The organism is Paraburkholderia hiiakae (assembly GCF_904848665.1).
GTDB classification, from domain to species: Bacteria; Pseudomonadota; Gammaproteobacteria; order Burkholderiales; family Burkholderiaceae; genus Paraburkholderia; species Paraburkholderia hiiakae.
Genome location: NZ_CAJHCQ010000020.1, coordinates 112890 through 170560 on the forward strand (window position 1 = coordinate 112890; position 57671 = coordinate 170560).

A 57671-nucleotide genomic window follows, 5' to 3' on the forward strand; every position below is an offset into this window, starting at 1 on the left:
CGTGGCCGTGAGGTCGCCCGCGGCCATGCGCGTGGAGGCCGTGGTCATTTGTGCGAGCGGCGCGCCGAGGTGGCGCGTGGTGAGTCGCCAGGCGCCGAGCGCGCAAACGCAGGCCGTGCCGAACGCGCCCCAGAAGGGCAGCGGCGGCAGACCTTGCCAGGCGGCTAAGCCGGCTGCGGCGAACACGGCCGGCACGGCGCCATAGCCGAACGCGATGCGCGTGGCGATAGGCACACGCAGCAGCGACTGCAGCGCGCCCACGAGGCCCGTGCGCACCACGGAGCCGTGGCGCAGCCGCACGCCTTGCAGACGGCCCTCGCGCATTTGCGCGTAGAAGGCTTCAGCCGTGCGGACTTCCTCGCGCGTGGGCTTTATGCGCACGCTCAGATAGCCGACCACCGAGCCTTGCTCGGAGACGGGCGTGACGTTCGCGCGCACCCAGTAGTGGTCGCCGGACTTGCGGCGGTTCTTCACGATCGCGGTCCAGGGGCGACCTTCACGGACGGTCTCCCATAGGTCAGCGAACGCTTCAGCCGGCATGTCGGGATGCCGAATGATGTTATGCGCGTTGCCGATCAGTTCTTCTTTCGTAAAGCCGGACACCGCGACGAACGCAGGATTGCAGTACTGAATGCGGCCCTTGAGGTCAGTGGCCGAGACGAGCATCTGCGAAGCGGGATAGTCGAATTCCTGTTGCGTGACGGGTTGATTGTTGCGCATGAGATTCCTTCGATGGGGCCGCTTGAGACCCAACAACACAGCGAGGCATAACGGCATTTCCCTTACAAACTTTAGGGATATGCGCGCTTTAGGGGCGCGCGAGGCGATAGGCGCGCAGCGAGAAAATCCGTTGTGCTATCAATGGATTGGCACGGATGTTGGGGGGTATATGCACAGACTTTTCCCCGTTAACTGTGGACAAGTCCAGTGCCTTCAAAACGTGCAACTTCTCTGTCGTGTGAGGCATTGACGTTTGTGATCAAGGGCTTAGCTTCGCTGTCCAGAAGTTGTGCACAGGGCTGCCAACAAAATCTGTGGAGAACTCGGGTGGGTTTCGAGGCCGTTTGAGGCTGCGTTGCCGCGATCGGGAACGCCGCGAGTTAACCGAAACGCATCAAGGACTTGATGCGGTCTTCCAAGGGTTACGCACAGGGCTGCCAACAAAATTTGTGGACAAGTCATGGCGCGCGGAACGTTTGGGTTGCCAGGGGACTCGGGTGGGGGCTTGCCTTCTGGGCCGGCGCGGATGCCATGCAATTTTCATTTCCTTTTCCGTGCGGTACGGCTGCGTATGGCTGGTCGAGGCAGCAGCACGGCTCATTCCGATCTCGGGGCAACGCGAATGCGCCAAAAGCCTGCGCGACCACATCCGTTGTACGGATCACCGAGCTGGTGAACCGGGCGGCCGCGGAATATCCCGGTCTTACCGCATTATTTCGATATGCGAATTGAAACGAGTTGCTTGCCGATGCTGAGTCGATGATTTCGTGACATCTTTGCCGTGAATCAAATTGGGGAATTTTGGTATGGCTGCGCCACGCCAGAAGTCCCCTATTTTCCCTTTTCCGGAAGTTGAAATGGGCGGATGCGTACAACACGAGTCCGCCAGTTTCAATAACTGCGGTTTTCAGTTTCACGAGAACGTCAAGGACTCAGATATTTCGCCCATCGCTGACCGGGCTACACATCGTCAGGACTACAGGGGTTGGTTGGACGATGAATCCGCCCAGGAATCAGGAGAATAAGCATGGCTAATCCGTCGAACATCGTCGTTCCCATTGCGCTTGATGAGAGGCAGGGTGCTGACATCTGCCTGCCCTGGTTTGTCGATTTTGCGCCGGAGGGGCCATCCGAGTATCCGCCCCGCACGGCCACATATGCGCCGCTGGTCAACGGACTGAAGACATTTGGCGCACTCTACGATGCGATTGACAAGGCGACCACGACCATCGATTACATCTGCTGGGGTTTCCAGCCGTCGATGTACTTCATCCGCGATGGCCAGTCGCTTCGCATTGGCGATCTGCTCATCAAGAAGGCCAGGGAAGGCCGCAAGGTCCGCATCCTGTGCTGGCTCGACACGCTAATGGTGGCTCAATTCAATGAACCGTCGATGCCGATGTACGACCTGACCAGGCTGGTGTCGCAGAACGAGGACAAAGACCAGCGGGCGTATGACTGGAACTGGTACTGGCGTGCCCGCCAACCAGCAAGCAGCGTCACAGACCCGGCTCGAATAGCGCGCGCCCAGCGAATCAAGGCCGAGCTTGAGCAGATGGACGCGCAGCTTCGTGCGCAGGGGACGCTTCCACCGAACCGCGGTCCTTCGTTTGATACAACACCGCTGAGAGATATTGGTATCGAACTGGTCACGCGCGATTTTTCCTGGCAGGATCGTAACGAAATCAAGGATCGCGAAACTCTGATACGTCGGCTCGGTTCCGGCCCGAGCTGGTCGGCAGCCAACGTTGCCTACACGACTGAGCCTTCGCATCACCAGAAGATGGTGCTGATCGACTACGAAAAGCCGGAAGTGGCGGTCGGTTTCGTGATGGGGCACAACACGCTCGACGCCTACTGGGACGATGACGCGCACAGCTGCGTCAAGTACGCGCCGAACCGGGGGCGCAACGGCGCGACGCCACGGCAGGACATGTCGGCCATCGTGACGGGGCCGATCCTCGAACATCTGAACGTGAACTTCTGCCGGGCCTGGAAGCGGGATGCGAAGGAAGATCTGCTCTCGAAGCGCAAGGGGCTGGAGCAACAACTGAAGCCGCGCAAGGAATTCGGCACGCCCGTGATGGCGCAGATCAACCGCACGCAGTCACAGGAAGGTGTGCGCAATATCGAGTCCCTTTACCTCCAGGCGGTCAATAACGCGACGAAGTTCATCTATATCGAGAACCAATATTTCCGCTGGCCCCAGCTTGCCGAAAAGATCAAGGACGCCGTCAAGGCGCAGATTTCGTGGGGGCGTGATCTGGCGAAGCCGGTCTATCTGTTTGTGGTGACGAATTCCGACGACGACGCGCTAGACAAGGGACAGGGGACGACCTACGACATGCTCAACAGTCTCGGGCGGGCGCAGCAGATGCCGAACGTCTATAGGCAGGAACAGCAGGATGCGCTTTCCGCACAGAACAACGCTGCCATAAATGCCATATTGCAGGCCAAGCCTGGCACGCAGACTCATGACGCGCTCATGGATATCGATTCGGTGAACCAGCAGAAGGCCAAACTGCGCGACATGAAGGATGAGGATATCCCAGCCCCCGAGACGCCTGGCCTGAAAACGCTTGTCTGCACGCTGGTCGCAAAGGACTCGCCGCCCGGTAGCAAGTGGATGCCGGTCTACGTGCACAGCAAGATCATGGTGATTGACGATGTGTTCCTCACGCACGGTTCGGCCAACGTCAACCGGCGCAGCATGGAAGTGGACAGCGAACTGAACATCTGTCACGAGCGGATGGACGTGACGCAGCCGTTGCGCAGGCAGCTTTGGGATATTCACACGAACGGACAGGGAGCGCAGGATGATCCGGCTGATGCCTATGACGCGTGGTCATATATTTTGAATGAGAACAGGACGCGTCAAACCAACAAGGAAAAATCACCCTACGCATCGCTGATTCGTTTCAACAGCATGACGACGAAACGGATGCGCATGGACTGAAGCGTGAGAACACTGATTATTACGCTGGTGCTGGCAGGGCTGCTCTGCGCGTGCTCAAACAAGGAGAATGGTGTGCCAACCCAGGCCGACATGAATGCTGCACACTCGAGGCTCGCATTTACCTGCACCCACGAAGCGGATCACTTGCCGATGCTCGACCCGCAGGCCGATGTGCTTTTCCAGTACGGATTGTTCGTCGAAAAGAAGCCCGGTCCAAAGGACTTCAATACCGCTGCCCGCTATTACCGGATCGCCGCCGCGCACGGTCACTACAAGGCCAACAACAATCTGCAACTGCTGGTGTCCACGGGCCTGGCTTCCTCCCCCGATGCGCCTCGTGAAACCATCGACCTTGCCGAGCAGTTGATCACGGCTGGTGTTCCTGGTGGTTATTACGACATGGGCCACTACCTCGAACTTGGCTATGGTGTGGTCAAGGACGGGAAGAAGGCGCTGGTTTTTATACGCAAGGCGGCGGACCTTGGTAGTCCCGAAGCCCAAGCCTATGTTGCTGAGTTGCTTGCACCAGCAGACAGGGCACCGGAGATTGCAATGCAGATGCGCCAGTGCGCCGCCAGCCAGGGAAGTGGGGCAGCCGCAGTAGACCTCGGTATGGACTTTAAGGATAAGGGGGAATTTCGAAGCGCAGTTGGAGCATTCCAATTGGGTGTGAAGAACGGAAGCACTCAATCAGCGTTTGGCCTATGGAATAGCTTTATTGCGAAGCCTTCAAACGAACTTTACTACTTAGGCTTGGCGCTAGACGCGGAGCGGTCCAAACGATACAGAACCATCTTGCTTTTTTTGCGTGCCAACGACGGCCTGAATCCCAAGGTGCCGGACATCGACCAGATCGTGCCGCTGCCTCCCGCGAAGCTGCCGCCGTGGGACGGCACGTTCCAGTGGCAGAAGGAACAAGACGCCGCCACGCCGCCGCCGAAGCCTGCCGAATCGCTCGTCGCAAGACTGGCCCGCGAGAAGAACCTCGATCCCGCGACGGGCCTGCCGCTCGCGCCAGCCAAAAGCGCGCAGGCTGAACGCGTGCCGCTGGGTACTGAAGCGTGCACGGGCGAGGTTTGCCCGCAGGACGGCATGTGGTCCATTCCCCATATTGCGTTAGCCACACCGGAAGCAACCTGCTACATCCGCAAGGGCGAGGTCATGCCCCACCTTTCCTTTCTAGGGAGCAGAGGGATACCGTTCGTGGATGCGCTGCTGGGCAGGCCCTTGCATACGCGGGCGGAGACGTGGACATTGGTGTCCTATGAAAAGTTGGTGTGATACAAGACGCAAAGAAAATCACGAGAGCTGAATTGCCTGTCCTGACGCGTCACCCATCGATAACTCGGCCGTGCATCTATGTAAAGCCCGAAACAGCGCGCGCCAATTCACTACTCTTTAGCACTAGCTCAGTGAGCCATGACCGGCCTCGATCGCTGCACCAGTTTTCGGGATGAGCGATTTCGAGCCGATGCGAAGATAGCCGCCCCTGGTCCCCTTGCCCGCTGGTCCTCGCAATGAAACTCCCCATGCTTTTCAAGTCGCTTTTCGATTTCGAAGCGGACAACGCAGCGCTGGATGTGACGCCCGAGCCGTCAGTTGAGCCGAATCCTCAACCGCACTCCGTCCCGAAACCACAACCCGAATCCATTCAGACCGACGAAGCGAGGCATGACCCCGACCCGCTGCTCGACAGTATCGACGCCCTCGGCAAGATCGTGCTTGCGCTCGACGCGCAGCTTCGCGCCGAGCGTTCCAGTAGCGCTCAGCTGCGTAGTTGCATGAATGACGAGCTGGCGGCGCTTCGAACGGCGCTCCTTCAGTAGCGACTTAACCTTGAGTTATATCGACGCAACCGATTTCAATTGCCACCTCGCTTCGAGGCATGAATACTCGAGTGCGGCGCACGAAGCGCCGCCCGACCATCTGGAGGAGACTTAATGAAAAAAGTTGCAACGCTCGCGGCAGTCGTCATGGGATGCACGTATCTCGCGCCGGTTCAGGCGCAAGATGCCACGAGCGCAACCCTGAAAAAAATCCGCGATACAGGTGTGATTTCCCTGGGCGTACGGGAATCGTCGGTGCCGTTCTCCTACTACGACAGCCAGCAGCGCACGATCGGCTACGCCCAGGATATCGCGCTGGAGATCGTCGACGAGGTGAAAAAGGAACTTAAGCTCGACAAGCTCACGGTCAAGGAAATTCCGATCACTTCGCAGAACCGCATTACGCTGGTCCAGAACGGCACGATCGATATCGAGTGCGGTTCGACCACGCACACCAGGGATCGCGACAACCAGGTTGCGTTCACGAACAGCTTCTTTCAGTACGGCGTGCGCCTGATTGCGAAGAAGGATTCCGGGATCAAGGACTTTCCCGATCTCGCAGGCAAGACCGTTGTGACCACGGCGGGAACGTCGGAGGACAGGCTGCTGCGCGAGATGAACAACGACAAGAAGATGGGCATGCAACTCATCGCGGCTAAAGACCACGCGGAGTCATTTCTCAACGTGAAGACCGGACGTGCGGTCGCATTCGTCATGGACGAGCCGCTGTTGTACGGCGCGCGGGCCAAGGAGGCGAACCCGCAGGACTACGTGATCACTGGCACGCCACCGCTCTCCGAGGTTTATGGCTGCATGGTGCGCAAAGACGACCCCGTCTTCAAGAAGTTGGCCGATCGCGTGATCGCTCGCATGCAAACTTCGGGTGAAGCGCAACGGCTGTACACGAAGTGGTTTACGCAGCCTGTTCCGCCCAAGGGGATGAACCTGAACTATCCGTTGTCCAATGAGAATCGGGAGCTGTTTGCGCATCCGAATGATCGGGCGCTTGATTGATTGCAGGTTCGCGTATTAGCGCGGCGGCCGCACCCGAGCGGCCGCCAACTTACGCAGACTCCGCTTCCCCTTCCTGCCATTCCTCGGCGGCCTGCGCATCGCCCGCCACCGAGTAGAGTACCCGCGTATTGCGCGTCTTGAGGAAATCTTCGAGCGTCTCCCCACGCATGGCCGCGTAGATGTGAAGGTTCGAAGTCCCAACGACTGCGCCAAGCTTTTCGAGCATGAAGAAGATCACGCCATAGTGAATCAGCCCGCGCCAGTCGCGCCGGCGCACGAGATCCTTTTCCTCTTCGGTCAGGCCGGCCTCGGCAAACGAGCGCTCCGGGTTCGCAAGAAACGCGCGCCGATGCCCCTCGTCGATCATCGCGTGCAGATACTTGTTCAGCCGGTACGCCTTCACGCTTGATTCGAGCCCGAACGGATACGTGCCCGTAAGCTTTTCCGCCCCCGCCAGTTGCCGCGCCATGTGCTGGCGGTGCCGCGCCTGCGCCTCACCCGCTGGCGCCATCGCCGAGTTTTCGAGCACGAGTGTGCCGATGCCCGTCATCGAGGGTAGGTAGTAGCCGCTGTGCACTTTCTTCACGTTACCGCTCAGCGCGCCGCGCATGAGCAGCCACATGATGACTTCGGCGCCTTCGAGCCCGCCCAGTTGCGCGTACTCCGCGTGCGTCATTTCGGCGAGCGCTTCCGGGTCGTTCGTGATGGCGTCGAGGAAGCGGTGGTCCCAGTCCACGTTGTTGAAGCCGGCGTGTTCGCCGTGCACCTGGTGCGAGAGGCCGCCGGTAGCCATCACCACCACGCGCAGGTCCTCGGGGAAGCTCTCAATCGCGCGGCGCAGCGCCTGGCCGAGTTTGAAGCAACGGCGGGCGGTGGGAATCGGGAACTGCAGCACGCCCACCTGCAGCGGCACCACGCGCGTCGGCCAGCCCGTTTCCGTGCGCTCGAGCAGCGCCGACATCGGCGAGAAGAAACCGTGGTCGAGCGGCTTGTCCTGGAAGAACGACATGTCGAACTCGTCGCTCATGAGGCTCGTGCCGATATGCCGCGCGAGCGCCGCGTGTCCGCCAATGCCGGGCAGGTCGCGCACGCCGCCGCCTTCGTCTGCGACCTGGTATTCGTTGCCGATGCCGAGCGCGAACGCCGAGTAGTGGTCGAAGAAGAACGACGTCACGTGGTCGTTGTAGACGTAGACGATGGCGTCGGGCTGCCGTTCGCGCAGCCAGCGCTTGACTGGCTCGAAGCGCTCGAAGATCGGCGCCCAGGCCGGATCCTTCTCCTTGTGCGCGTCGTGCGCGAAGCCGATGGTCGGGGTGTGCGAAACGGCGATGCCGCCAACGATCGTGGCCATGTCTCCCTGCTCCTTGTTTGCGGGTGATTGATGTCGATGGCGCCAATGTAGGGTTGACGGGAGGTTATGTAAATTGACTTATTCGCGAAAATTCCATAACTTCAGATTATGGAAAATAAAGAATCCCCGCAGCGCGCGAAGGCCGACATCGATGCAGACGCCGCTCGCGAAGCGGCAGACGAGGCTCAGCGGCAACTCGCGTCGAGGCTGCGCCTGCGGCATTTGAACTGTTTCGTGGCGATTGCCCAGGAGCGCACGCTCGCGCGCGCGGCGGCGCGTTTGCATTTGAGCCAGCCAGCCGTTTCGAAGACGCTCGTGGAACTCGAGCAATGGGCGGGCGCGCGTCTCGTCGAACGCGGCAGAAACGGCGCGGCGTTAACAGTGCAGGGCGAGCGCTTCCTGCGCTATGCGCTCGACGCGACGCGCGCCGTCGAGGCATCGGCCCTCGCACTCGCACGGCAGGACGCGCATGCAGCGCCAGCGGTGCGCCTGGGCGCGTTGCCAACCGTGGCAACGGCGCTGCTGCCAAAAGCCCTCCTGCGTTTCAAGGCGTTGCGCCCGCAAGTGGGCGTGAAAGTTCATACCGACTCGAATGCCGAGCTACTGCGTGCGGTGAAGGCAGGCGACCTCGACCTGATGGTGGGGCGAATGGCCGAGCCGGCGATGTTGCAGGGCGTGTCGTTCGAATATCTCTACACGGAGTCGCTCCTCGTCGTCGTGCGTGCGGGGCATCCGCTTGCGAACGAAAACGGTGCGCCCGCGCTCGGTGTCGTGCTCGGCTTTCCGCTCGTGATCGCGGGCGAGCGCACCGCGCCGCGCCATCACACCGAGGCGTTTTTCGAAACGCATGGTTTCGCTCTGCCGGAAGGCGCGATCGAAACGCAATCGGCTTCTGTGGCGCGCTTGATCGTTGCAGGTTCGGACGCCGTGTGGATCGTGCCGCAGCGGGTCGCGCAGAGCGACATCGACGCTGGGGTGCTCGTGCAGATCGACGTGCCGGCCCCTCAGGGCGTGGAGCCGATCGGTATTCTTCGGCGCAGCACCGCTACGCTCGACGAAGCGATTGGCGCACTCGCGCAGCAATTGCGCGAATGCGCTCAAGCGGCGTAGTGCATGGCATCGCCATTTAATTCGAAATGCGAATTAAATGGCGCACCCCAGGCAAAATTAATCAGATGAATCCAGTGATCATCGGCTTGATTTGAATCGCGAAAATTACATTTACCTTAACGATGACGCGCCTTTCCGATCACACCACCAAACTGTTGCACAAACACCGAAACCAATTGAAAGGGAATGAAACATATGGAATGATATCGATTCTCATTACCGCGGAGCCTTCCGCGGCCAAACAACAACACCAGCCAGCCTAGCGTCGTTTCCCCTCGGTTCTTACGGGGCGGCCCAGCCAGCCAATCCACCCGCGTCGTCCGCGCCAGTTTGCGCGCGTCGCACGGCCGGGTCGTATGCCTTGCACAGGGACCTCATGTTGAACCGGACGCCGCTCGCGAGTGCGCTCGCGCTGACCTTTGCTGTACCTTTCGCTTCGTCTGCACTCGCGCAAAGTGCGCCTGTCGTCGCAACTGCTGCAACTGCCGCTTCGGGGGCGGCCGCCGCGCAGAGCAATCAGACGATCCAGACCGCGCAGGCGGCAAGCGCCACGAACAACGCCACATTGCCCACGATCTCTGTGTCGGGGAAAAGCGATGCTCAGGATTTCCAGGCCGACACCTCGACCGTTGGCGCGAAGACGCCCACGGCGCTGCGTGACATTCCGCAGTCGGTCACGGTGATCAACAAGGCCGTGATGCAGTCGCAGGGCGCCACCTCGTTCCAGGACGCGCTGCGCAACGCGCCCGGCATCACGATCGGCGGCGCGGAAGGCGGCCAGATCGGCAACAACATCAACCTGCGCGGTTTCACGGCGCAAAACGACATTTACCTCGACGGCTTTCGCGACCGCAACCAGTACTACCGCGACACCTTCGACCTCGAATCGATCGAAGTGCTCTACGGTCCGTCGTCGATGCTGTTCGGCCGCGGCTCCACGGGCGGCGTGATCAACCAGGTCACGAAGCAGGCGAACCTCAAGCCGCTCACCGAAGTATCGACCACCATCGGCACCGACGACCGCTATCGCGCGACGCTCGACGTGAACCGTCCGATCGGCGATCACGCTGCATTCCGTCTCAACGCGTTCGGTCAGTCGATGGGCTCGACGCGCGACGTGATGAAGAACAAGGACTACGGCTTCGCGCCCGAACTGCGCTTCGGCATCGGCACGCCGACCGAGGTGACGATCTCGGCGCTCATTCAGCACAACTACGATATGCCGGACTACGGCGTGCAGGCGATCAACGGCCGTCCGTTCGCGCCTTCGAAGAGCACGTTCTACGGTCTCACCGACGACCGCACGATCCAGGACGTGCAGATCGTTCAGGCGCGCGTGGATCATCGTTTCAACGACCAGTTCAAGATCACCAACCAGACGCAGTTCTCGCACTCGCTCACCGACGCGCGCGAGACCGCGCCTGGTGCGGTGCTAACGGGCCCGCTCTCTTCGAGCACGGCGCTCAAGAACGGCAATTTCACGAACCTGCCGCTCGAAGATCTGTACATCAAACTTGCGAGCCACGACCGCGTGATCGAGAACCACTCGATCTATAACGATACGATGGCGCAATACAAGTTCACCACGGGCTTCCTGAAGCACGAGATGCTCGCGGGCATCGAGGTGGGACACGACAGCTATACGAATCAGGCCTACACGCGCAACAACCTGCCGATTCTCTCGCTCCTCGATCCGGTCTATATTTCGACGCCATCGAATGTCACGACCACGGTGGGCAATCACGCGGAATCTGGCGCGACCACGCTCGCGGCGTACTTCAACGAAACGATGTCGATCGGGGAACACTGGAAGATCATTGGCGGCGTGCGTTGGGATCGCTTCCAGGCGCATATTGCCAACACGATCAGTTTGCCGGCCTACGCAGACCAGACCAATACGTTCACGAGCGTTCGCGCCGGCGCGATTTATCAGCCGACCGATTGGCAGTCGTATTACTTCTCGTACGGCACATCGTTCGATCCGTCGCTCGAAGCGCTCACGGTCACGAACAACACGCAGAACCTCGCGCCCGAGAGCACCAAGTCGTATGAAGTGGGCGCGAAGTGGGACCTGCTGGGCGGAAATCTTTCGGTTACCTCAGCATTCTTCCAGCAGGAGATGGACAACGCGCGCACGCAAACCGCGACGGGCGAATACACGCTTTCTGGCGATATTCGCGTGCGCGGTTTCCAGGCGGGCGCAACGGGCCACATCACCAACAAGTGGCAGGTGTTCGCGGGCTACACGTATATGGACGGCGTGATTCTCAAGGCGCTCGACGGCACCCAGGGCAACACGCCGGCCAACACGCCGCGCAATACCTTCACGCTGTGGACCACGTATGCGTTCACGCCGCATTGGGAAATCGGCGGCGGACCGACCTACATGTCGGCGCGCTACGCGGCAAACACGAACTATGTGGAGACGGGCGGCTACACGCGCTGGGACGCGATGGCCGAGTACCACGAAAAGAAGTGGGACGTGCGGCTGAATCTGCTGAATCTGACCAACAAGTTCTACTATGACGCCCTCATCCCGTCGGACGGCGGCCGTTCGGTGCCGGGCATTGGCCGCACGTTCCTCGCGACGGCCGACTACCGGTTCTGACGCCGACGCATTACGCGTGCGCCGTGTTTTTTGCGTGCCGTCACGCGAAGCCCGCATAATGCGGGCTTTTTGCGTAACTGTGTGCAGGCGCACGAACGCGGCCGCTTTGCCGCTTATGCGGCACAACGAAGGAATTGACGATGCTGGTTCACGTCCCTGATGTACTGACGCCCGAGCAGGTGCACGCGCTGCGCGCGCGGCTCGACAATGCAGGCGACGCCTGGGTGGACGGCCGCGCGACGGCCGGCTGGTCCGGCGCGCCCGTGAAGCGCAACGTGCAGATCGCCGAGCACACGCCCATCGCACGGGAGCTTGGCGACATGGTGCTCGCGGCCATCGAACGCAATCCGCTCTTCATCAGCGCGGCGCTGCCCAACCAGGTGTATCCGCCGCTCTTCAACCGCTATGAAGGCGGCATGACGTTCGGCAGCCACGTGGACGGCGCCGTGCGTGTGCTGCCCAACGGCGTGAAGCTGCGCACCGATGTTTCGTGCACGCTATTTCTCTCCTCGCCCGACGAATACGAGGGCGGCGAGCTGGTGATCGAAGACACCTATGGCGTGCAGGAGGTGAAGCTGCCGGCGGGTGACTTGATTGTGTATCCGGCCACGAGCCTGCACCAGGTCACGCCGGTCACGCGCGGCGCGCGCGTGGCGAGCTTCTTCTGGGTGCAAAGCCTCGTGCGCGACGACACGAAGCGCGCGCTGCTCTTCGACATGGACACCGCTATCCAGCGCCTCAACGCGAGCGACGCCGACGCCCAGGCGCGGCGCAGCCTCGTGGGCTGCTACCACAATCTTTTGCGACTTTGGAGTGAAACATGAGCTTTCCCGATACCGCCGAGATCGATGCGCCGGCAACGTCGCGCACACGTCTCGACGCCGAACAGCGCGACGAGCGCGCGAAGCGTTCGCGCCGCGCGACCTTCATCAAGTGGCTGCGCAAGGTGCACGGCTGGGTGGGTCTGTGGGGCGCGGCGCTCGGCCTGCTGTTCGGTGCAACGGGCTTCGTGCTGAACCATCGCACCGAGCCGCTGCGTATTTCGCCGGGCGCGCCGCAGGTTTCGACCGTGCAGCTCGCGGTGCCCGATCCGGCGCCCGAAACGCCGCGCGAGATGGTCAAGTGGTTGCGCTCGCAACCGGACCTGAAGCTGCCAGAACGCATGGGCCGCGTGCAGAAGGAGCCTGAACACGAGGTGGCGTGGGGCGATCGTGAAGTCGTACAGCCCGAGCATTGGCAGATGATGTTCACGTCGCCGGGCGAGAGCGTGATGGTCGAGTACTGGGTGGGCAACGACAAGCTCACGCTCAAGCGCAACGATAACTCGCTCGTTTCGACGATCACGAACCTGCACAAGGGCGTGGGCATGAGCGTGGGCTGGGTGCTGTTCATCGACAGCTTCGCCGGGGCGCTCATTCTGCTTTCGCTCACGGGCGTGCTGCTGTGGACGGAACTGAACAGGCGCAAAACGGTGGGCGCCGTGCTGTTGTTCGGCTCGATTATCATGGCGGTGTGCGTGGGGCTGGCGTAAGCCCCGACGCGTGAACCAGACAACGGGCGCGCGAACGTCAAGGTTCGATCGCGCGCTGCTTTCAGTCTTTCACGTCGCGCTTGCGTAGCAAATACGTATCCATGATCCATCCGTGCGCCTCGCGCGCTTGTGCGCGAACACGGACGATCTCGTCTTTCACGTCTTCCAGGCGGCCCGACATCAGGATTTCGTCGGGCGTGCCGACATACGCGCCCCAGTAGATATCGAGGTCTTCACCTGCGAGTTGCGCATACGCGTTTTGCGCGTCGAGCATGACCACCGCGCTTTCCACGTCCTGCGGAAAGCCACCCTCCGCGAGCCGCCTTCCCGTCGTGATGCTCACCGGCTTGCCAATGAAGTTGAGCGGCACGCGATGCTTCGCCGCGAGCGCCTGTACGCTGCTAATGCCCGGAATCACCTCGAAGTCGAACGCCAGCCTGCCATCGGCGAGAATGGCATCAAGAATGCGGATCGTGCTGTCGTAGAGCGACGGATCGCCCCATACGAGAAACGCGCCGCATTGGCCGTCCGTCAATTCTTCTTCGATCAGGCGCTCGAATACGCGCTGCTTGTCGCGGTTGAGTTCGTCCACGGCGGCCTTGTAATCGAGGCCCTCTTCGCGACGCCGCTCGGGGCTTGTCGCTTCCACGATTCGATAGTCGTGGTCCTTGATGAAGCGCGCGCAGATTTCCTTGCGCAGCGCGACGAGTTTGTCCTTGGCAGCGCCCTTGTCCATCACGAAGAACACGTCGGCGGCGTTGAGCGCTTCGATTGCCTGCACGGTCAGGTAGTTCGGGTCGCCCGCGCCGATGCCGATGATAAGGATCTTTTTCACGTTGCAGTTCCGGAAAGGGAGTCGTCGGTGCGGCGCAATGATAGCGCGAGTTCCGCGCTGTGCCGTGGCCGCCGACAGGGGCAATTTTCTTCAATACGCCAGCGACGCGTGCGTCTACCCTCGACGCTTACTGATCCCCAATGGGCGTAGCGAGGAAAACTGTGAGCACTGCCTTGTCGATGGCCGCCTTCGCGCTGGCCACTTCCATCACCCCTGGACCCGTCAACATCGTCGCGCTGAGCGCGGGCGCGCGCTACGGGCTGCGCGCGAGCCTGCGCCACGTTACCGGCGCGACCGTGGGCTTCGCAGGTCTGTTGCTGCTGATCGGCCTTGGCATGCACGAATTGTTAATGCGCGTGCCGTTTCTCACGCGCGCGCTCGAATGGGCGGGCGTGGCTTTCCTGCTGTACGTCGCGTACCGCCTCGCCACCGACGATGGCCGTATCGGCTCCCCGAACGCGTCGCGCGGTCCCTCGCTGATGGTGGGCGCCACGATGCAATGGCTCAATCCCAAGGCGTGGCTCGCTTCGGTGGCGGGCATGGGCTTATATGCGGCTTCTGGCGAGACGGCGCTTGTCTGGCAGTTTGCTGCGATCTATCTCGTCGTGTGCTATGTGTCGATTGCGTGCTGGGCGTGGGCGGGCGCGTCGCTGCGCCACGCTTTGCGCGAACCGTCGCGTGTGCGTTTCGTGAACCGCACCATGGCATTGGTGCTTGCGGGCAGTGCGGTTTGGCTGGTGCTCGCCTGAATGCGCGACGACTGCGTTAGCCGCGATATTGGCCGGGTGTTGCGGCAACGAATTGACGGAACGCGCGCTGCAAATGCGCCTGATCGGCGAAACCGGCCTCGGCCGCGACGTCCGCAATGGCGTGCCCGCGGCGCAGTTGCGCGCGGCTGAACTCAATACGGCGGTTCACGACATACGCGTGCGGTGTCATACCGTATTGCTCGCGAAACGCGCGTATGAGGTACGAGGGCGAAAGATCGGCGGCGGCGCAAATCTCTTCGAGCTTGAGCGTGCGGGTGTAATTGCCGTCGATGAACTCTGCGGCGCGCGCGAGGCGTTCGTTCGGTTCGCGCGTGCTGACCGGCGCAGGGTTGAGGGACTGCTGGAGCCTCGCGAAATACGCCACGACCGCGCATTCCTTGCGCAACGCCGACTCGTGCGGATCGACGAGCAGGTCGTAGAGCGCGTTGAGCCCTTCGAATAAATCGCGCTCCCAGCTCAAGGTTTGTTCGAATGGGCGGAAACCTTCGTGCGCGCCGAAACCTAAATCGTGTTGCAGCTTCGCGAGCCACGCCGTGTCGAGATAGAACATGCGGTAGGCCCAGGGCTCGTCCGCGGCCGGGTTACACGCGTGCACGACTTCCGGGTTGATGACCACTACCGCGCCCGCGCTGATGTGGGAGAGCGTGCTCCCGTTCAGGTAGGTGCTGCGCCCGCCCGTGACCGCGCCGACCGAGAACGTGCTGTGCGCGTGGCGGCCATAACGGACCTTGCGTCCGTCGGTGATTGCGCGCACTTCGATGAACGGCAGGTCTGCGTCGCGCCAGAAGTAGGGTTGCGCGTCGGGCGTTGCGGATTGCGGCATGAGAGACCCCGAAGTGATGCTGCGCGCATGATGCGACCCGGAAGTCCCATATTAGCGCAAGGCGAGAAGGCCGGGGGACGTGATAGGCTTGCCTGAATCGCATGAGTCATTCTCTCTTCATTGCCAGGCACTCCACATGAACGATACGAAGCCGATGAATATAACGATTCGCCCGTTGAACGAGCAGGACGCCGACGCCTTTCACGCCATGCGTTTGTACGCGACCGAAAATTATCCCGCCGGTATCGTGCCGACCTATGAGGAAGAATCCAGGCGGACGCCCGAAGAAAGCAGGGCCGTGGTGCGCGCCACGGACGACCGCATCGTATTCGGCGCATTCGCTGGCGACAAGCTCACTGGAATCACAGGGCTCATGCGCGATCCGCGCCAGAAGCTCGCGCACAAGGGGCTCATCTGGGGCGTCTTTGTCGATCCGGCATGGCGGGGCGCCGGTATGGCCAGGCAATTGATGGAGGGCGTCATCGCTCACGCTCGCGCGCTCGGTTTGCTACAAGTGCAACTGGTGGTGAGTGTGTTGAACCCCCGCGCCCAGGCGCTGTATCGCTCATGCGGTTTCGTGCGCTATGGCGTCGAACCGCGCGGCCTCTGCATCGACGGCGAATACGCCGACGACGAACTCATGGTGCTGTTTCTCGACGACCCGGCAGTGCCCGACTAAGCGCAACGCCTGTGCCGCTCAGTGCACAAAAGACCGCGGCCATCAAGTGTGGTGTAACGCGCAGCGCAGCCGGCCGAATCATGCTTAGTCATCATTTCGTCATACCTAAACGTCGATAATCCACCGCGAATAAATTGGCCATCGTGTCTTGAGCCGCGCAACCATAGCGCGGCCGGCGCGACGAAGGCCCGGGGATTTCGACATGACCATTCGTCACCGCATTACGCTACTCATCGTCCTGATGTTCGTCGCGTTGTCCGCCATCGGCGGCTACGCGGCCTATCAGGCCCGCCGCAGCGCCAGCGACGTCCGCCAGGTTACTCAGGGCGTCGTGCCGAGCGCCCTCGCATCATCCGACCTCGTGGCGCTCGTGAAAGACGTGCAGCTCGCCACCATGACGCTCGTCTACGCACCCGACGCCACGGTCGCGTCGCTCGCGCAGAGCGAACTCAAGGACAAGGAAGCCGCGTTGCGCGCCGCGCTCGACGTGCAGCGCAACGCCGCAGCGAGCCACGCGCAGGAAGGCCTCGTCTCGCAGGCGCAGGAAAGCCTCGCGAACTACTTCTCCGCGATCGACGACACAGCGAAGATGAAGGCGAGCGGCAAGAACGAACTCGCGCAGGCCTATCTTTTCGCGAACGTCGCGCAGTATCGCGACGAACTCGAAGGCATCGTCACGACGATGCGCGTGGAAAAGAACCGCCAGAAAGATGACGCGATCCGCACGCTCAACAGCACGCTCGACACCACGACGAGTGCCATTGCCGGCGTGACGGGCGGCGCGGTGCTGCTGCTCACGCTGATCGGCGCGCTGCTGTACCGCCAGATCACTCGCCCGCTTTCGCGCATGCAGGGCATGATGAGCGAAATCGCGTCGAGCCAGGACTTCACGCGCCGCGTGCCCGTGGGCCGCATGGACGAAATCGGTCATTCGATCGTCGCCTTCAATGGCATGATCGAGAAGATCCAGCACAGCTCCGCGCAGCTCAAACGCAAGACCGCCGACATTCAGGCGATGCTGCAGAACATGCAGCAGGGCATTCTCACGGTCGTCGAAGGCGCGACGATTCACAACGAATATTCGGCGTATCTAGAGGCAATCTTCGAAACGAACGCGATTGCGGGCCGCTCGCTCATGGACCTCGTGTTTTCGCAGACGGATCTCGACGCCGACACGCTCGCGCAGATCGACGCCGCCGTGCATGCGTGCCTTGGCGAAGACGATGTGAACTTCGCGTTCAATCAGCATCTGCTCGTCAATGAAATCACGCGCACGCTGCCCGATGGCCGTGCGAAGGTGCTCGACCTGAGCTGGTCGGCGATTACCGACGAAAATGACGTGGTCGTGCGCCTCATGCTGTGCGTGCGCGACGTGACGGAACTGCGCGAACTCGCTGCCGAAGCCGGCGAACAAAAGCGTCGCCTCGAAATGATCGGCGAGATTCTCGCGGTGAGCGAGGAGAAGTTTCAGCATTTCGTCGATAGCTCAACGAGCTTCATTCACGAGAACGAGCACATCATTCGCCAGCACGACTGCGCGGATACGAGCGCGATTGCGGCGCTGTTCCGCAATATGCACACGATCAAGGGCAACGCGCGCACGTACAGCTTGCAGCATCTCACAGGCGTAGTGCACGAAGTCGAGCAGCGCTACGACGCGCTGCGCCGCGAAGACACAGGCCACACGTGGGACCAGCAGGCGCTGATCGCCGATCTGGAGCGTGTGAAGGCGGCGCTCGAGCACTATTCGAACATCAACGAGGTGAGCCTTGGGCGCGGCACGCGTGCGGCTGGTGTACCGAACGGCGCGGTGAGTCTCACCGTCACGCGCGAAGCGATCGAACAGACACTGCGCATCGTCGATCGCACCGACGACAACGACCTGCCCGCACTTCGCGCGATGCGTGCCGAATTGCGCACCACGCTGCTCGCGATCGGCACCGAGCGAGTGGCCGATGCGCTCGCGGGCGTGACCGGCTCGCTGCCCTCGCTGGCTCAGGAACTCGGCAAGGCCGAACCGGTGGTGAAGATCGAGGACAACGGTTATCGCCTGCGCAGCGAGGCTGCCGGCACGGTGAAGAACGTGTTCATGCACCTGCTGCGCAACTCGCTCGACCATGGCATCGAAATGCCGGCGCAACGCCGCGCAATCGGCAAGGACGAGTCGGGTCACATCGACATCGACATGAACGTGCAGAACGGCGCACTGTACATGACGCTCGCCGACGACGGCCGCGGCCTCGCGCTCGCGCGCATTCGCAGCATCGCGGTGGAGCGCGGCTGGCTTCAAGCGTATGAAGCGGTGAGCGACGAGGCGATCGCGGCGTTCATTTTCCGCCCCGGTTTTTCGACGGCCACGAACGTGACCGAAGTCTCGGGCCGCGGTGTGGGCATGGACGCGGTGCGTGATTTCCTCGACCGCGAGGGCGGTGCAATCGAACTGCGTTTCACTGACGAGCGCCGGGGCGCCGATTACCGGCACTTCGAGACTGTCGTGCGTTTGCCGCAGCAGTGGGCAGTGAAGATCGCGGATGCAACGCAAGCAAAGCAAGAAGAAGCGCTGGCAGGCTAGCGCATGGCGGGGGTGGCAGTGGTCTTACCGTATTTGATCGAAGGCGCGGCTATCGTCGCGTTGGCGGCCGGCGTGGTCGCGCTGTGGCACAGGCATGCGCAAGCGCGGGCAGCACACGCGATGCGTGCGCAGGAAGCGGCGCACGCCGACGCGCTATCCCAGGCGCAAGCGCGCCACGCGGCGCAGCAGGAAGACGCGACGCGTGAACACGCAGCCTTGGCCGCGCAGGTCGAATCGTTGCGCGCGGAACTCGCCCAGCGCCGATCCGTGGCCGATGCGCTCGAAGCGGCGCTCGCCAGCGAGCGCGCGCAGCGTGACGACGCCATGCAGCACGCGGCGCGTATTGCGAGCGAGGCCTCGCGCCTGAAGCTCATGTCGTCGACGTTCGAGCGCTGGCACGAGCAGATGATCTCGCTGATGGCGCAGAACAACGACATGCACAAGAAGAACCAGGAGCTGTCGTCGATTGTGAGCCATGTGCTCATCGTCTCCCTCAACGCTTCCATCGAAGCGGCGCGCGCGGGCGCGGCGGGACGCGGCTTCTCGATCGTGGCGGGCGAGGTGCGCTCGCTCGCCACGCGCTCGCAGGAACTGTCGAAGAGCTATCGCGACAGCTTGAACCGCAACGACCTGATCACGGCCGCGACGTTCCAGGACATCCAGGCGGGCGGCAAGATGATCGCGGCGACGCTCGCGAGCGTGGAAGCCTCGTCGCAACAGCTGCATCATCAGCTCGAAGCGACGCGCGCCGGGACGCACGCATGATTGGCACGCACGCGAAGGACAGCATCGAGCGGATTTTTTTCGCGGCGGCGCGCATGCGTCTCGTGACCGACGCCCAGCACAGCTGCGAAATCGAGCCTCGTGTGGGCGAGGCGCCCCAAGGCGAGCACCTGGTCATCCTGACGATTTCATCGATGCAGTTCCGCCTGCTCTTGCTCCTGCACTTCGAAGACGACGAGCGCACGCAGCGCTACTACGTGGGCGACGCCTCGCGCGCGCTCACCGAATGCTTCATGGAGTTCGGCAACCTGTGCTGCGGGGCGATGAACCAGCAACTGGTCGAGCATTTCCCCGACCTCGGCATGTCGACGCCCTATGCGCTCAGCAGCGGATGCCTGCCGTATCTGCGCGAATTGAAGCCGGATTACGTGCAGTCGTACGCACTCGCGATCGATCACGACGTGCGGCTCGGCGCCACGCTGTGTGTATGCACGCAGGCGCCGCTCGATTTCGTGGCGAGCACCGCTGCCGTCCAAGCGCACGACAGCGCGGGTGAACTCGAATTGTTTTGAAGGCAGAGAAAGGAAACATGAACACGAACAAGCCAGTCAGCAAGCTGTTGCTGCTGGAAAGCGATACGGCGCGAGCTGAGGCCATTGCGCAAACTGCAGCCGCACACGATTGCGTGTGCGTGCCGGTGCGCCGCGAAGCGCTCTCGGCGGCGCTGAAGACGCACTACGATCTGGGCGGCGTGCTGCTGGGCGAGGACTTTGGCGGCTCGCTCGAGGCGGCGGCGGCGGTGGCCGTCGCGCTCGAAGCCGAGCGCCCCGAACTGCCGGTTGTGTTGCGGCACACCGCAAACGAGCACAGCGATGCATTGCCCGAACCATTGCGCCGCTTGCCGTGCGCAAGGTGGCACGAAAGCGATGCCGAAACGCTGATCGCGGCGCTCGAAGCGCATGTGTTCTCGCACGACTACCCGGACCCGCTCGTCGACGGCATCACCGACATGACGCTCGGGCGCCTGCGCGGCCTCTTTCCCAGTCTCGAAGTGAACTGGGACACGCCGAGTATCGTGCGCGACCGCATCATCTTCGGCGAGGTGCTGACGCTCATCCCGATCGAGACGGCATGGTGCCGTGGCTGGCTCCTGATGCAGACCGAGGAGACGCCGCTGATCGAACTGCTGCCGCCGCGCGCGGGCCGCGACGAAGCGAGCGACTTCCGCGACGTGAATGGCGTGCTCGCCGAACTCACGAATCTCGTGTGGGGTGCGTTTCGCAACCGCTATCTGGGCAACGCACGCGCTGCCGACGCAGCGGGTTGGGGCCGCGCGCAGGTGCAGGTGCCGCTGCTTATCAATCATCGGCGGCGCTATTTGTCGTTTGGCTCGGACAATCCGCAGTTGTGCATCAAGTACCGGCTCGCGTGCCCGAATACAGGCCGCGAAGTGGTGATCGACCAGCGGTTCGTGTTCAGCCTCGGCTGGTCGCGCGAAGGGTTTGACGAGACGGCCGCGCAGGCCGCGGCGGCCGCCGTTGAAGAGCAGGCCAGCGGCGAACTCGAATTATTTTGATCAAAGACGCGCCATTCGCGGCGCGAAGGAGAGGAACAGCATGGCAAAGATTCTGGTGGTGGACGATTCGAGCACGGTGCGCGACGAAGTGGCCGGTTTTCTGCGCAAGAACGGCCTGGACGTGGACACGGCGGTGGACGGCAAGGACGGCCTCGCGAAACTGCGCTCGAACCCGGGCGTCAAGCTCGTGGTGAGCGACGTGAACATGCCGAACATGGATGGCCTCACGATGGTCGAGAAGATTCGCAGCGAGCTGGCGAACACGGCCGTGAACGTGGTGATGCTGACGACGGAAAGCAGCCCTGCCATGAAGGAGCGCGGCAAGGCGGCCGGCGTGCGCGGCTGGATCGTGAAGCCTTTCAAGGGTGAAGCGGTACTGGAAACGTTTCGAAAGCTAGCTAACTGATTTCTTGCGGCGCCGCATTTCACCGCATTACATTCCATAACCGCGGCAGCGCATTGTGTCGTGCGCAAAGCCTCGAGTGTTACGGCGTTATAAAACCCAATAGATTGCCCATTGTTGCCGCGTGGTCGCGCTGCTCTAATCCGCCGTTCCCTATGCACGGAGCGGTCGGATTATGGGCGAATCGGAGGCGATCGCAAGCTTGGCTGTTCCGTTGTGGGCGCAGCGCGCACTAGGCGCGCCGCCACTCGCACTGGAGCGTCAGTGGCTGCTATCGCAAAGCGGCAACGAAGTGTATCGCGCGCGTATGCCGGACGGCAGCTCTCGTGTGCTGCGAATCAGCCCGCATGCGCGCGCGTTCGTGCACACGGGCGCGAATCTCGGTGTGCTGCGCGAACTGGGTTTGCCCGTGCAGACCGTGCTTGCCGAAGGCGCCACGCCCACGGGTGCGGCTTTTATCGTGCTTGACTGGCTGCCTGGGCGCGACCTTTATTATGTGTTGCCGGAACTGAGCGGCGCGCAGGCGGCGCGAATTGCTGCGACCGTGACGGATTTCCAGCACCGCGTTGCCGCGCGCGAAGCGCCGGCAAATGGGGGCTTCGGTTGGGTTTCGCTGTTCGGCGCGCGCCGCAATCGCGCGCGCTGGACCGATATCTTCGGCGAGCCCGCGCCGCGCAATGTTCACGTCGAGATGCGCGATCGCCCCGACGCCACGCCACTCGACCATTGCCGCGGCCGCCTGGGGCTGTTGCGCGCCTCGCTGGAAGATTATTTCGCTGCGCTCACGCCGGTCTGCTTTCTGCACGATCTGACGATCAAGAACGTACTTGTTAAGGATGGCGAATTAAGCGGCTTGATTGATTTCGATTCCGTTTGCTATGGCGATCCGCTGATGGTGCTTGGTGTCACGCTTGCGCATCTTGAAGCCGACGTGGGCGAGGCGGGGCGGATCTATGGTGAGGCGCTGCTGCAGTGCTGGCAGCCGCAGGGCGCGCAGAGGCGCGCGACGGGTTTCTACGCCTCGCTTTGGGCCACGGGCTTTCTCGCCGTCGCGCATGACGCGGGCGATGCCGAGCGGGTTCAGGCACTCACGCCTGTCGTCGAGCGGCTCCTAGCGATGGCCGAAGGAGCCGCGTAGGCCACGCCCCTCAGGCTGCCGCGAGCACAGCGTCGGCCGATACGTGCGCCTTCGCCGGGCTCAGCAGCACAGGAATCGACTTCGAAGTCGGCGTGCCCGCACCATCGGCGACGGACGAGAGCGGCACGAGCGGATTGGTCTCGGGATAGTAGGCGCCGAGGCAGCCGCGCGGAATGTCGTACTCCACGAGCATGAAGTCCTCGACATGGCGTTCCACGCCGTCGTCCCACACGCTCGTGATGTCCACGTGCTGGCCCGGTTCGAAGCCGAGCATCGCCATGTCCTCGCGGTTCGCGAACAGCACGCGGCGCAGGCCGTATACGCCGCGATAACGGTCGTCGAGACCATAGATCGTTGTGTTGTACTGATCGTGAGAGCGCGTGGTCATGAGCGTCATGAGCCGCGGACCATGCTCGGCGCGCGCGCGGTGAATGGGCGTATCGAGTGCGATGGCGTGCACGACGAACTGCGCCTTGTTGCTAGGCGTCTTCCACACGCGATCGCGCGAGGCCACGCCCAGGTGGAAGCCACCCGGGTGCTTCAGGCGCTCGTTGTAGTTTTCGAAGCCGTCGAACACTTTCTCGATGCCGTCGCGGATCTTCGCGTAGTCGGCGGCGAGGTCGAGCCAGTCCACCTTGTCGCTGCCGAGCGTGGCATGCGCCATGCGCGCGACGATGGCGATTTCCGAAAGCAGGTTCGTCGAAGCGGGCCGGTTCATGCCGTACGAGATGTGCACCATGCTCATCGAGTCCTCGACGCTCACGCCCTGCGGCACACCGTTTTGCAGGTCGATCTCGGTGCGGCCGAGGGTGGGCAGAATGAGCGCGTCGTGGCCGTGAACCAGATGGCTGCGGTTGAGCTTCGTCGTCACGTGCACCGTGAGTGCGCACGCGCGCATGGCTTCCCACGTACGCGGCGTGTCGGGCGTGGCGATCGAAAAGTTGCCTCCGAGACCAATGAACACCTTCACGTGGCCTTCGAGCATCGCGTGAATGGTTTCCACGACGTCATAGCCGTGCTCGCGCGGCGGCTCGAAATCATAGGCGTTGCCGAGGCGGTCGAGAAACGCCTGCGTGGGCTTTTCCTCGATGCCGACCGTGCGGTCGCCCTGCACGTTCGAATGGCCGCGCACGGGGCACAGGCCGGCGCCACGGCGGCCAATATTCCCGCGCATCATCATGAGGTTCGAAAGCAACTGGATCGTCGCCACCGAATTCTTGTGCTGCGTGAGGCCCATGCCCCACGTCGAAATGACCGCACGGCCCTTGACGTAGATATCGGCGAGCTTGAGCACTTCCTCGATCGGCACACCCGCTTCGGTCACGATGGTGTCCCACGATTCGGCGCGCAAATCGGCGGCGAAGGCGTCGAAGCCAACGCAATGCTCGGCGATGAAATCGACATCGAGCACGCGCTCCGTACCGTTCGCGAGGGCTTCGTCGTCGAGTTCGATCACGCGCTTGGCCACGCCCTTGATGAGCGCGAAGTCGCCGCCCACGCGCGGGCGGATGAACACGGAGCTGATTTGCACGCCCTTGGGCGAGAGCATGTCGAGCGTGTGCTGTGGGCTCGCGAAGCGCTCCAGTCCGCGCTCCTTCAACGGATTGATCGAGACGATGGTCGCGCCGCGCTTCGCGCATTCGCGCAACTCGCCGAGCATGCGCGGATGGTTCGTCGCCGGGTTCTGGCCGAAGATGAGGAGCGTGTCGGCGTGCTCGAAGTCGTCGAGCGTGACCGTCCCCTTGCCGATGCCGACCGTACCCGGCAGGCCGCGGCTCGTGGCCTCGTGGCACATGTTCGAGCAGTCGGGGAAGTTGTTCGTGCCGTACATGCGCACGAAGAGCTGGTAGAGGAACGCGGCCTCGTTGCTCGCGCGCCCCGACGTGTAGAACGCGGCACGATTCGGGTCGTCGAGCGCGTTCAGGTGCTTCGCGATCAGCTTGAACGCATCGTTCCACTCGATCGGCACGTAGCGGTCCCGCAGCGCGTCGTAGACGAGCGGATCGGTCAGGCGGCCATGCTGCTCCAGTTCGTAGTCCGATTGCGCCATCAGCTCGCTTACGGTGTGCTCCTGGAAGAACCGGGGCGTCACACGCTTGCTGGTCGCCTCCGCCGCCACGGCCTTCACGCCGTTTTCGCAGAATTCGAACGTGGACGCGTGCTCGCGGTCGGGCCATGCGCAACCGGGGCAGTCGAAGCCGTCGGGCTGGTTCTGCTTGAGCAGGGTGCGGTAATTGCCGCCCGTCACCTTCTCCTTGATGAGGTTGATGGCGACCTGCTTGAGCGCGCCCCAGCCAGCGGCGGGGTGGTGATACGGCTCGATGCGACCTTGCGGCTTCTTCATGATGCGGTTGGCTTTTCGTCTTCCAGGGCGGTCTGCCCGATGACCCAAGGCTACTGTGTTCCTGTGCCCCCGGAGATCACAGAAAAACCAAAAAGCAAGGGATACAGTTGCGGCGTTTTGTCATAGACTTGCCAGGATCGGCCGCGCGCGAGTGGCCCGATCCCCTTCCGCCTGACTGGACCTAAGCCGAACGTGACCCGCTACGAGCAACTCGCCGACGATATCGAAGCCGCTGTGCGCCGCGGCGTGTTCGGCCCCGGCGAGCGCATTCTCTCCGTGCGCCGCGCGAGCGAGCAACACGGCGTGAGCATCAAGACGGTGCTGCGCGCCTATGCGCTGCTGGAAAGCCGCAGCGTGATCGAGTCGCGGCCGCAATCGGGTTATTTCGTGCGTGCGCGCGTGGGCGCGCCACAAGGGCGCGGCGCGGTGGGCGCACAAGGCCCACAGGACAAGGACGCGATGTCTGCGGGCAAGCCGCGCCGCGCGAGCGCGCCGAGGCAGCCCGTGCCCGCGAACGTGGACGTGAGCCGGCTCGTGCTTTCCACGTTGCGCAGCATCGGCGCGCAGGACGCCGTCCCGCTCGGCTCGCCGTACCCGGACCCGGCGCTGTTCCCCTGGCGGCGCATCAACCAGTACGCCAACGCCATCGCGCGCCGCCATGCGAGCTGGAACCTCATCGACGACCTGCCGCCAGGCAACCCCGAGCTGATCCGCCAGATCGCGCGGCGCTACGCCGAAAATGGCGTGAGCGTCGATCCCGAGGAAATCGTCATCACCGTGGGCGCGACCGAGGCGATCAACCTGAGCCTGCAGGCAGTGGCCAAGCCGGGCGACACGGTGGCCGTCGAATCGCCCACCTACTACGCGATGCTGCACGCCATCGAGCGTCTGGGCATGCGAGCCATCGAAGTGAGCACGCATGCTGATACCGGCATCGACCTCGACGCGCTCGCGCGCGTGCTCGCGCGCCAGAAGGTGGCGGCCTGCATGGTGATGCCGAACTTCCAGAATCCGCTCGGTTTTCGCATGCCCGACGCGCACAAGGCGCGGCTCGTGGCGCTCGCCGAAGCGCACGATTTGCCCGTGATCGAGAACGACGTCTATCAGGAACTGTACTTCGGGCAGACGCGGCCTTCCACGCTCAAGCAGTTCGACACGCGCGGCCTCGTGCTGCATTGCGCCTCGTTCTCGAAGAGCCTTTCGGCCTCGTACCGCATTGGCTGGGCGCTGCCGGGCCGTTACCGCGCGCAGGTCGAAAAGCTCAAGTTCCTCAATACGCTCACGACACCCTCGGTTCCCCAGGTGGCGCTGGCCGACTACTTGCGCCACGATGGCTACGACCGCCACCTGCGCCGCGTGCGGCGCTTCTACCGGCAACAGGCGCGGCTCATGCGGGCGATGATCGAGCGCTTCTTCCCCGCGGGCACGCGCACCTCGGAGCCGCAAGGCGGCTACGTGCTGTGGGTGGAACTGCCGCCGCGCGTCGATTCGATGCGGCTCTATCAGGCGGCGCTCGCGCAAGGCATTACCATCGGGCCCGGCTACATGTTCTCGATGCGCAACGAGTATCACCACTACATCCGGCTGAACTACAGCTACCCATGGAACGCGCAGACCGAAGCCGCGCTGAAGACGCTAGGCGAAATGGTCGCGAAGATGGCATGAGGAGACAGACGATGAATGCAGATGAAGAGCGCGAAGACGCCGACACCGACGAGTCGGGCGTCGACCCGGTGCTGATTGCTGTGCTCGAGCAGTTGTGGCGCGCGCAATGCGAGCAACACGACCAGCCTGAGCGCCAGGGCCGCGCGTGGTCGCTCGCGAAACTCTCGAAGCAGGCTGGCGTACCGATGAGCGGATTGCGCAGACAATTGACGGCGCTCGTGGACAGCGGCCTCGTGGTGACGACGCAGGCCGAAGATGGGACCGGCACGGCGAGTTTGTCCGACGAGGGGCGAGCGTTTTGTGCGGAGGTGTTCGGCGAGGTCGACTGAAACGCTTTAAGCTACGCCAACGCCACCCCTGCAAACGAACATGGACTATATCGACAGCCTGCGGATTTTCCGCTCCGTCGTCGAGGCGCGCAGCTTCACACGCGCCGCGGACATGCACAGCCTCACCACGCCCGTCGTTTCGCGCGCCATCGCGCGCCTCGAAAAGCGCCTTGGCAACCGGCTCTTTCATCGCAGCACGCGCGCCGTGTCGCTCACCGAGGCGGCCGAGCGCTTCTACGAAGGCTGCTGCCGCGTGCTCGACGACCTCGACGCGTTGGAGGCCGACGCCACTGTGCAAACGCGCGAAGCGAACGGCGTGCTGCGACTGGTCGCGCACACCACGGCCACCGTCAATCGCCTCGTGCCGCTCATCGCCAGCTTCAAGCGTGCGCATCCCAAGGTGACGCTCGACGTGATCCTCACTGAACGCCCCGTCGATCTCATCGCGGACGGCTACGATCTCGGCCTCGTGCTGCCGTTCATGCTCAACAACGAATCGACCGTCACGCGCCTGCTGGAGCGCATTCCGCTCGCGCTCGTCACGACGCCCGCGTATCTCGAAGAGCATTCCACGCCGAAGCATCCCGCCGACCTCGCCGACCACGTGTTCGTGCCGATGCCGCCTTCGATGCGCAAGCCCACCATCGCGTTTCGCGTGGGCGACGAGGAAGTCGTCGTGCCGCTGCACCATGAAATCGCCTCGAACAACCCCGAGTTCAACCGTGAGATGGTGCTGGAAGGCTTCGGCATCGGCATTCTCCCCGTCGCGCTGGTGAGGGAGGAACTCGAGGCGGGCAAACTCGTGACGGTGCTCGATGCGTACCCCATCGTCGATATGCAGATCGAGATTCGCCTCGCCTACACCACGCGCACGCTGCTGCCGGCGAAGGTGCGCGCGTTCATTGACCACGCCACGGCGTTTTTCGACGACGTGACGCACGACGCACCCTCCGAGGTGAATGGAAATTGAAAGCTATGCCGCGATTGTTGTCGCCGCGGCCATAATGTGATGCCGCGCGTAAGGCTTGATCGGGGTCCGATTGCCGACTACTCTGTGCATATGCACATCTATCAGTCTCCCGAGCACGACGATTGCTTTGCCGTACGCCAGGCCGCGCGGCATCTGTCGCAGCTTTATGAGCGGCACCTGAGCGCAGCGGGGCTCACGCCCACGCAGTTCAGCATACTCGGTGCGCTGGGTCGTGTGTCGAGCCTCACGATGGCGGAACTCGGCCGGTCGATGGTGATGGAGCGCACCACGCTCGTGCGGGCGTTGCGGCCGCTGTTGCGAGGCGCGCTCGTGGCCGACGCGCCGGACCTCGGCGGGCGCCGCCGCCGGCTCGCGCTCACGCAAGCGGGCCGTTCGCGGCTCGACGCGGCGCATGAACACTGGCGCGCGGCGCAGGATGAATTCGAGCGCCGCTTTGGCGCACAACGCGCCGCGTGGCTGCGACGCGAGTTGTTTCGCATCACACGGGCTGTCTAACGTTGCAGTGGAGTTGCGGGTTGCGTCGCGTTTGTTCATACCGCGGCCGTTTTTTTATCTTCAGTAGTGTATATACACAGGTAAACGTCATGTCGAGTCCTTCCACTCCCGTTGCGGTCGAGCCAGCGCAGGCGAGCGAGCGTGCGCGCATCTCGCGTATGCGTCTCGCGCTAGGCGCGGTCGCTCTCGTGCTGGCGGCCGCCGCCGGTTACTGGTTCTTCGTGCTGCGCTTCGTCGAGACCACCGACGACGCCTACGTGGGCGGCAACGTCACCGTGATGGCGCCGCGCGTGAGCGGCTTCGTCTCGGACATTCCTGTGCAGGACAACCAGCGCGTGCACGCGGGCCAGGTGCTGCTGCGCCTCGACTCGCGTGACTACGACGCAAAGCTCGCCCAGGCCAACGCGGAGCTGGCGAGCGCACGCGCCGCGGTCGACGAATTGCAGGCGAGGCGCACATTGCAGGAAGCGGTGATCAACCAGCACCAGGCCGAAGTGCGCGCTTCGAATGCGGAACTCACGCGCAGCGGTCAGGATGAGACGCGCTACCGCGAGCTGGTGAAAGACGACGCGGTATCGAGCCAGCTGGTCGAGCGTGCGGATTCCGACTACGCGAAGGCCCAGGCATCGGTTGCGCAAAGCGGTGCGGCGGTATTGGCGGCGCAACGCCAGCTCGACGTGCTGGCCGCGCAGATCAACGACGCGCAAGCGCGTGTCGCCACCGCCGAGGCCAATCAGCGCCTGGCACAACTGAACGTTGAATACACGACGCTGACCGCGCCTGTGGACGGCTATATCGGTAACCGCACGGCGCGCGTGGGCACGCTGGCCAACGTGGGCGCGCCGCTGCTTACCGTGGTGCCTGCCACGGGTCTGTGGGTGGACGCGAACTTCAAGGAAGACCAGTTGAAGAAGATGCACACGGGCGATCGCGTCGACGTGACGCTCGACGCAGCCAGCGGCACGTTGCACGGCACCGTCGAAAGCCTCGCTCCCGCCACGGGTGCGACCTTCAGCGTGCTGCCGCCCGAGAACGCCACGGGCAACTTCACGAAGATCGTGCAGCGCGTGCCGGTGCGCATCCGCATTGACGCCACCACGCCGGCGGGCCTCGAAGGCGCGCTGCGGCCCGGTCTTTCGGCGACCGTGAAGGTGCATCTCTCCGAAGCGCACTGAAGAGGCCATTGCGATGAACGCCACTACAATCGCCGACCCGACGCTCGCTCCGCATCTCCAGCCGATGGCGCAACGCGCCTTCGCCTTCGCGCTGATGTGCATCGGCTTCTTCATGGCCACGCTCGACATCCAGATCGTCGCTTCCTCGCTGCGCGACATCGGCGGCGGTCTTTCCGCGAGCCAGGACGAGCTTTCGTGGGTGCAAACGGCTTATCTGATTGCCGAGATCATGGTGATCCCCATGTCGGGCTGGCTCTCGAAGGTGTTCTCAACGCGCTGGCTCTTCGTGGCCTCGGCGGTGGGCTTCACCATCACGAGCATGCTGTGCGGCCTCGCCTGGGACATCAACTCGATGATCGTGTTTCGCGGCCTGCAAGGCGCGCTCGGCGCGGCGATGATCCCTACCGTGTTCACCACGGCTTTCGTGCTCTTTCCCGGCAAGCAGCGTCTCGTTGCCTCCACAACCATTGGCGCGCTCGCTTCGCTCGCACCCACGCTCGGGCCCGTGATTGGCGGCTGGATTACCGATCAATGGTCGTGGCATTGGCTCTTCTATCTGAACCTCGTGCCGGGCATTGCGGTGGCGGCGCTGGTGCCTAAGTACGTGAACATCGACAAGGCCGATCTTTCGCTTCTCAAACGTGGCGATTATCTCGGCATCGCACTCATGTGCGGGTTTCTCGGCTGCCTCGAATACGTGCTCGAAGAAGGCCCGCGCAAGAACTGGTTCGGCGACGACGTAATCGTCGCCTGTACGTGGATCTCGGCGATCTGCGGCTTTCTCTTCATCGTGCATGCGCTCACGGCGAAGGACCCGATCGTCGATCTGCGCGCGCTGCTCGTGCGCAACTTCGGCATTGGCAGCCTGCTTTCGTTTGTCACGGGCATCGGCATTTTCGTGGCGGTGTATCTCACGCCGCTCTTTCTCGCGGAAGTGCGCGGCTACAGCTCGCTGCAAATCGGTCTGTCGCTGCTTTCGGTGGGAGTGTTCCAGTTGCTCGCGCTTGGCGTTTATGCCTTCTCTACGCGCTATTTCAGCATGCGCGCGTTGATGCTGTTCGGGCTGATCTGCTTCGGGCTTGGCTGCTACCTGTATGTGCCGCTCACGCACGATTGGGGCTGGCAGCAGTTCCTCCTGCCCCAGGCGCTCCGCGGCATTGGCCAGCAGTTCGCCATTCCCCCCATCGTCACGATGTCGCTCGGCTCGCTGCCGCCTTCGCGCCTCAAGTCGGCGAGCGGCCTCTTCAATCTCATGCGCAATCTGGGCGGCGCGATCGGCATTGCCGTCAGCGCGACGATGCTCAACGACCGGCTCAACTTCCACTATCTGCGTCTGAACGAGAGCGTGACTGGCGGCGCGCCGCAGGTGCAATTGTTGCTGGCGGGCCGCACCGTTTACTGGTCGTCCGTGGCGGGCAATGCAATCGATGCTGCCGAAGCGGGGCTCGCGCAACTGCACGCACTGATTCTGCGCGAGGCGCTCGTGATGACGTTCTCCGATACGTTCTTCGTGCTCTCGCTTTGTTTCCTGTTTGCCATTGCGAGCGTAGCGTTCTCAAAGCCGATTTCGCTGGGCGCGCCGCCGCCCGACGCCCATTGAGGTGCTTCATGCCAACCCCGATAACCCCCGAACGCTCATCGAAGCCCATGCGCCTCGTGCTCTCCCTGCTTTCTGTGGCCGTACTCGCCGCTTGCGCGGTGCAGCCGGCGCAGCATCCCGACCTGCCCGCCACGGTGCACGAAACGGCGCCTGCGGCATGGCGTATCGACGCGCCGCAGGACGCCATCGAAGCGCGTGCCTGGTGGGCGCAGTTCGGCGATCCGACGCTCGACGCGCTGCTCGCCACGGTGCTCGAAGGCAACCTCGATTTGCAGGCCGCCGCCGAGCGCGTGAAGCAGGCGCAAGCGATCACCACGCAAAAGCACGCGGCGCTGCTGCCGCAACTCGACTTCACGGCGCAAGGCGCTTATGCGCGGCAGAACACGCCGCCGCCGCTCGGCTACGTGAAGCAGGCGGGCGCGGGTCTCGCGCTGAGCTGGTCGCCCGACGTATTCGGCGGCGAGCGGCTCGATCTGCTCGCGGCGCAAGCGAACCTCGTGGGCCAGAAGCATGCGCTCGATGCCGTGCGTCTCGCGCTGGCGGCGAATACGGCATCGGCGTATGTCGATCTGCGTTATGCACAGGCAGAGTTGAAGATCCTTCAGGACAACCTGGAGATTCGCAAGCGCACCTTGCTGCTTACGCAAGACCGCCTGAAATACGGCCTCTCGACGCAACTCGACGTAGCGCGCGCGCAGACGCAGCTAAGCGAACTGCAAGCACGCATCCCACGCGCGCAGGCTAGCATCGATCATCAGTTGAACCTGATCGCGGTGTACACGGGGCGCACGCCGGAGTCCGTGGCGCAGCTCGCGCTGGCGCAAACGGCGCCCATTCCTGGGGTGCCCGCGAGCGTGCCGCAGATACTGCCTTCCGAAGCCCTGCTGCGCCGCCCCGACGTGCAGGCCGCTTACGCCACCGTGCAGCAGCGCGCGGCGGAGGTGGGCGTGGCGCGGGCCGAGCGCTATCCGAAGTTCACGCTCAATCTCACGGACGGCATTCTCGCGGCGTCCTACCTCGGCATGCCCACGCTCACCGACAATCTCTTTAGCGCGGCGATTGGTGCGACGAGCCCGATCTTCAACGCGGGGCGCATCACGGCCGACATCGATCAGAGCGAGAGCCGCATGCGCGAGTCGCAGCTGAATCTGCAGCAGACCATGCTGCAGGCGTTGCGCGAAGTGGAGGATAGCCGCAGCGATCTCGTGAGCACGGCAAGTCAGACACAGCAGTTGAACGACGCGCTGGCTTCGTCGGCGCAATCGCTGAAGCTTGCCAACCAGCTTTACAAGGGCGGCGCCACGGACTTTCTCGACGTGCTGAGCGCGCAGCAAACTCTGCTCGCCGATCAGGACCTGCTCAACGACGCGCAGCGCGAACGCGCGCTCGCGGCGGTGGCGCTCTACCGCTCGCTGGGCGGCGGATGGAGCCAGAGCGGCGACGTGGTGCTCGCGCAGGAAGCGCCCGCGCACGGCGGTTAAAAGGCACCCACAGAGCCATGACCTTGAACTCAAGCGCCGGAAGCCGCCTCGTGAGCCAGCGAGCGCCACTGAGCAGGCGTCATGCCCACGTGGCGCTTGAAGCCGCGCTGGAAGGCGGCGTCCGACTGGTACCCCACGAATTCGCCGATCTCCGCCACGCTCTCGTTGCCTTGCGCGAGCATGCGGCCCGCGAGCGTCATGCGGATATCGGTGAGCACGTCCGCGGCCGAGCGGCCGATGGCCTCGTCGAAGTGCCGCGCAAACGTCGCGCGCGACATGTGGCAAAGCTCGGCCAACTCGGGCAGCGTCCAGGGCTTGCCGGGCGCTTCGAACATGGCGTCGATGGCGGGTTGCAGACGCGGGCGTTGCGCGAGCGCGAGCAGGCCGCGCGGCGGGGCGTCGCCGGCGCTGGCATAGCGCAGCGTGAGCCCGAAGAGCGCGCCCGAAAGATGGTTCACGAGCGACTCGCTGCCCGGCGCCGCCTCATAGGCTTCGTCGCGCAACAGCGCGATCAGGCGCACGAGACGCTCGGGCGGCTGCGCGCCATCGTGCGTGCTATGCACGACGAGGCGCGCGGGCAGATTCTCCCGCAGCAGGCGCTGCGGCACGGCAGGCAGCAGGAAGCGGCCGCACAGCACGTCGGCGGTGGCGCCATCGCCCGCATTCGTTTCGATGGCCACGCCGTTTTCCATGCGTTTGGCGACGGCGGCGGGCGCCGCGCCGCTGCCATCGTGCAGCACGTGCGCGCTGCCCGAGGGAAACAGCACGATGTCGCCCGCATGGAGCGCGACGGGCGCGCCGTGCGCATCCTCGACGATGGCGCGCCCGGCAATCAGCACGTGATAGCGGATCTCGCGCTCTTTCGCTCCGGGCTCATCGATGCGCCAGGGCGCGCCGAAATGGCAGCGTACGTCGAGGCGGCCGGCAACGGGCATCAGCGCGAGAAGGCGGCTCAGCAGATCCATGGTGGGCGAGTGAGACGATTGAGCATGAAGTCGCGCCATTCTGGCATTAAAAGCGCGACGGTGCGCGCATACACTGCATCCATGCCATCGACGATGGCAACGCGACACAGACAGCCGCTCGCGACCACGCAACGTTAAAGGAGCAAAACATGTCCCGTCTTTCCGCCATCAAGCCTGAAGCCGCCACCGGCGCCGCCGCCGAAATCTTTGCAAAGATCCGCAAGGCCGTGGGCAAGGTGCCGAACGCATACGCCACGATCGGCACGCATAGCCCCGAAGCGCTGGGCGCGCTGCTCAACGTCGAGGCCGTGATCGCCGCCGGCACGCTGTCGAAGCCCGATGTCGAAGCGATCAAGCTCGCGGTGAGTGAAGTGGCGGGTTGTGATTACTGTCTTGCGGCGCACACGCTGGCGGGTAAGTTCGCAGGCCTCGCGCCGGAAACCATGAAGGCGGTGCGCGCAGGGGATGCGACGGGCGACGCAAAGCGCGACGCGCTCGTGCACTTCGTTCGACTGCTGGTGACCACGCACGGCACGCTGCCCGAAGCCGAAGTCAGCGCGATTCGCGAAGCCGGTTATACCGAGCGTCAGATTGTGGAAATTGCGCTCGCAGTCACGTCGATTACGTTCACGAACCTCGTGAACCGCATCAACGACACGACGCTGGATTTTCCGGCCGCGCCGTAACGTAACGAAAACGGTTTTACCCACCCCGCGTGCGCTTGACACGACATCAATCGTGCCAGCGCACGCGAGCGCATGTTCCACAAAATCGTTTGAAAGTGTGCATATGCATACATAGAATGTAAGTGGAACGGCGTACACGAAAGGAGAGTTGTCCATGAGCAAGCTGAATTCGCGCGAGATCGTTTTGTGCCAGCCGGTGCGTACGGCAATTGGCGGTTTCAACGGTGCGTTCAAGGGCGTTGCGGCCACCGAGCTTGGTGCGGCGGCGGTGCGCGAAACGCTCGCACGCGCGAAGCTCGATCCCGCGCGGCTGGGCTCCGTGATACTCGGCAACGTGATCCAGGCGGGCAACAAGATGAATCCCGCGCGTCAGGCCGAGCTTGGCGGCGGCGTGCCGGTTCAGGTGCCCGCGCTCACGGTCAATCGCGTGTGCGGGTCCGGCGCGCAAGCCGTTGTGAGCGCCGCGCAGGAGGTGATGCTGGGTCTTTCCGACGTCGCGCTCGCGGGCGGCATGGAGAACATGGACCGCGCGCCTTATCTGCTGGACGGCGGCCGCTGGGGCTATCGCATGGGCAATGCCGAGATTCACGACAGTATGCTGCGCGATGGTCTCGTCGATGCGTTTTCGGGCCAGCATTCGGGTTGGCATACGGAAGACCTCGTGACGCAGGCCGCGCTTACGCGCGCGCAGCAGGACAACTGGGCCGTGCGTTCGCAGCAGCGCTTTGCCGCCGCACAAGCGGCGGGACGCTTCAAGGAAGAAATCGCCGCGGTCGAAGTGAAGGGCAGGAAGGGCATGGACAGCATCGATACCGACGAAGCGCCGCGCCCCGACACGACGCTCGAAGGGCTTGCGAAGCTGCGTCCCGCGTTTCGCCCGGACGGCACGATTACGGCGGGCAATGCACCCGGCCTGAACAGCGCGGCGAGCGCGATGCTCGTGGCCGAGCGCGGCTTTGCGGAAAGCGAGGGGCTCTCGCCGATGGTGAGGCTCGTGGCATGGGGCGTGGCAGCGGTGGAACCCGGCATGTTCGGCCTGGGCCCCGTGCCCGCCGTGCAACTCGCGTTGGGGCGCGCAGGGTGGTCGCTTGCCGATGTCGATCGCTTCGAGATCAATGAGGCATTCGCGGCGGTGCCACTCGCGGTCATGAAGCAGCTCGGCATTCCCGAGGACATCGTGAACGTGGAAGGCGGCGCGATCGCGCATGGTCACCCAATCGGCGCGACGGGTGCGATTCTCACCACGCGCCTCGCGTGGTCGATGCAACGCGACGGGCTGCGTCGCGGCGTCGTGACGCTTTGCATCGGTGGCGGCCAGGGTATCGCGCTCGCGCTCGAGAAAGTATGATGGCCGGGCCACGTGAGGCGAATTGGACTGGGATACAGGCGGGGAACACGATGACGAAGCGGATCACACGCGAGGAATGCAACTGTTTTGCGCTGCGGCAGGCGGCGCGTTTCGTCACGCAGCTTTATGAGCGGCACCTCTCGCAGGCCGACGTGACGGCCGCGCAGTTCACCATTCTCTCGCGCCTCGCGGGTCGGCCCGACGCCACGGCCGCCGAACTCTCCGACGACCTCGTGATGGACCGCACGACGCTCGTGCGCGCGTTGAAGCCGTTGCAGCGAGATGGCCTCGTGCTCACGGCGGCGGCCGGTCACGATACGCGCACGCTGGTCTACCGGCTAACGGCTGCGGGCTTGCGCCGTTATGACAAGGCGCATGCGTTATGGGTCGACGCGCAGGCCGAGTTCGAGCAGCACATGAAGCGCGACCGCGCGAAGGCGCTGCGCACCGAACTGTTTGCACTCACGAAAGCCGCAGCGGGCTGACACGACACTTACGCGAGCACGCGTTTCGTAAGCCATTCAGGCAAGGCGGCCACGCCAGCGATCAGATCTGGCGCGAAAATGGCATCATGAGAATTCCAGGAGTCTGACGCTTTGCCGCCGGGTTCTCATGAGACGATATCGATCGCCGCCACCTAACTTTCTGCGTGACCACGCGCATCCAGCCTGGCGCGATATTGCGCTGACGACGCTGCCCGTGGCCCTGTTCTGCGCGGTGGTGGTCGGTCTTGTCTTCTGGCTCGTCGACCCGGCGCCGCCGCGCACGATCACGATCAGCGCGGGCCCCGCCGACAGTTCCTTCATGCAGATGGCGCAAGCGTACCGCGCAATCCTCGCGCGCAACGGCGTCACGCTCAAGATCCTCGAGTCGGACGGCTCGGTGCAGAACCTGCACCGCCTGCTCGATCCGAAGCAACGTGTGGACCTCGCGTTCGTGCAGGGCGGGGTGGCCGACGGCGTGGACACACGTTCGCTCATGTCGCTCGGCAGCGTGGCCTATTTGCCTATCATCGTGTTCTATCGCGGCTCGGGCCTCACGCGGCTATCCGACCTCGACGGCATGCGCATCGCCATTGGCCGCGTGGGTAGCGGCACGCGCGAGCTTGCACTCAAGCTGCTCTCCGCGAATGGCCTCGACCCGGGCGGCGACTCGACTTTCCTGCCGCTCGACGGCATGGAGGCGGCCACGGCGCTCGTCTCGGGCCGCGTCGAGGCCGCCATGCTGAGCGGTGACTCGACCACGCGCGCTCTGATGCTGCGTCTGCTCGACATCCCCGGCATCTCGGTCATGAGCTTCGACGAAGCGCCTGCCTATACGCGGCTCTTTCCGTATCTGGAGAACGTCGACCTGCCGCCCGGTGTGCTCGATTTGCGCAGACGCCAACCACGCGAAACGGTGCACCTGATTGGCCCGACCGTCGAACTCGTCGCGCGCGACGCGCTGCATCCCGCGCTCTCCGATCTGCTTATCGAAGCGGCGGGCGAAGTGAACGGCGCGCCTGGACTGTTGCAGAGCGAAGGCCAGTTTCCGAACCCGGCGGTGCACGACTTCCGCGTGAGCGAGGACGCCACTCGCTATTACAAATCGGGCAAGAGCTTTCTCTATCGCGCGCTGCCGTTCTGGCTGGCGAGCGTGACGGACCGCTTGCTGGTGCTGCTGCTGCCGTTGGCCGTGCTCGTGATTCCCGCATTGCGCACGATACCGGCGCTGTATCGCTGGCGCGTGCGTTCGCGCATTTATCGCTATTACGGCGCGCTCATCGCCATCGAGCGCGACGCCCTCAAACATTCGAGCGAAGAAGAGCGGCGTGCGCTGGTCGAGGAACTCGACGAGATCGAACGCTCGCTCAACACGTTGCGCATGCCGCTCGCGTACGCCGACGCGTTTTACGTGCTGCGCGAACACGTCGGTTTCGTGCGTATGCATTTGCGTGCAAACGAGTCGCAATCGCACTCGAACGCGGTCTGATCGGTATTCACGTTAATGTTACGGTCAACGTAGTTTTCGGTCTCATTGATGCACGTCGCTTGATCGTACTGTTGCAACACTTCTTACGTTGACACTGCGTGTCTCTCCCCTTTATTTTGGGTAGTCACGCCGTAGCGGTTTCGAGATGTGACGTTCGCCCGAGGTTTGCGAATATTCGATCGCTACGCATATCAGAAACATCGTTCCGTAACCGGGAGGACCGTAACGTGAAAACATCCGGTGCAAGCCAGCGTCTTGCCTGGCTCGTGTGTGCCACACTCGCAGGCGCGCCGCTTTTCGTGGGGCCGCTTGGGCCCACTGCCGCGCTCGCGCAGAACGCGGCGCATCTTTCGAACCAGCAACTCGATTCACTCACCGCGCCTATCGCGCTCTATCCCGACGCGCTGCTCGCTCAGGTGCTCATGGCCACCACGTTCCCGCAAGACGTGTCCGCCGCCGCCGCGTGGACGAAGTCCAACCCGAACCTCAAGGGCGACGACGCGGTGAAGGCCGTGGCTTCCGAGCCCTGGGACCCGAGCGTGCAGTCGCTCGTGGCGTTCCCGCAGGTGCTTGCAACCATGGCTTCGAAGCCCGAATGGGTTCAGCAGATCGGCAACGCTTTTCTCGCGCAGCCCAACGACGTGATGGATTCTGTGCAGCGCCTGCGCGCGCAGGCGCAGAAGGCGGGCAACCTCAAGTCCAATGAGCAGCAGAAGGTCGTGGTCCAGCCGGCGTCGAGCACTTCGACCACGCAGACCATCGTGATCGAGCCTGCGAATCCGCAGGTGGTCTATGTGCCGACCTATAACCCCACGGTGGTCTATGGCGCGTGGCCGTATCCGGCCTATCCGCCGGTGTATATGCCGCCGCCTCCGGGTTACGCCATTGCCTCGGGTTTCGTGGGCGGCCTTGCGTTCGGAGCGGGCATCGCGGTCGCGAACTCGTTGTGGGGCGGCTTCAACTGGAACAACCATGACGTGAACATCAACGTCAATCGCTACAACAACGTCAACGTCAATAACCGCATCAACTCGAACAACGGCACGGCGAACTGGAATCGCAACGCCAATGTCGAGCGCCGCCAGAACTTCAACAACGCGAACCTGAACGGCCAGCACAACCAGTACCGCGGCTACGACCAGTCGCGCGAGCAGGCCATGCAGACTTTGCAGAACCGCACTGGCGAGAACATGAGCGGCAATGCTCAACAGAGGTTGCAAGGCATCCAGGAAGGCGGCCGCCCGAATGCCAACGGCGGCAACGGGCCGAACGGCAATCGCGGCAATGAGCTGAACAACCGCGGGCAGAACGGCGTGCAAAACGCAAACCGTGGCAACGAACTGAACAACCGCGGGCAGAACGGCGCGCAAAACGCAAACCGTGGTAACGAGCTGAACAACCGCGGGCAAAACGGCGCGCAAAACGCGAACCACGGCAACGATCTCAACAACCGTGCTCAGAACATGAATCGCGACAACGCGTTACGCGGCGCGGGCGACGGCGCCAATGCGCGCCTCGAACAACAACGCGGCCAGCAAAGCCGCGATGCGTTCCAGAGCCATGGCGGCTTCAACGGCGGCGGTGGCGGAGGCTTCCATGGCGGCGGTGGTGGCGGCGGGTTCGGCGGTGGCGGTGGTGGCGGCGGACGTCACTTCGGCCGTCGATAACGTTGAATATCATGAGGAGTCTAGAAATGATCCGCATTCCCGCACGCCGCCTGCCGCACGACTACGCGCTCGCGCTCGGCACGGCACTCGCGTTCTTTGGCGCGCCCGCACTGCTGCCGGCCTTGTTCGGTGGCGCCGCCTACGCGCAAGCCGTCTACGCCACGCCCGAAGCTGCCGCGAACGCGTTCACCGACGCACTCGCGACCAACGACCAGGGCGCCATGAAGCACGTGCTCGGCAACGATTTCACCGAGTTCATCCCCACGCAGAACATCGGCCAGGACGATATCGACGACTACCTTGGCGCCTGGGCGAAGGGCCATCGTGTCGTGCCCGACGCCAAGCCGGTTGCCGGCAAGGCGAGCGCTCACGTCGAGGTGGGCGACAGTGGCTGGACGCTGCCCGTCCCTATCGTGCAGTCGGGCAAGGGCTGGCATTTCGACCCGCGTGAAGGCGCGAGCGAAATTCTCACGCGCCGCATTGGCCGTAACGAGCGTGCGGCCATGCTCACCTCGCTCGCCTACGTCGACGCGCAGAACGACTATCGCAAGCTCACGCAGCACTACGCACAGCGACTCGTGAGCACGCCGGGCACGCACGACGGTTTGTACTGGCCGGTCGAGCCGGGCGAGACCGAGAGTCCGCTCGGACCGCTCGCGGCAGCCATGCCTGGCAATGCGAAGATCACGCCGAAGGAGGGGTATCACGGCTACCACTTCCGCGTTCTCACCGCGCAGGGTCCGCACGCGAGCGGTGGTGCGCGCAGTTATCTCGAGAACGGGGATCTGAGCGGCGGTTTCGCGCTCGTGGCCTGGCCGGCGCAATACGGCAAAACGGGCGTGATGAGCTTCATCATCAACCAGGACGGCCAGCTCTATCAGAAGAACCTCGGACCGGATGGCGCGCATACGGCGGCGGCGATCAAGGCATTCGATCCCGACTCGTCCTGGCAGGCCACCAAACCCTGAGTGGCGATTCGCCGTCCGCCCGGCGGCACGAATACTGACGTCGTTCTCTGACAGGCGCTCTATGCGGAATTCGGGCACAATCCAGCCACGGCGACGTGGCTGTCGCTCGAAGCGGGCTTTGGCCAACGGAAGCGGAGAGGTCGGGCATGCGGCTTGCTCAATCTTCCCCGCACTCTCATTCGTGTGGAGATAACCAAATGCAACGACGCAACTTCATGCTAACGGCGGCGGTGACCCTTGCCTCGGGCGGTCTCACGCTCGCAGGCTGTACCACCACCACGAATTCGAATTCCACGGCGTCGGAGAACATGTCCAAGCGGCAGTCGATCGACGCGTCTGTGGACGGCACCCTCTCGCGGCTGTATTCGACCGTGAAAGGCTCGCACGAACTCCTCGCGAAGTCGCGCGGCGTGCTGGTGTTCCCCGAGGTGATCCAGGCCGGCTTCATCGTCGGCGCGCAGTATGGCGAAGGCGCGTTGCGTGTGGGTGGCGCGACTGTCGGCTACTACAGCACCGCGTCGGGCTCGTTCGGCCTCCAGGCCGGCGCTCAGTCGAAGGCGCTCATCTTCGCCTTCATGACGCAGGACTCGCTCGACAAATTCCGCGCGACGGATGGCTGGGCAGCGGGCGCCGACGCTTCGGTCGCGCTCGTGACCGTGGGCGCGAACGGCGTGATCGATACCAACACGGCCACGCACCCGGTGGAAGCTTTCGTACTGACCAACGCGGGTCTGATGGCCGACGTCTCGCTGGCGGGCACCAAGGTCACGCGTCTGAATATCTGACGAGCTACGCTCCGGTAAAAAGCGCCGGATCATGTAAAAAGGGCAGGGCGTCAAGCCTTGCCCTTTGTCGTTTCTGAGCGGCTAGCACCGGAGCAGCCGCACGCCGCTTCAGCAACCCGTATTCTTCACGCGCTCGACTTCGAGGCCGAACAAGGGGCGCAGCTTCGTGCCGAGCACATTGCCCGCGAACGCGCACACGAGCCACAGCCAGCCGTGCAGGCTGCCCGAGACGATGCCGCTGAAATACGCGCCGATATTGCAGCCGTAAGCGAGGCGTGCGCCATAGCCGAGCAGCAGGCCGCCGATCACGGCCGCCACGAGCGAGCGCAGCGGAATGCGCCACACTGGCGCGTAGCGGCCCGCGAGCGACGCCGCGGCCATTGCGCCGAGCACGATGCCGATGTCCATGACGGTGGTGACATCGTGGCTCGCCGGGGCGGCGAGCGCGGCGGCGTTCGGTCCGGCCATCCAGTACTTCCAGCTCGCCACGTCGATGCCGAGTGAAGCGAAACCTTTAGCACCCCACAGCGCGAATGCCGAAGTCACCCCCCAGGGCCTGCCAGATAGCGCGAGCGTCGCGAAATTGAGGATCGCGAGCGCGACCGCGCCTGCAAGCAGCGGCCACGGGCCATGCAGCCACGGCGAGGTGTGCGGCGCGCGCGGCTCGTTGACGAGGCGGCCGTGGCGGCGCTTTTCGACGATCACGGTGAGCGCGGCGATGAGCGCGAACACCACCAGGTTGAGCGCAATGGCGGGCGCGGCGCCGAGCGCGTTCACGAACGAGAACGGCTTTAATTGTGGCATCGACGTCCAGAACGGCATGTGCGCGGTGGCGACCACCGAGCCCACGATAAAGGCGATGAGCGTCACGACCATGCGCGTGCTGCCGCCGCCCACGGTATAGAGCGTGCCCGAGGCGCAGCCGCCGCCCAGTTGCATGCCCACACCGACATGAACGCGCCGACGATGACCGAAGTGCCCGCGGGCGAAACCAGGCCCGTGACCGGATGGCCGAACAGCGTTCCTGCCGCTAGCGCCGGGAAGAACAGCAGCACGCCAATGGCGAGCATGACCATCTGCGCGCGCAGGCCGGCGCCGCGGCCGTCGGCGATGAACACGCGCCACGCGGAAGTGAAGCCGAACGCCGCGTGATAGAGCGTCATGCCGAGCAGCGCGCCGACCACGTAGAGCGCTGCCTGACGCGCGCTCACGGTCTGCGCGAGATACACCGCGCCGAGCGCGACGAGCAGGAGCGCGATGCCTAGCGGCTTGGGATTGATGAAGTCGAGTCGGCGCGGCGCGCGCGCGAGCGGCGTGGAGAAGTCGGACATAGGTGATCGGAAACAATTAAGGCTGTCGCGAAGCAGTCCAGTATAGAGGCAAGCCCCAGCGGGCGCAGCGACCGCAAGTGGTCCATCTTGAAGAATTGACAAATCGCGCCGAAAGTCTGTCGAACCTTCCTTCAGCGTATGCTGGCCTTCGGGAAATTACGGGAAAGTCTGTCGCGACTCCTCCACCATCGGCGACAGCCACGCTAGGTCTGCGGAAGACTGCGCACTATACACACAAGTGGTGGGAAGAACTCAGCGGAAAGGACTACAGTTTGTCTAAAAACCAAGTGTCATTTTCTCGGAGTTGTTCGGCATCAGCCTTCATGGTACGCATAAAAGCAACCCTTGCCTCGCTTTGCTTGGCGCTGGACGCTACTGGTTTCTTTGACAGGCTAGTCAATGCTTTGCGTTCGTCGACAGTCATGGAGGCGTCCAGCGCCTTCGCATCCGCGCACCTCTGCCGCTGTCTTTCCCAGTCGTGGTCTTCGCTTGGTTCCACCACTGCATCAATCGGGCACCAGAGGTCCTTGCGACTATTGCGGAACGGACCATGCAATTTAGGGAGAGCTTCCACGGTGTCGCGGAACGTCGCGTATTTTCGACTCTTGTAAGCCTTTTCCAAGACTGGGTAGTCGACAATCTCTCCTTTCGAAAATGCCTTTTCAAATCCAATTTTCAGCAGCGATACGACATGGCGCTTTACGCCTGCTGTCAACCTATGTATCGCCTCGGCGTCACCTTCCGGGTCGAAAATGAACACGTCTGGAGCAACGTCGCGATACCAACGAAGCAGAGTGCGCCAATCATCGCTGGTGTGGTCATCCGGATGCAGTATTTCAACGTACTGAAGTAATCGGTCTTTTTCCTCTTGATTGCGCAATTTGAGCTTATGCAACAGACTGTAATTTGCGACGTAGACAGCTGGAACCCCGATGTAACACATTGCCAAAATCATTTGGGTGACCCGGGTATTGGCTTTTTCACTCTGCGTGGCAAACTGAAACTCATCTTGTAATACGAGTGCCCATCCGTCCCTGTACGCCAATCGACGAAGGAACTCTGACAATACACGGCCACCTCCTTCGCGTTGTGCAAACTGCGTAAGGATGTCTCTCGGCGTGCTACATATGCGAACCGCGATTGCTCGGTAGCTCACGAGTGGGAATTCCGTCCCGTCGGTAGCTGTCACTGTGCTGGGTTTCGGCATGAGACGTTCAAGTGCGCCGACCAACGCGCTTTTTCCCGTACCCGCAAGACCTGTCAGGCACAAAGGGAAACAAGATTCAGGAAGCGGCGATTCCCGCCGGTACACACCTTCCACGAACACGCGAGGGGTCGCGTACATTTCAAGACTGTGAAATCTGGCTATCCTCATCCATTGCAGTAGAAAGTCTAGGCATTCATCACTGGGATAGAACACTCGCGCTAGAGCTTTTTTAATGCGGTCGTTCGCTTCCGACGGGCACATATCCCCGATGTTGAGAATGGGCTCCGGCCGCAATTCGACGCGCTCGCGAATCGTTTCTCGATTGATGAGCCCGGAAAAGCGGCTAACCCAAGGGCTCTCGTTAGTCGTCACGATGCCGATTTCCTTCTGGACGTGTGTTGATCGACCTCACGTGCTTCCTGGCGAGCTGCAGCGGTCTTTTTGGCTCGACCAGGCTTGCGAGTCCCGCTGTTCCAACTCTTCCCCGTCTCGGTCTCAAATCGTGCCGTCGACTCTGCGTACGCTGCTACCTTGTGGACCCTGAACGTGGAATTGACCTCTGCTCGTGCGTCTTGCCACTCGGTGAGCTCGGCAATGGATACGTAAAGCGTTTCCTTGTCGCCGCGAATTGGCAGTTGTGCATCTAGGAGCAAAATTTCATGGTCCACCTCAATCCAGACGTGCCGGATGCAGAGGTCTAATATATAACCTCTGATGGGCATCTCTTGACGAGGTAGACGTGCGACCCGATTGAGCAGGCCACACGCCCTTAGGTCTTTTGAATCGTATTTCCGATCGTCGAGATAGACACCATCCTTTTTGGCCGTCATCGTGACCGGCGTCAGGAACGTCCGCACGGCATCGGGAATGCTCATCGGTATACCCGCAGTACGCAGCTTCCCAGCATAGTATTTCCACAACTCATGAGGCGTCGGCAAGACAAAGGACAACTCCCTGTCCATCGGCATGCGCGCTGACATATCCGCTGTATGGTTGAATCGGATTAGTGCATGTATCTCGCGCCTCGCTAACTCGACGGGAGTTAAGTTGCTTGCAATGTAGTGCGGTTCACCCTCGAACTTGACGTCTCGAGGGTGCGAGGACTCCACAGTCGCCTTCGACTGTCCGGAATACCCAGGCGTCATGTTTCGGATGGGCGGTCGGGCCGCGTCAGACGCAATCACGTTTTCACTCGAGCCTGAGCCACGGTCTACCTTGTACTGCGCTGGTAGGTCTATGGTGATCCACGTGTCTGGTTCAAGTTTTATCCCGCACAAGCTGCAGAAGTATGGCTTTGGAACGGCCATGCTGAACAGTGCCATTCGATATGCGGCCATGCGCTCCGCTCCGAAGGAAAAGCCTATTCCGAGCTTCGCTCCGCTCAACATGTCGCGTGCTTCGACTACACACAGCGGGGGTAAGACGCTACGTTCTAAGTAACCCAGTGGCCGCTCTTTTACAAAATAGCCATCGAACTCTACTTTCTCCAGCAGATAAGCGACCTCTTCAGAGAATCGCCCTTGAGAAGGTGCGAGACTTCTTCTGTGTCGCGCCGACCCATAGCGGTTCATTTGAACGTTTTCAATGCCAAAGGATTTGTTCACCACATACTGAAACTGCCTTAAGCTCGGGAATGGCTTTCCTTGTGGATGGTAGAACTCTTTCACACCTGAGCGTCTGGTGATGACTTTGCATTCGAACAGCTTGGTCATAGTGTCGGCGTAGATGTGGGTAAGGGTCTTGCCGGGCGCTTGGAATTTGGCGTAACCCTTCACACACACGTCGGCCATCACGTGGCTCATCTTATGGCCGTATCCCTTTCCATAGGCCTTGGATGGCGCTCCTTGCTTCTGCGTAGCGTGAGTTTCTCTCTCCCAGCAACCGGAGCGGTGAAAGGGCGGTAACAGTGTCCAGATATTTCGCCCAAAGCAAAGATACGTGAGAATCCATGTTCGATAACGAGTCTCATTCTGTCTCGGCGTACAACGCTTTGCCCAAGCATTGATAGCAGACTGGACATCTTCAGCCGAAAGAATTTGGTCGAGGTCATCTAGCGCTAGCTGGATATGAAGGAGTCGAGGTTCGATGTACTCTCTATACGACTTCTTCGCATTTTTTCGTTCGGCGTCAATCATCTCCAGGTTCTTGCCTTGCCTAGGTGCCAACCACGGTGGAAAGTCTTCGTGGCTATGGGACACAACAATCTTCGCCTGAGACAACCCGTCTTCAAATTCGTCGCGCGTCATCGTGAAGACGTGGGAGAGAGGTTGGCCGAGATGTTCCCAATCGAAGAAAGCGAGCGCAACTCGATGAGTTTGGCAGGCGTTCCCTACAAAGCGATAGGGCGTCCCCTGGCGCAACGGACCATATCCATCAGGGGTGGTTATTTCGACGCAGGTCATGGCGACTCCGAAAACCAGTTTGCATATCTAACGAGAACGTCCTGTGTCTCAGGCTCCAGCGGTCGGTCAATCAAAATAGGCCGGAAGAGGTCCACTCTAAGCTTCCTAAACCAGATACCCTGGAACAGGACATTCTTGCAATCCTCAACGGAATACTTTCCCGCCCCAGTCAATCGGACAATCAATTCACTGGGCGGCACGCCAGTCTCGAGGCAATGTTGGAAGCGGCTCAGTAGCTCTGCCTGCTCATCGTCTGGAAGCTCTACGATTCTGCCGTGATGAAGAAACAGGTGGCGAAGATTCGAGCGAACGTCCTCGTCGATGCCGTCGGCAGCAAGAAGAACTGTGCGGATTCCCGCATCGGCATAGTAGGTACACTCCATCTCATGCCGGGCAAGCACACTTGTTTGATGTTGCTCTTGTGCTCGGGTGAGGCGCTCGGTCGTCAGCGGACGCTTGAATGCTATTTCGCTATCCTTAACTGACCAATTAACGCAGTAGTAGCTGCCGCGTTTGCTGCGGATTGCCCAGAGCAAGTCTCCTACATAAGGAAAGACCAACTCGCGTCGTCCCCCCTCACGACCAGCATCCGGCGCCCATACCCTCGGCAGAATGTCGACGTAATCAAGACGCTGTGCGACGTCAATCAATCCCCTGAGCGGAGACAGTTCGCCGGCGATAACTCCTGGAAAGTTATGTAGCGGGTGCGGTCTCCAGCCAGGCATGAGCGCTCGTTGCTCTTGAAGACCTGCGACGTTCGGGTGGTAAAGGCCGAGAAGGGCCGCGAAACTCTCCTGCAGCGAAAGGAGGTGAATCTCTCGCCCCGGCACCTTGTTCGCGTTGAGCGTCAAGGCGTGAGAGACATTGGGCGCTTCCCCACGAACCGCTTGTATGGCGGGCTTATAGTCGCTCCCCCAGCCAGGGTTGGCCTGCCGTTTCAGAATGGTCGTGAGGCGCTTAAGCGATGGCGCACGGGCTGTTCCCATGATCCGGTACCAACGTCACCATTCCCGATGAAGAGTCAATCATGGCGTGTAGCCTGAGTGCCGAACAACGGAAAGGCTGACCCTTATATTGACCAATGCTGTTTGTATGCTATACTATTCATATAGCAATAAACGAAACCAAAATGTATTTATTTTCATGCATTCTAGCACAGATACGCCGGAAGGGGTAGGCTTTGCCTGCGCTCACCCCAATGTGATTGCCGATGGACACACGATTCCAGACGGGTTTGGGTCGCGACTCCGTGAGGAGCGAAAACGCTTGGAGCTCAGTCAGACTGAGCTCGCGACGGCGGGCGGTGTTAAACGGCTAGCGCAAAGTCAGTACGAAAGCGGCACTAGCATGCCCTCCGTGCGATATTTGGCCAGTGTCGCCCACGTCGGCGTGGACCTCAGGTATGCATTGTTTGGCCGCCGTGGCGCAGTGAACTGGCTTTCAGCCGCTGAAACTAGCCGTATAGAGGGGCGCGCGTTTGAGTTGGTGGAAGACTTCGTTAGCTCTCATCCTGAGGTGACCTATGGAGCTGAAGGGCGGTTTGCGATGTTTCAGTTACTTAGGGCGACGCTGACTGAAGAGGCACAGCTCAAATCATCTGAGAGCGCCGCCGGATAAGTTCTTGCAGTAGACGAGCTGCGGAGCATAGGTTCTTGGAGCTCTGTTCCGACAAGGGCCTGTGCGCAGCGTGTCAACGGTGCGATCTTTACAGTACAGCCCTTGACTTATGCTTATCCTGCCAAAGCCGGTTGACAATGAATTTGTCCTAGGATTCATTGGTCGAATCACCCATGTGAATTTGGAAGGCTCTTGCTTCAAGATAGTGCGCGCGCTGGTGGCCCACTTCAACCTGGGCATGGAAGTCACGTCCCTCCGTCCGCACTACTACCAGGCGGAACGGCACATCCAAGCTCTCGCCTTGGCGTCCGATAAATCCGTTGATGAGTTTCTTTTTTGCCACTTCAACTTTCCGGCGGAGCGGCGTACGCCACGAGTTGCGGCTAAGTGGCTCGATCGGCAGATGTGTCGAAAAAATGGACGGGAGTATCCTGAGAGAAAACGTCCCTATCTTTGTCGTGAGTGCATCCCGCAGCAAGTGCAGGAATTCGACTTCCCCTTTTGGCATAGACATCATCAATTACCTGGCCTTTATTGGTGTCCTGTCCATAAGACTGCGCTGCTGGCCTTCGACCATTGGCTTGCCGAAGATGCGCTGATTCCGGTGGCCGCTCTCGCATCCGTACGGACACCAGCCACGGCAGCCGATTTTGATAAATACCCAGTTCTTCAAAGCTTTTGTGAACTAATGATTGGTTCTTTGCGGCGTCCGTTATGGATGAGCGTTACGCGCATTGAAGACTGCCTTCGACGTCGGGCGATTGAGCTGGGCCTACGTCCTGACGGTGGTGATGTGGCGACGGTACCGAACGATTCACCGTTCCTAAGTGACTTGGCCTTTGCTGAGTGCCCAGCTTGGTGGCTCGAAGAAGCCTTCGGTTTGCAAAGAACGACGGTCGGCAAGGGTCGCTTAGCTCTAAATCGTGTGTTGTCTGGCGGCGGCCGGGCGCCTCCGATGAGCTACGCATTGGCAATCGCTCTACTTTTTTCGCCTCGCGAGCGCGCCGATATCTTAAACAAGTCATCACATTTGCTGGAGTGATAGTTAGGTTGCGAGGCGACCGGCCTCGATTGTGGTGAGAAATTGCTGTAACCAAATACCGTCGTGTTTGCGGAGCCACTGGAATCCGTTACCCGGCACGTGTCGGATGGCGTCCATTGCCCAACGAGGGTGGCAACTTAGCGTTTCGGCCAATCGCTTTCGGCGAATGTCTCTCTGATAGATTCGATTGGCTACGCTCCATGCCGCCTTCAGTTCAGGCCTGGTCGCCATATATGTCCTGATGAAACTCAGACTGACGCCTGCAGCCTGCGCGGCTTCGATTTTAAACCGTCCCGATTGCAACATATCGCGCATTATCTTCTCCTTCGCAGTGCCAAGGATTAAATTGAGGCGCCCCCTTTTCAACAACTTCTGCCTATCCATATACCGGTGAGCAATGTTGGCCCGCACACCGATCATATTCGCCGCACGATTAATGGACTGCCCTTCGGTGACTAGGCGAACTAACAATGTTCCCTTATCGTGCAGTAGCGACTGTATGGCCTGCTCTCCGCCGAGAGCATACACGGACTTCGCCTTTGCACGAACGGCCGCGAATTCTTCGGGTGTCTCAAAGAGGAAGCTCAGCAACAGGAGATGTTTCAGCGGTTGATGTCGAGAAGGAGTTCTCTGGAGCAGCAAGGCGAGAAATCCGACGTTAAGACCTGTGAGGTCCCCGAGAAACGCCTTGGGAAACAACCGAAGGATGTCCCCATAGTAGGTAACGAATGCGTCCCGCAACTGTTGTGTTCGAACATCCCCATCGAAGGTCACCCAGCCTCGAGATTTCGCCTGCAGCAGATAGCTATGTCGTAGCGTCGTATCAGCAAGCTCTGAGCTAGCGCACTGTCGTATATAGCTAGCCCACTCGTCGAGCCGAATCAGTTGAACACTGCGGATTGAGCTCACCTGGAGGCCGTTCCCTATGCTTTGACTGTACGGTTCGCCGGGCAAGTAATAGTCAATCATTAGCCCGCGTCGCAGTGATACGTCGGCAACTCTGAGCCATTCACTATGAACCTGACATGCAAAGCTCGAGGGATTCTGATGGGATGCGGTCCACCAGGCACATCCACGCTCTTCCTGCTGCTCAATAGCGCAGCTTGGACAGAACTTCAAAGTGTTGATAAGGCCGATCCCAGCCCCCGAAAGCCCAAGGGTTTTTCGTCGTAGTTCACCAGAGCGTCCACCGTACAGCAGGTAATGACGAATGTTGGCGTTGACATTTACGGGTAGAAACGGCGCATGAAAGGCATACAGCGTCCCGTGCAAGAGCAGGTTGGACAACGTGCCAAAGTCACCTCGCGTTCTCTGATGGAAGTGAGCCAAATGAAAAGGGAAAGCGCTCCGCAAGCCCGCAGTGGGATGACCAAACAGAAACTGGCTTGTGGCTCGAGCATTGGCACCACCGTTCAGGCGGTGAAATCGGGCACACCAGCTGTAGACCGTCTCATCAGGCAGCGCAGTCGGGGTGCAGGACGTTGCGAAAAGCTCAGTAGCAGCTTCAGTTGCGACATCCATAGTAGGCGCTTCCCAATGTACCCCCTGCCTTCCAATCGACGGCTTTAGAGCTGATAAGGTGTACGTTGTATCGAATATTGACGCCCATTGTGAGCACCGGCGCGACAGGGACTCGTTGCGAGCAGGTCGTCGTTTCTGGCTCGAGAGCAAGCGACTTTTGTCTCCTGCACGAATCGAGTTCGATGCTTCGCAATTTGCATCGGCCGGATGTCCGTACTCGAAGCTCCCCTTGTGGGCAGGAAGTTAGCGGCCCGCGCAGCCGCGACCATCTCTGCTGGACGCCGTATTGACTCGCCCAACGGTTATTCGCGGTCGTTGTTTGCTCCGGTCGACATTCCTGCCCCACCTACTTTTGAGCGCAGATGATGATCTTGAATACGAGCCTATAGTCGCATATATGAGATTATAGACGCGTGTACGGGAAAGGAAAGCAATAATCCGCTTTTTGCAGGGGGCACGGGCGGATGAACTGGTATCAGGTAGCGAGAAACGTGCTTCGTGCCGAGCTTGTTCGGCACGGCGTTAGCTATCGACAACTGGCGGTATTACTTGCTGGCATCGGAGTCAGCGAGACCGAGCGATCCATCGCTAACAAGCTGTCTCGCGGTAGCTTCAGCTTCGCCTTTTACCTGCAGTGCATGAGAGCTTTGGGACGGACGGATTTCCGTGTGGACCTCACTGACGTAATCTAGCCCGAGTTATTTCTTCTATTCCCGGGCCTTCGTCGTCTTCCTCGCTAGTACCGAGTGTTGCGCCCTCGGGCAGCGGCGGATGTTCCACCAACATTTTGATGATCGTGGGCACGGCGAAGAGATTGCCGACCTTGTGCTTTTCCACGAGCGCCCAGACGACCTCCGGGTCCATCGTCTCGCTGGGGGGAATCACCGCCGCAGCCCCGCGCGCCACGTTGAGCAACCCTTGGATGCCCGCTCCGTGAGAAAGTGGAGCGACGACGATCGAACAATCGGAATCGGTCGTGCCAGCCATCACGGCCGCCAGGTGATTGATGACCACGAAGGCCATCTGACCATGAGTGAGGATGGCAGCCTTGGGCCTTCCGGTGGTTCACGAAGTATATAAGACCACAGAGGTGTGCCGTAGTCGACGACGGCATCCTCTGACGTGGTTCGAAGGTTCGCAGCCACCAGATCTTCGTGGCGAGCCGATTACGACGATATGGCGCAATTCCGGCGACGCTGCCTGGACCGTATCGGCATATTGTTGAAAGTCGTCTTCGACGATCATCGCGCAGGCGCCATCCGAAGACCCAAGATAGGGCCGCCTTCAGCGGCGTCAGGCGAAAATAGCTTGATATCCAGACCGCGCCTAGGCGGAACGCCACTCAGCAGCTCTCGAACATCTCGGCGCGGATGCGCGATTGCACGAGGATCTTGTCCCCTGGACAGACGCCCAGCGAACGCAGCGCGGCAAGCTCAGATTGAATAGCTATTCCTGGCCGTCTCGAAGAATCTATCGCTATGCTCGCGCGGCTTCTGAACCTCTCGGCTCGCGAAAACGTTGATGGCAACCTTCCCCCGCGTAGCCGTGAACTGGGCTAGACCCGCTTTGGTCAACGCAACATAGCACCCCTCACCCCAGATCGAATCGTCATCGATATCCACCGGTCCTGCGTCGCGCCACGAGACAACCCTTGCCACGATGGCTCCCCTGGCGTCAATGTAAACGCCCGGGGGATCTGCACGAGTGCGCCACTGGAGTTGGCGCAACCAGATCGGGCAGAGCGCGATGGGGTAGGTCGCCGAGTCAAGGCCAAAATCGATTGAACAGGCCAGCCTTCTGATGAGTGTCGACGCCGGCTCGTCGTCAAGCGGCAAAACAACACCGCCAATCCAGACAGCGGCAGGCAAATGCTGATAGCAGTCTTCAAACTTCTCATCATCGATGGAGAGTCCTGGGGCGCGAATACGGTGAAGTAGGAGTTCTGCTTGCCGAGGCTTGTAGATCTTGAATCGTGAAACCTCTGCTACGACATGCTCGCCGTGCTGGTCTGGCCAGCTAGTAACGTCATCCTCGACAGCTTCCGTCCACTTTCTCTCACCCTCCGTCCAGCCAGCGTCGCGCGCGACGAGTGGTCGGCGCACACCTATCGGGCGCACCTGCGGAAGCGACAGGGGTTGCGGTGGAATTGGCGCATTCAGGCGCTCCAGGAGCATTGGCAAGTCACGGGGATTCAGCAGGCCTGCTTGGCGGAGCTCGCCTGCCACGTGGCGAAGCGCTATCACGCCAATCAAGGCATGAGGCTTCAAATACGTCACCTTCATGCTAAGGGCGCGCAACTGACTTTCAAGGCGCGTGACCGCCTGTGGCCCGAACGCTTCAAGGCCGCCCCACTCTTGAATGAATATGGCAGCCCTCCGCCGGATCGTCAGCTCGTCAACATCTGCGGCGTCCGCGAGTACCTGCGCGGTGTCGCGCAACATCTGCGTCCATCCGAGCTCTGACTCCACGCGCACGGCGCCGGTTCTTTCGTCCGTTAGCGTGCGGTCTACTTCCAGTGGGCCAACGAGCTCGAGTTTGTAGAAAAACGGCAGCGATTGTGCATCCACCGAGACGGGAATACCCCAACGATTCGCCAGCAACACTGCAGCCTCCGCCACTGCGAAATCCCTATGGTTCACGAGTGCGGCCACGATGGGACCTAGCAGGGGCGCGAGACGATCGAGCTTTCCCACAAGCATGATCTGAAGTGCCTGCAGTGGCGCATCGAAGTCGCCACCAAGGAGACGTCGGATGACTCGTTCAAATATCGCTTCACCATGGGCCGACTGCACAGCCAGCTTCAGCGCGCAATTTCGCGCGTGCCGTTGAACCTCGGTAACTGGCAGCCGCAGGGCAAAGTGCAGCAGTTCCGCCAGGATCTCCTCGTCATTCAGCGGCTCTGGAGCCGGCACGAAAGGCTCTCCGATTTGGAACTCGCGCGTGCAAGCCATCTGTTCCGCCAATAGCGACCAGATTGCCGGCCAGTCTGGCGCCGCACTGATCACCGGTAAGATCGAATCAAGCTCGGTGAGCAGCGATTGCGTGTTCTCCTGGCCGGCCGTTATCGAATCCACCAGATTCTCAAATGCGACGGGGAGCATGCTTTCGCCGTCGAGCAACCGTCGCGCGTCAAAGTAGCGGAACTTGCCGCCACCCATCCACTGGCTCCATGAACTCCAAGGATCCTTGCTCTGCTCGTAGCCGAGCACCAGCTTCCTCGCATACTCAACGTCACCGGCCTCGGCAAGACGCTTAACCAGCAGGAAGCGGCAGCGCGCATTGGACTGCAGGCTATCCCAGCGCTCATACATTCGCTGGACGTGATAGAGGGGAGCAGACTCAGCCAGGGCTGCAAAGCGGTAGGGGGCGTTGAAGTTCAACTCATCGCCGTCTGCCTCGAACGCGCGCTCGAGCTCCTCAAGAGTCGCCTCCGAGTCGTACGCGCTCGGCGTATAGTAATGGCGGGGCTCTGGTGCGTCTGACGACCAGCGCTCCACCGCGGCATCCAGCCTGGCTGAATTCAAGCCATGCTTGGCGGCGGCGGTGCGAAGGCGTTGGAGCAGTGCGAGCCGATCGTGCGCCCGGCTAGCCACTTCGATTGCGTCCAGCAGCATCTGTGCTAGCTGGGCAATTTGTTCAGGACCTGCTGCGTCAGCGGCGACGTCAATGAAGTCGCCAATGTGGTCCGGATCGCGGTAGTACGGCTCCATGTAGAACGGCAAGCACAGTCCACACCAGAGCGTAGCGCAGGCCATGACGATCTCGGGACGTCGATGGACCATCCCGATCATCAGCAAGTCAACGCGGTTGGGCCACGAGATCAAGTGCCAGTCTGCGAGAGACTTTGATACGTCGAACCCGAAGCGAGGTCCAACTTGCATCGCTTCATCGATGAGCGACATGGTCAGTCGACTGGCTGCAGATGACCCTTCGGTCTCCGTCATGCCTGCCACCTGGCGCATGAGCAGTGAGACCCGCTGAGCCCGTTGCCCAGGGTCAAGGCCGTTCGCAAGGACCATGACGTCCCGCCAGATGGCGTACTGCGGATCCTTCTTCGGGGGCAGCGCGTACCCGAGGCATTGTTCAGGCACGGTGGCCAGCACAAGCTTTGCGCGTTCAACATCTCCGACCGCAGCGAAGGACATAGCCAGATCAGCCAACCCGTCGAGCTGCTCACTCGGGGTGTCTTCCTGAAGCTCCTCCGCGAGGGCGTCAAGCCGTGCTACTGCGGCAGCGTGATCTCCGTCAATCCGATACGCCGCGACAGCCAACCGCCGCCGGAGGTACCAGGTGCCGTTCAGAGTTGAGGCGGCAATCGCCTCATCAATCTCTCGAAGGACAACTCGGTACTCCGACTCGCCGAATTTGGCGGCGACCTCGAGAAGGGCGCGAGCGAGCACCGGCACCGCCTTCACGGCTTGTTGGATGCGGTAGTGGTCACTGCCCCCTTCGGGGCTTAGCCGCAACACGTACCCCATTGCGTTGCGGGCCAGCATCTGGATGCCGCCAGCGAACACAGAAGAGCGATCCTTTGTTACACGCCCAAGAAGTACGCCGACTTTGGAGGCGTACGTTTGGAGGGGCTGCCAGTACGGATGCTTGGAAAGCGTGGCATCCGGCAATGGTTTCTCAAGTAATGTGCATAGCCTCGAGTGATGCATCACCGCGGCTACCAAGTCACGCAGTCCCGAGAGATCAATGTCGTCGTCGCCCATAGAAACCATGGGCGCAACCAGCTTCTCGAACATGGCGGAAGCGAGTTCGTGGCGGCCTGATGTCACTGCAACAAGTGCCAAGGAGCGACGCAGGCCATTGGGAACCTCGTCAAATCCTGGTAGCAGCGAGGCCGCATCGAACAAAGCGAGTGCCTGCGCAGAGTTGCCACGTTCATGAGCGGCGAACGCGGCGTGAACCATCACAGATGGCCTATCTTCAGCCGCCACCCCGAGCTTGTCGCAAAGTTCCTCTGGGGCCGCCTTATTATGCAGAAGCATGGCTTCCGCAGCCTCTCGCCGAAGGTGCCGCTTTACAGCGGCGATCGTCCCTCCAGAGGCCGCCTCCGGCGTCTGCCTCATGCCCTCGGTGGCCAGGTGGTCAATTGACTGCTGGATCTGCTCAGCATCTCGGAAGTGGACGGCACGTCGCGACCACTTCTCGAACTCCGTGATGTTGTGCTGGTCACCGTGGTGCTGGAACTTCGACGTGTGCAGTTGCGATAGCGGCTCGAGGGTCTCAAATAGCTCCTTCGCACGGTCGAAATCGCCGCGCTCCAGCAAGGCGTCAACAACTTCGTAGCCTTTACTTGGAAAATCCTGCACGAAGGAGACGGCGGCGTCGATGTCACCGACGGCCAGCATTGCCAGCGGCAGCCGATCCGCATACTCCAGCGCACTCTCACGCCGACCCACTTCATCGCGGCACAGGAGGAGCGTCGTTAAGACGGTTGCATCGAGCGTCGAGCGGGCGGCGAGCAGCGCGAGTTGGATATCGGCATGGATGTCGGATATCGGGCGACCTGCTGCCAGTTGTTGTCGGAAGCGATCAGGCGTCGCCAACGTCAACACATCGTCCTGGTCACCGGCGCGAGCGCGGTAGCGCAATTCAAGCCATCGTTGCGAGGACTCCGGCGGCGCACCTTTGGCCAATTGTGCGAGGTCGCGGTAGACGCGTTGGGAGTAGTCAGCATCAATGCTGCCGAGCCTTGTACGCGGTTGAGCGATCACAAACAGCCGGAAACTGTTGTGGAACACACTCCATCCGTGCGTAGTTTCACGTAGCAGATGGCGTGCGACTACCAGCGCCCGCTCTATCGCATGCTCTGCTATGACCGTGGCCAACAACTGCAGCGGCATAGGCGCTTCGGCTCTGGCGATAAAACCCAGCACATCCATGGCATCGCTGTCGCCGGCGATCTCCCGCCAGGCAGACGTGTAGACAGACTCGATATCTCCGTCGAACGCCATTCCGCCGGCGAGCAAGTGCGTGCGGCCCGCATGGTCAGCGTGCAACAAAGCTTGGATCAGGTACCGGGTCGCCAGCGGGTGTCCATGGCTGAGGTTGCTCACATCCAGGCGGGAAATCTCCGGATCAAGGCCAAATGCATCGGCCATTCGCGCAACCGCTTCGCGACCGAGGGGCCGCATCCGAACAAGCCGCTCACTCCTCTCCGCCTGCTCTTTGACTGCTGGCTTCAGATGCGCGAGATCCAGGCGCTGACTGCCAAGCACGAACGTGACGCCCGTGGGAATGGCAGCAGGAAGTGGCAACTCGCTCAGCAATGAGTGTGTCGGCCGCTCTTCCCGCGGTACGTGATCGAGCCCATCGACGACGATGATGGTGCGTATCCCATCTTGTTCGTAGCGTTCGCCAGCTTGCATCAGGAGGGCGCCAAACTGCTCCCGGCGCTCGTGCAGCGAGTTGTCGCGTAGACGCAGGCCGACCAAGCCACCGTTGCGCAATTGCGTGTCGACGTCCTCAAAGAAGCTGTCGGCCTCGCCCCGTCCCACGCCCTGAGCGGCGCCCGGCACATAAGCTAGGTAGCGCACCAAGCGAATGTTCGGCTCTGTGGCCAGCGCTACCTGTAGCAGGGTCGACTTGCCCGAGCCGGGCGGACCTATGAGCGAAAGGTAGCCTTGGTCCGCGGCACGCAACGCCTCCAGCAAGGAACTCTCAGTGTCACGGTTGCGCTGCACGTAGGCTCCCACCGGAAACCTATGGATGTACTGCGTCTTGGCCGGATCCCGCCATCCGAGTTCTTGCAGGAGTTCATCTCGGGACCACCGGTCTTTGTCTCTGGCGTCAGTGACCAGCTTCGGCAGCGCTCTCGAAATTTCCAAGGCGAGTCGAGACTGTTCGGCGCTGAGCTTGTGAGACTGAACGAAATCCGCTGCGGAACCATGCATCACACGCAGGCTGTGCATGAACCGTTCGAACTCGGCTTCGTTCAAACCCGACGCGCGCAGCAGCAGATCTACCAGGCGGCTCCAGCCGGAGAGCCGCCATTCCTGCAATGAGCGATAGGGGAAGCGTTCAAACTCATCCAGGAATGCTGCGCTGTGCGGGGGTGAGACGTCGCCATGCTTGTCGTTAATTGACGGAATGTCATTCACGACCAGACGGATCTCGACGCGGGCATCAGGGTTGTCCTTGCTCAAACGCTGCCAAGCATGGATCAGCGGCTTCAACAGGCCGTCCGCCCCGGTAAATATCGTCTCGACCGTGAAAGTGCCTGGGAACCTAGAAGTCTTGAACTGATGGCCGACCACCAACCCGTCGAATCCGAGCACTAGGTCGTCAGCGATACCCGCGCTGCGATCAGCGACGCCAACCCACCGCAGCTGATCGCCTTCAAGTGCGGCGTAAATGGCTGCGCCGGCTTTCTCGTACTGGCCGATATACCCTCGGAGCGCCCGTCGCTCTCCTTCGGCCGGAGGCGTCGCATGAACC

45 protein-coding genes and 1 pseudogene (2 of these 46 cut by a window edge) are annotated in these 57671 nt (G+C 61.8%); 33 read left to right on the forward strand and 13 right to left on the reverse strand.

Annotated features, from left to right (window positions below):
* Positions 1-720, reverse strand: partial view of a methyl-accepting chemotaxis protein gene (locus tag JMY28_RS30195; protein ID WP_201699577.1) — the 5' portion only. 930 nt of this gene lie to the left of the window's left edge; the window shows 720 of its 1650 coding nt (coding positions 1-720); its start codon is at positions 718-720; its stop codon lies beyond the left edge, outside the window.
* Between the two features lie 1027 nt (positions 721-1747).
* Between JMY28_RS30195 and JMY28_RS30200 the strand changes: the two genes are divergently transcribed.
* The 4 genes from JMY28_RS30200 (at position 1748) to JMY28_RS30215 (ending at position 6516) form a co-directional block, all read left to right on the forward strand.
* A complete protein-coding gene (locus JMY28_RS30200; RefSeq protein WP_201699578.1) occupies positions 1748-3676 on the forward strand; it encodes a phospholipase D-like domain-containing protein in 1929 nt (642 codons plus the stop codon).
* Between the two features lie 3 nt (positions 3677-3679).
* Positions 3680-4957 carry an SEL1-like repeat protein gene (locus JMY28_RS30205; protein WP_236597112.1) on the forward strand — a complete coding sequence of 426 codons (1278 nt, stop codon included), beginning with the start codon at positions 3680-3682 and terminating at the stop codon, positions 4955-4957.
* A gap of 236 nt (positions 4958-5193) precedes the next feature.
* Entirely contained in the window at positions 5194-5502 is a 309-nt protein-coding gene (locus JMY28_RS30210) for a hypothetical protein (protein ID WP_201699579.1), read from the forward strand.
* A 114-nt stretch (positions 5503-5616) separates the two neighbouring features.
* Complete coding sequence (locus JMY28_RS30215; RefSeq protein ID WP_201699580.1) at positions 5617-6516, forward strand: glutamate/aspartate ABC transporter substrate-binding protein; 900 nt, start codon at positions 5617-5619, stop codon at positions 6514-6516.
* Positions 6517-6565: 49 nt separating this feature from the next.
* On the opposite strand, the gene JMY28_RS30220 is transcribed toward JMY28_RS30215, so the two are convergent.
* Positions 6566-7867 (reverse strand): gallate dioxygenase, encoded by a 1302-nt coding sequence (locus JMY28_RS30220; protein WP_201699581.1) that lies wholly within the window; start codon positions 7865-7867, stop codon positions 6566-6568.
* 108 nt (positions 7868-7975) lie between these two features.
* Here JMY28_RS30220 and JMY28_RS30225 point away from each other — a divergent pair, with 108 nt between their 5' ends.
* The 4 genes from JMY28_RS30225 (at position 7976) to JMY28_RS30240 (ending at position 13116) form a co-directional block, all read left to right on the forward strand.
* The gene (locus JMY28_RS30225; protein WP_201699582.1) at positions 7976-8977 is read left to right on the forward strand and encodes a LysR substrate-binding domain-containing protein; all 1002 of its coding nucleotides are present in this window, start codon (positions 7976-7978) and stop codon (positions 8975-8977) included.
* A 376-nt stretch (positions 8978-9353) separates the two neighbouring features.
* Positions 9354-11585 carry a TonB-dependent receptor gene (locus JMY28_RS30230; protein ID WP_201699583.1) on the forward strand — a complete coding sequence of 744 codons (2232 nt, stop codon included), beginning with the start codon at positions 9354-9356 and terminating at the stop codon, positions 11583-11585.
* Positions 11586-11725: 140 nt separating this feature from the next.
* A complete protein-coding gene (locus tag JMY28_RS30235; RefSeq protein WP_201699584.1) occupies positions 11726-12409 on the forward strand; it encodes a Fe2+-dependent dioxygenase in 684 nt (227 codons plus the stop codon).
* The gene (locus JMY28_RS30240; protein ID WP_201699585.1) at positions 12406-13116 is read left to right on the forward strand and encodes a PepSY-associated TM helix domain-containing protein; all 711 of its coding nucleotides are present in this window, start codon (positions 12406-12408) and stop codon (positions 13114-13116) included. The genes JMY28_RS30235 and JMY28_RS30240 overlap by 4 nt, the downstream gene beginning before the upstream one ends.
* A gap of 61 nt (positions 13117-13177) precedes the next feature.
* On the opposite strand, the gene cobF is transcribed toward JMY28_RS30240, so the two are convergent.
* Positions 13178-13951 (reverse strand): precorrin-6A synthase (deacetylating), encoded by a 774-nt coding sequence (gene cobF, locus JMY28_RS30245; RefSeq protein WP_201699586.1) that lies wholly within the window; start codon positions 13949-13951, stop codon positions 13178-13180.
* 161 nt (positions 13952-14112) lie between these two features.
* On the opposite strand from cobF, the gene JMY28_RS30250 reads away from it, so the two are divergent.
* Complete coding sequence (locus tag JMY28_RS30250; RefSeq protein ID WP_201699587.1) at positions 14113-14700, forward strand: LysE family translocator; 588 nt, start codon at positions 14113-14115, stop codon at positions 14698-14700.
* 16 nt (positions 14701-14716) lie between these two features.
* On the opposite strand, the gene JMY28_RS30255 is transcribed toward JMY28_RS30250, so the two are convergent.
* Complete coding sequence (locus tag JMY28_RS30255) at positions 14717-15544, reverse strand: AraC family transcriptional regulator (RefSeq protein WP_201699588.1); 828 nt, start codon at positions 15542-15544, stop codon at positions 14717-14719.
* Between the two features lie 136 nt (positions 15545-15680).
* On the opposite strand from JMY28_RS30255, the gene JMY28_RS30260 reads away from it, so the two are divergent.
* From JMY28_RS30260 to JMY28_RS30290, 7 genes are all read left to right on the forward strand, one after another.
* Positions 15681-16223, forward strand: coding sequence for a GNAT family N-acetyltransferase (locus tag JMY28_RS30260; protein ID WP_201699589.1), 543 nt, complete (start codon positions 15681-15683; stop codon positions 16221-16223).
* A gap of 202 nt (positions 16224-16425) precedes the next feature.
* Positions 16426-18795 (forward strand): HAMP domain-containing protein, encoded by a 2370-nt coding sequence (locus JMY28_RS30265; protein ID WP_201699590.1) that lies wholly within the window; start codon positions 16426-16428, stop codon positions 18793-18795.
* A gap of 3 nt (positions 18796-18798) precedes the next feature.
* Positions 18799-19560 (forward strand): methyl-accepting chemotaxis protein, encoded by a 762-nt coding sequence (locus JMY28_RS30270; protein ID WP_201699591.1) that lies wholly within the window; start codon positions 18799-18801, stop codon positions 19558-19560.
* Entirely contained in the window at positions 19557-20090 is a 534-nt protein-coding gene (locus JMY28_RS30275) for a hypothetical protein (protein ID WP_201699592.1), read from the forward strand. The genes JMY28_RS30270 and JMY28_RS30275 overlap by 4 nt, the downstream gene beginning before the upstream one ends.
* A gap of 17 nt (positions 20091-20107) precedes the next feature.
* Positions 20108-21094: a chemotaxis protein CheX gene (locus tag JMY28_RS30280; protein ID WP_201699593.1), complete on the forward strand. Its 987-nt coding sequence runs from the start codon at positions 20108-20110 to the stop codon at positions 21092-21094.
* A 40-nt stretch (positions 21095-21134) separates the two neighbouring features.
* Positions 21135-21500, forward strand: coding sequence for a response regulator (locus JMY28_RS30285; RefSeq protein WP_028207929.1), 366 nt, complete (start codon positions 21135-21137; stop codon positions 21498-21500).
* Positions 21501-21699: 199 nt separating this feature from the next.
* Positions 21700-22635: a phosphotransferase family protein gene (locus JMY28_RS30290; RefSeq protein ID WP_201699594.1), complete on the forward strand. Its 936-nt coding sequence runs from the start codon at positions 21700-21702 to the stop codon at positions 22633-22635.
* A gap of 10 nt (positions 22636-22645) precedes the next feature.
* Here JMY28_RS30290 and JMY28_RS30295 read toward each other — a convergent pair whose 3' ends face one another.
* The gene (locus JMY28_RS30295) at positions 22646-24979 is read right to left on the reverse strand and encodes an FdhF/YdeP family oxidoreductase (protein ID WP_201699595.1); all 2334 of its coding nucleotides are present in this window, start codon (positions 24977-24979) and stop codon (positions 22646-22648) included.
* 192 nt (positions 24980-25171) lie between these two features.
* On the opposite strand from JMY28_RS30295, the gene JMY28_RS30300 reads away from it, so the two are divergent.
* The 7 genes from JMY28_RS30300 to JMY28_RS30330 all read left to right on the forward strand — a co-directional run bounded on the left by JMY28_RS30300 (position 25172) and on the right by JMY28_RS30330 (position 32715).
* Complete coding sequence (locus tag JMY28_RS30300) at positions 25172-26644, forward strand: aminotransferase-like domain-containing protein (protein ID WP_201699596.1); 1473 nt, start codon at positions 25172-25174, stop codon at positions 26642-26644.
* A gap of 11 nt (positions 26645-26655) precedes the next feature.
* Positions 26656-26973: a helix-turn-helix domain-containing protein gene (locus tag JMY28_RS30305; protein WP_201699597.1), complete on the forward strand. Its 318-nt coding sequence runs from the start codon at positions 26656-26658 to the stop codon at positions 26971-26973.
* A 40-nt stretch (positions 26974-27013) separates the two neighbouring features.
* Positions 27014-27943 carry a LysR family transcriptional regulator gene (locus JMY28_RS30310; RefSeq protein ID WP_201699598.1) on the forward strand — a complete coding sequence of 310 codons (930 nt, stop codon included), beginning with the start codon at positions 27014-27016 and terminating at the stop codon, positions 27941-27943.
* Between the two features lie 90 nt (positions 27944-28033).
* Positions 28034-28459 carry a MarR family winged helix-turn-helix transcriptional regulator gene (locus JMY28_RS30315; RefSeq protein WP_201699624.1) on the forward strand — a complete coding sequence of 142 codons (426 nt, stop codon included), beginning with the start codon at positions 28034-28036 and terminating at the stop codon, positions 28457-28459.
* Positions 28460-28548: 89 nt separating this feature from the next.
* Entirely contained in the window at positions 28549-29634 is a 1086-nt protein-coding gene (locus JMY28_RS30320) for an HlyD family secretion protein (protein ID WP_201699600.1), read from the forward strand.
* Between the two features lie 64 nt (positions 29635-29698).
* Positions 29699-31234 carry a DHA2 family efflux MFS transporter permease subunit gene (locus JMY28_RS30325; RefSeq protein WP_236597119.1) on the forward strand — a complete coding sequence of 512 codons (1536 nt, stop codon included), beginning with the start codon at positions 29699-29701 and terminating at the stop codon, positions 31232-31234.
* Positions 31235-31281: 47 nt separating this feature from the next.
* Entirely contained in the window at positions 31282-32715 is a 1434-nt protein-coding gene (locus JMY28_RS30330) for an efflux transporter outer membrane subunit (RefSeq protein WP_201699625.1), read from the forward strand.
* Between the two features lie 29 nt (positions 32716-32744).
* Here the strand turns inward: JMY28_RS30330 and JMY28_RS30335 are convergent, their stop codons facing one another.
* Positions 32745-33680 (reverse strand): AraC family transcriptional regulator, encoded by a 936-nt coding sequence (locus JMY28_RS30335; RefSeq protein WP_201699603.1) that lies wholly within the window; start codon positions 33678-33680, stop codon positions 32745-32747.
* A 149-nt stretch (positions 33681-33829) separates the two neighbouring features.
* Between JMY28_RS30335 and JMY28_RS30340 the strand changes: the two genes are divergently transcribed.
* From JMY28_RS30340 to JMY28_RS30370, 7 genes are all read left to right on the forward strand, one after another.
* Positions 33830-34366, forward strand: a complete 537-nt coding sequence (locus JMY28_RS30340) for a carboxymuconolactone decarboxylase family protein (RefSeq protein WP_201699604.1) — start codon at positions 33830-33832, stop codon at positions 34364-34366.
* A gap of 154 nt (positions 34367-34520) precedes the next feature.
* Entirely contained in the window at positions 34521-35714 is a 1194-nt protein-coding gene (locus JMY28_RS30345) for a thiolase family protein (RefSeq protein ID WP_407945556.1), read from the forward strand.
* Between the two features lie 50 nt (positions 35715-35764).
* Positions 35765-36199 carry a MarR family winged helix-turn-helix transcriptional regulator gene (locus JMY28_RS30350; protein ID WP_201699605.1) on the forward strand — a complete coding sequence of 145 codons (435 nt, stop codon included), beginning with the start codon at positions 35765-35767 and terminating at the stop codon, positions 36197-36199.
* Between the two features lie 127 nt (positions 36200-36326).
* Positions 36327-37685: a TAXI family TRAP transporter solute-binding subunit gene (locus JMY28_RS30355; protein ID WP_201699606.1), complete on the forward strand. Its 1359-nt coding sequence runs from the start codon at positions 36327-36329 to the stop codon at positions 37683-37685.
* Between the two features lie 227 nt (positions 37686-37912).
* Positions 37913-39352, forward strand: a complete 1440-nt coding sequence (locus tag JMY28_RS30360) for a DUF3300 domain-containing protein (protein WP_201699607.1) — start codon at positions 37913-37915, stop codon at positions 39350-39352.
* 26 nt (positions 39353-39378) lie between these two features.
* A complete protein-coding gene (locus JMY28_RS30365) occupies positions 39379-40320 on the forward strand; it encodes a DUF2950 domain-containing protein (RefSeq protein WP_201699608.1) in 942 nt (313 codons plus the stop codon).
* Between the two features lie 197 nt (positions 40321-40517).
* Positions 40518-41105 carry a BPSL1445 family SYLF domain-containing lipoprotein gene (locus JMY28_RS30370; RefSeq protein WP_201699609.1) on the forward strand — a complete coding sequence of 196 codons (588 nt, stop codon included), beginning with the start codon at positions 40518-40520 and terminating at the stop codon, positions 41103-41105.
* 108 nt (positions 41106-41213) lie between these two features.
* Here the strand turns inward: JMY28_RS30370 and JMY28_RS30375 are convergent.
* From JMY28_RS30375 to JMY28_RS30390, 4 genes and pseudogenes are all read right to left on the reverse strand, one after another.
* A pseudogene (locus tag JMY28_RS30375) lies at positions 41214-42436 on the reverse strand (YeeE/YedE family protein).
* A 265-nt stretch (positions 42437-42701) separates the two neighbouring features.
* Positions 42702-44015 (reverse strand): hypothetical protein, encoded by a 1314-nt coding sequence (locus tag JMY28_RS30380; protein WP_201699610.1) that lies wholly within the window; start codon positions 44013-44015, stop codon positions 42702-42704.
* A complete protein-coding gene (locus JMY28_RS30385; RefSeq protein WP_201699611.1) occupies positions 44012-46045 on the reverse strand; it encodes a hypothetical protein in 2034 nt (677 codons plus the stop codon). The genes JMY28_RS30380 and JMY28_RS30385 overlap by 4 nt, the downstream gene beginning before the upstream one ends.
* Positions 46042-47031, reverse strand: a complete 990-nt coding sequence (locus tag JMY28_RS30390; RefSeq protein ID WP_201699612.1) for a PDDEXK family nuclease — start codon at positions 47029-47031, stop codon at positions 46042-46044. Before JMY28_RS30390 ends, JMY28_RS30385 begins: the two co-directional genes overlap by 4 nt.
* Positions 47032-47137: 106 nt before the next feature.
* Here JMY28_RS30390 and JMY28_RS30395 point away from each other — a divergent pair, with 106 nt between their 5' ends.
* Positions 47138-47662: a helix-turn-helix domain-containing protein gene (locus tag JMY28_RS30395; RefSeq protein ID WP_201699613.1), complete on the forward strand. Its 525-nt coding sequence runs from the start codon at positions 47138-47140 to the stop codon at positions 47660-47662.
* A 109-nt stretch (positions 47663-47771) separates the two neighbouring features.
* On the forward strand, positions 47772-48704 hold the full coding sequence (locus tag JMY28_RS30400; protein ID WP_201699614.1) for a TniQ family protein: 933 nt from the start codon (positions 47772-47774) through the stop codon (positions 48702-48704).
* Positions 48705-48707: 3 nt separating this feature from the next.
* On the opposite strand, the gene JMY28_RS30405 is transcribed toward JMY28_RS30400, so the two are convergent.
* Positions 48708-50225 carry a TnsD family Tn7-like transposition protein gene (locus JMY28_RS30405; protein WP_201699615.1) on the reverse strand — a complete coding sequence of 506 codons (1518 nt, stop codon included), beginning with the start codon at positions 50223-50225 and terminating at the stop codon, positions 48708-48710.
* A 464-nt stretch (positions 50226-50689) separates the two neighbouring features.
* Between JMY28_RS30405 and JMY28_RS39120 the strand changes: the two genes are divergently transcribed.
* A complete protein-coding gene (locus tag JMY28_RS39120; RefSeq protein WP_236597113.1) occupies positions 50690-50917 on the forward strand; it encodes a DUF6471 domain-containing protein in 228 nt (75 codons plus the stop codon).
* On the opposite strand, the gene JMY28_RS30410 is transcribed toward JMY28_RS39120, so the two are convergent.
* Together JMY28_RS30410 and JMY28_RS30415 are read right to left on the reverse strand one after the other, a co-directional pair.
* Complete coding sequence (locus tag JMY28_RS30410) at positions 50901-51248, reverse strand: AMP-binding protein (protein WP_201699616.1); 348 nt, start codon at positions 51246-51248, stop codon at positions 50901-50903. The genes JMY28_RS39120 and JMY28_RS30410 overlap by 17 nt on opposite strands.
* A 410-nt stretch (positions 51249-51658) precedes the next feature.
* Positions 51659-57671, reverse strand: partial view of an ATP-binding protein gene (locus tag JMY28_RS30415; RefSeq protein WP_236597114.1) — the 3' portion only. The gene runs 41 nt beyond the window's last position; only the last 6013 of its 6054 coding nucleotides appear in the window; the start codon falls outside the window, past its right edge — the gene reads right to left on this strand; its stop codon occupies positions 51659-51661.

Excerpts from the sequence above, each read along its gene's own strand:
- JMY28_RS30200 (WP_201699578.1), top strand. The coding sequence starts at position 1,748 with ATGGCTAATCCGTCGAACATCGTCGTTCCCATTGCGCTTGATGAGAGG.
- JMY28_RS30210 (WP_201699579.1), top strand. The coding sequence starts at position 5,194 with ATGAAACTCCCCATGCTTTTCAAGTCGCTTTTCGATTTCGAAGCGGAC.
- JMY28_RS30215 (WP_201699580.1), top strand. The coding sequence starts at position 5,617 with ATGAAAAAAGTTGCAACGCTCGCGGCAGTCGTCATGGGATGCACGTAT.
- JMY28_RS30220 (WP_201699581.1), bottom strand. The coding sequence starts at position 7,867 with ATGGCCACGATCGTTGGCGGCATCGCCGTTTCGCACACCCCGACCATC.
- JMY28_RS30225 (WP_201699582.1), top strand. The coding sequence starts at position 7,976 with ATGGAAAATAAAGAATCCCCGCAGCGCGCGAAGGCCGACATCGATGCA.
- JMY28_RS30230 (WP_201699583.1), top strand. The coding sequence starts at position 9,354 with ATGTTGAACCGGACGCCGCTCGCGAGTGCGCTCGCGCTGACCTTTGCT.
- JMY28_RS30235 (WP_201699584.1), top strand. The coding sequence starts at position 11,726 with ATGCTGGTTCACGTCCCTGATGTACTGACGCCCGAGCAGGTGCACGCG.
- JMY28_RS30240 (WP_201699585.1), top strand. The coding sequence starts at position 12,406 with ATGAGCTTTCCCGATACCGCCGAGATCGATGCGCCGGCAACGTCGCGC.
- JMY28_RS30255 (WP_201699588.1), bottom strand. The coding sequence starts at position 15,544 with ATGCCGCAATCCGCAACGCCCGACGCGCAACCCTACTTCTGGCGCGAC.
- JMY28_RS30260 (WP_201699589.1), top strand. The coding sequence starts at position 15,681 with ATGAACGATACGAAGCCGATGAATATAACGATTCGCCCGTTGAACGAG.
- JMY28_RS30265 (WP_201699590.1), top strand. The coding sequence starts at position 16,426 with ATGACCATTCGTCACCGCATTACGCTACTCATCGTCCTGATGTTCGTC.
- JMY28_RS30270 (WP_201699591.1), top strand. The coding sequence starts at position 18,799 with ATGGCGGGGGTGGCAGTGGTCTTACCGTATTTGATCGAAGGCGCGGCT.
- JMY28_RS30275 (WP_201699592.1), top strand. The coding sequence starts at position 19,557 with ATGATTGGCACGCACGCGAAGGACAGCATCGAGCGGATTTTTTTCGCG.
- JMY28_RS30280 (WP_201699593.1), top strand. The coding sequence starts at position 20,108 with ATGAACACGAACAAGCCAGTCAGCAAGCTGTTGCTGCTGGAAAGCGAT.
- JMY28_RS30285 (WP_028207929.1), top strand. The coding sequence starts at position 21,135 with ATGGCAAAGATTCTGGTGGTGGACGATTCGAGCACGGTGCGCGACGAA.
- JMY28_RS30295 (WP_201699595.1), bottom strand. The coding sequence starts at position 24,979 with ATGAAGAAGCCGCAAGGTCGCATCGAGCCGTATCACCACCCCGCCGCT.
- JMY28_RS30305 (WP_201699597.1), top strand. The coding sequence starts at position 26,656 with ATGAATGCAGATGAAGAGCGCGAAGACGCCGACACCGACGAGTCGGGC.
- JMY28_RS30310 (WP_201699598.1), top strand. The coding sequence starts at position 27,014 with ATGGACTATATCGACAGCCTGCGGATTTTCCGCTCCGTCGTCGAGGCG.
- JMY28_RS30315 (WP_201699624.1), top strand. The coding sequence starts at position 28,034 with ATGCACATCTATCAGTCTCCCGAGCACGACGATTGCTTTGCCGTACGC.
- JMY28_RS30320 (WP_201699600.1), top strand. The coding sequence starts at position 28,549 with ATGTCGAGTCCTTCCACTCCCGTTGCGGTCGAGCCAGCGCAGGCGAGC.
- JMY28_RS30325 (WP_236597119.1), top strand. The coding sequence starts at position 29,699 with ATGGCGCAACGCGCCTTCGCCTTCGCGCTGATGTGCATCGGCTTCTTC.
- JMY28_RS30330 (WP_201699625.1), top strand. The coding sequence starts at position 31,282 with ATGCGCCTCGTGCTCTCCCTGCTTTCTGTGGCCGTACTCGCCGCTTGC.
- JMY28_RS30335 (WP_201699603.1), bottom strand. The coding sequence starts at position 33,680 with ATGGATCTGCTGAGCCGCCTTCTCGCGCTGATGCCCGTTGCCGGCCGC.
- JMY28_RS30340 (WP_201699604.1), top strand. The coding sequence starts at position 33,830 with ATGTCCCGTCTTTCCGCCATCAAGCCTGAAGCCGCCACCGGCGCCGCC.
- JMY28_RS30345 (WP_407945556.1), top strand. The coding sequence starts at position 34,521 with ATGAGCAAGCTGAATTCGCGCGAGATCGTTTTGTGCCAGCCGGTGCGT.
- JMY28_RS30350 (WP_201699605.1), top strand. The coding sequence starts at position 35,765 with ATGACGAAGCGGATCACACGCGAGGAATGCAACTGTTTTGCGCTGCGG.
- JMY28_RS30355 (WP_201699606.1), top strand. The coding sequence starts at position 36,327 with ATGAGACGATATCGATCGCCGCCACCTAACTTTCTGCGTGACCACGCG.
- JMY28_RS30365 (WP_201699608.1), top strand. The coding sequence starts at position 39,379 with ATGATCCGCATTCCCGCACGCCGCCTGCCGCACGACTACGCGCTCGCG.
- JMY28_RS30370 (WP_201699609.1), top strand. The coding sequence starts at position 40,518 with ATGCAACGACGCAACTTCATGCTAACGGCGGCGGTGACCCTTGCCTCG.
- JMY28_RS30385 (WP_201699611.1), bottom strand. The coding sequence starts at position 46,045 with ATGACCTGCGTCGAAATAACCACCCCTGATGGATATGGTCCGTTGCGC.
- JMY28_RS30390 (WP_201699612.1), bottom strand. The coding sequence starts at position 47,031 with ATGGGAACAGCCCGTGCGCCATCGCTTAAGCGCCTCACGACCATTCTG.
- JMY28_RS30395 (WP_201699613.1), top strand. The coding sequence starts at position 47,138 with ATGCTATACTATTCATATAGCAATAAACGAAACCAAAATGTATTTATT.
- JMY28_RS30400 (WP_201699614.1), top strand. The coding sequence starts at position 47,772 with ATGCTTATCCTGCCAAAGCCGGTTGACAATGAATTTGTCCTAGGATTC.
- JMY28_RS30405 (WP_201699615.1), bottom strand. The coding sequence starts at position 50,225 with ATGGATGTCGCAACTGAAGCTGCTACTGAGCTTTTCGCAACGTCCTGC.
- JMY28_RS39120 (WP_236597113.1), top strand. The coding sequence starts at position 50,690 with ATGAACTGGTATCAGGTAGCGAGAAACGTGCTTCGTGCCGAGCTTGTT.
- JMY28_RS30410 (WP_201699616.1), bottom strand. The coding sequence starts at position 51,248 with ATGGCCTTCGTGGTCATCAATCACCTGGCGGCCGTGATGGCTGGCACG.